This is a genomic window from Oryzibacter oryziterrae (assembly GCF_021864535.1).
GTDB lineage: Bacteria > Pseudomonadota > Alphaproteobacteria > Rhizobiales > Pleomorphomonadaceae > Pleomorphomonas > Pleomorphomonas oryziterrae.
The window spans coordinates 57,672-114,857 of sequence record NZ_JAKJIC010000006.1 but is presented as its reverse complement, the minus strand read 5'-3'; the positions used below and the strand labels follow the sequence as shown (position 1 = coordinate 114,857).

The 57,186-nt window shown below is 63.4% G+C and carries 51 protein-coding genes and 1 tRNA gene (2 of these 52 running past the window's edge); 18 read left to right on the top strand and 34 right to left on the bottom strand.

What is annotated here, in order from left to right:
- Both L2I41_RS08500 and rpsU read right to left on the bottom strand, forming a co-directional pair.
- A protein-coding gene (locus tag L2I41_RS08500; protein WP_237153105.1) for a tetratricopeptide repeat protein crosses the window boundary here: on the bottom strand, positions 1-155 show its start. It extends 694 nt beyond the left edge of the window; 155 of the gene's 849 nt are visible here — the first part of the coding sequence; its start codon is at positions 153-155; its stop codon lies beyond the left edge, outside the window.
- A 165-nt stretch (positions 156-320) separates the two neighbouring features.
- Positions 321-548, bottom strand: coding sequence for a 30S ribosomal protein S21 (gene rpsU / locus L2I41_RS08495; protein ID WP_237153104.1), 228 nt, complete (start codon positions 546-548; stop codon positions 321-323).
- 419 nt (positions 549-967) lie between these two features.
- Here rpsU and L2I41_RS08490 point away from each other — a divergent pair, with 419 nt between their 5' ends.
- On the top strand, positions 968-1,771 hold the full coding sequence (locus tag L2I41_RS08490; protein WP_237153103.1) for a class II glutamine amidotransferase: 804 nt from the start codon (positions 968-970) through the stop codon (positions 1,769-1,771).
- 17 nt (positions 1,772-1,788) lie between these two features.
- On the opposite strand, the gene L2I41_RS08485 is transcribed toward L2I41_RS08490, so the two are convergent.
- The 3 genes from L2I41_RS08485 to L2I41_RS08475 form a co-directional block, all read right to left on the bottom strand.
- On the bottom strand, positions 1,789-2,883 hold the full coding sequence (locus L2I41_RS08485) for a 5-(carboxyamino)imidazole ribonucleotide synthase (protein ID WP_237153102.1): 1,095 nt from the start codon (positions 2,881-2,883) through the stop codon (positions 1,789-1,791).
- Complete coding sequence (purE, locus tag L2I41_RS08480) at positions 2,873-3,373, bottom strand: 5-(carboxyamino)imidazole ribonucleotide mutase (RefSeq protein ID WP_237153101.1); 501 nt, start codon at positions 3,371-3,373, stop codon at positions 2,873-2,875. The genes L2I41_RS08485 and purE overlap by 11 nt, the downstream gene beginning before the upstream one ends.
- A 75-nt stretch (positions 3,374-3,448) precedes the next feature.
- Entirely contained in the window at positions 3,449-3,655 is a 207-nt protein-coding gene (locus L2I41_RS08475; RefSeq protein ID WP_237153100.1) for a YdcH family protein, read from the bottom strand.
- 583 nt (positions 3,656-4,238) lie between these two features.
- Here L2I41_RS08475 and L2I41_RS08470 point away from each other — a divergent pair.
- Positions 4,239-4,421 (top strand): YdcH family protein, encoded by a 183-nt coding sequence (locus L2I41_RS08470; protein WP_237153099.1) that lies wholly within the window; start codon positions 4,239-4,241, stop codon positions 4,419-4,421.
- A gap of 77 nt (positions 4,422-4,498) precedes the next feature.
- On the opposite strand, the gene L2I41_RS08465 is transcribed toward L2I41_RS08470, so the two are convergent.
- From L2I41_RS08465 to L2I41_RS08445, 5 genes are all read right to left on the bottom strand, one after another.
- Positions 4,499-5,650, bottom strand: coding sequence for an OpgC family protein (locus tag L2I41_RS08465; RefSeq protein ID WP_237153098.1), 1,152 nt, complete (start codon positions 5,648-5,650; stop codon positions 4,499-4,501).
- A 156-nt stretch (positions 5,651-5,806) separates the two neighbouring features.
- A complete protein-coding gene (locus L2I41_RS08460; RefSeq protein WP_237153097.1) occupies positions 5,807-6,613 on the bottom strand; it encodes a sulfite exporter TauE/SafE family protein in 807 nt (268 codons plus the stop codon).
- Positions 6,610-7,830 (bottom strand): MFS transporter, encoded by a 1,221-nt coding sequence (locus tag L2I41_RS08455; RefSeq protein WP_237153096.1) that lies wholly within the window; start codon positions 7,828-7,830, stop codon positions 6,610-6,612. Before L2I41_RS08455 ends, L2I41_RS08460 begins: the two co-directional genes overlap by 4 nt.
- Positions 7,831-7,966: 136 nt before the next feature.
- Entirely contained in the window at positions 7,967-8,221 is a 255-nt protein-coding gene (locus L2I41_RS08450) for a DUF2312 domain-containing protein (protein ID WP_237153203.1), read from the bottom strand.
- Positions 8,222-8,330: 109 nt separating this feature from the next.
- Entirely contained in the window at positions 8,331-9,167 is an 837-nt protein-coding gene (locus L2I41_RS08445; RefSeq protein ID WP_313791132.1) for an N-formylglutamate amidohydrolase, read from the bottom strand.
- A 103-nt stretch (positions 9,168-9,270) separates the two neighbouring features.
- Here L2I41_RS08445 and L2I41_RS08440 point away from each other — a divergent pair, with 103 nt between their 5' ends.
- From L2I41_RS08440 to pyk, 3 genes are all read left to right on the top strand, one after another.
- Complete coding sequence (locus tag L2I41_RS08440; protein WP_237153095.1) at positions 9,271-10,164, top strand: DMT family transporter; 894 nt, start codon at positions 9,271-9,273, stop codon at positions 10,162-10,164.
- 155 nt (positions 10,165-10,319) lie between these two features.
- Complete coding sequence (locus L2I41_RS08435) at positions 10,320-10,817, top strand: DUF1036 domain-containing protein (RefSeq protein ID WP_237153094.1); 498 nt, start codon at positions 10,320-10,322, stop codon at positions 10,815-10,817.
- A complete protein-coding gene (gene pyk, locus L2I41_RS08430; RefSeq protein WP_237153093.1) occupies positions 10,814-12,250 on the top strand; it encodes a pyruvate kinase in 1,437 nt (478 codons plus the stop codon). The genes L2I41_RS08435 and pyk overlap by 4 nt, the downstream gene beginning before the upstream one ends.
- Before the next feature lie 53 nt (positions 12,251-12,303).
- On the opposite strand, the gene L2I41_RS08425 is transcribed toward pyk, so the two are convergent.
- The 3 genes from L2I41_RS08425 to ykgO all read right to left on the bottom strand — a co-directional run bounded on the left by L2I41_RS08425 (position 12,304) and on the right by ykgO (position 14,151).
- Positions 12,304-13,296, bottom strand: coding sequence for an alpha/beta fold hydrolase (locus L2I41_RS08425; RefSeq protein WP_237153092.1), 993 nt, complete (start codon positions 13,294-13,296; stop codon positions 12,304-12,306).
- Between the two features lie 20 nt (positions 13,297-13,316).
- Positions 13,317-13,823: a tetratricopeptide repeat protein gene (locus L2I41_RS08420; protein WP_237153091.1), complete on the bottom strand. Its 507-nt coding sequence runs from the start codon at positions 13,821-13,823 to the stop codon at positions 13,317-13,319.
- Positions 13,824-14,025: 202 nt separating this feature from the next.
- Positions 14,026-14,151: a type B 50S ribosomal protein L36 gene (ykgO, locus tag L2I41_RS08415; protein WP_099557521.1), complete on the bottom strand. Its 126-nt coding sequence runs from the start codon at positions 14,149-14,151 to the stop codon at positions 14,026-14,028.
- Between the two features lie 434 nt (positions 14,152-14,585).
- Here ykgO and L2I41_RS08410 point away from each other — a divergent pair, with 434 nt between their 5' ends.
- Positions 14,586-15,413 (top strand): endonuclease/exonuclease/phosphatase family protein, encoded by an 828-nt coding sequence (locus tag L2I41_RS08410; RefSeq protein WP_237153090.1) that lies wholly within the window; start codon positions 14,586-14,588, stop codon positions 15,411-15,413.
- Here the strand turns inward: L2I41_RS08410 and L2I41_RS08405 are convergent.
- From L2I41_RS08405 to cpdR, 9 genes are all read right to left on the bottom strand, one after another.
- Positions 15,410-15,610, bottom strand: a complete 201-nt coding sequence (locus L2I41_RS08405; RefSeq protein WP_237153089.1) for a formate dehydrogenase subunit delta — start codon at positions 15,608-15,610, stop codon at positions 15,410-15,412. The genes L2I41_RS08410 and L2I41_RS08405 overlap by 4 nt on opposite strands.
- A 2-nt stretch (positions 15,611-15,612) precedes the next feature.
- Positions 15,613-16,422, bottom strand: coding sequence for a formate dehydrogenase accessory sulfurtransferase FdhD (fdhD, locus tag L2I41_RS08400; RefSeq protein WP_237153088.1), 810 nt, complete (start codon positions 16,420-16,422; stop codon positions 15,613-15,615).
- A gap of 4 nt (positions 16,423-16,426) precedes the next feature.
- Positions 16,427-19,297, bottom strand: a complete 2,871-nt coding sequence (gene fdhF / locus L2I41_RS08395) for a formate dehydrogenase subunit alpha (RefSeq protein ID WP_237153087.1) — start codon at positions 19,295-19,297, stop codon at positions 16,427-16,429.
- An 11-nt stretch (positions 19,298-19,308) separates the two neighbouring features.
- Positions 19,309-20,862, bottom strand: a complete 1,554-nt coding sequence (locus L2I41_RS08390) for an NADH-ubiquinone oxidoreductase-F iron-sulfur binding region domain-containing protein (protein WP_237153086.1) — start codon at positions 20,860-20,862, stop codon at positions 19,309-19,311.
- Entirely contained in the window at positions 20,859-21,332 is a 474-nt protein-coding gene (locus L2I41_RS08385) for a formate dehydrogenase subunit gamma (protein ID WP_237153085.1), read from the bottom strand. Before L2I41_RS08385 ends, L2I41_RS08390 begins: the two co-directional genes overlap by 4 nt.
- Before the next feature lie 308 nt (positions 21,333-21,640).
- On the bottom strand, positions 21,641-22,558 hold the full coding sequence (locus L2I41_RS08380) for a LysR family transcriptional regulator (protein ID WP_237153084.1): 918 nt from the start codon (positions 22,556-22,558) through the stop codon (positions 21,641-21,643).
- Between the two features lie 28 nt (positions 22,559-22,586).
- The gene (lhpI, locus tag L2I41_RS08375) at positions 22,587-23,522 is read right to left on the bottom strand and encodes a bifunctional Delta(1)-pyrroline-2-carboxylate/Delta(1)-piperideine-2-carboxylate reductase (protein ID WP_237153083.1); all 936 of its coding nucleotides are present in this window, start codon (positions 23,520-23,522) and stop codon (positions 22,587-22,589) included.
- Positions 23,523-23,661: 139 nt separating this feature from the next.
- A tRNA-Val gene (locus tag L2I41_RS08370) sits at positions 23,662-23,736 on the bottom strand.
- Between the two features lie 156 nt (positions 23,737-23,892).
- The gene (gene cpdR, locus L2I41_RS08365) at positions 23,893-24,255 is read right to left on the bottom strand and encodes a cell cycle two-component system response regulator CpdR (RefSeq protein ID WP_237153082.1); all 363 of its coding nucleotides are present in this window, start codon (positions 24,253-24,255) and stop codon (positions 23,893-23,895) included.
- Positions 24,256-24,563: 308 nt separating this feature from the next.
- Between cpdR and L2I41_RS08360 the strand changes: the two genes are divergently transcribed.
- The 3 genes from L2I41_RS08360 to L2I41_RS08350 all read left to right on the top strand — a co-directional run bounded on the left by L2I41_RS08360 (position 24,564) and on the right by L2I41_RS08350 (position 27,246).
- Positions 24,564-25,451, top strand: a complete 888-nt coding sequence (locus L2I41_RS08360) for an N-formylglutamate amidohydrolase (RefSeq protein WP_390634043.1) — start codon at positions 24,564-24,566, stop codon at positions 25,449-25,451.
- A 383-nt stretch (positions 25,452-25,834) separates the two neighbouring features.
- Positions 25,835-26,617 carry a histidinol-phosphatase gene (gene hisN / locus L2I41_RS08355; RefSeq protein ID WP_237153080.1) on the top strand — a complete coding sequence of 261 codons (783 nt, stop codon included), beginning with the start codon at positions 25,835-25,837 and terminating at the stop codon, positions 26,615-26,617.
- 8 nt (positions 26,618-26,625) lie between these two features.
- A complete protein-coding gene (locus tag L2I41_RS08350; RefSeq protein WP_237153079.1) occupies positions 26,626-27,246 on the top strand; it encodes an MOSC domain-containing protein in 621 nt (206 codons plus the stop codon).
- 12 nt (positions 27,247-27,258) lie between these two features.
- Here the strand turns inward: L2I41_RS08350 and L2I41_RS08345 are convergent, their stop codons facing one another.
- Positions 27,259-28,206 (bottom strand): alpha/beta fold hydrolase, encoded by a 948-nt coding sequence (locus L2I41_RS08345; protein WP_237153078.1) that lies wholly within the window; start codon positions 28,204-28,206, stop codon positions 27,259-27,261.
- Positions 28,207-28,471: 265 nt separating this feature from the next.
- Between L2I41_RS08345 and L2I41_RS08340 the strand changes: the two genes are divergently transcribed.
- The gene (locus tag L2I41_RS08340) at positions 28,472-28,936 is read left to right on the top strand and encodes an Hsp20 family protein (protein ID WP_237153077.1); all 465 of its coding nucleotides are present in this window, start codon (positions 28,472-28,474) and stop codon (positions 28,934-28,936) included.
- Between the two features lie 58 nt (positions 28,937-28,994).
- On the opposite strand, the gene L2I41_RS08335 is transcribed toward L2I41_RS08340, so the two are convergent.
- On the bottom strand, positions 28,995-30,047 hold the full coding sequence (locus L2I41_RS08335; RefSeq protein WP_237153076.1) for a threonine aldolase family protein: 1,053 nt from the start codon (positions 30,045-30,047) through the stop codon (positions 28,995-28,997).
- A 659-nt stretch (positions 30,048-30,706) separates the two neighbouring features.
- Between L2I41_RS08335 and gltB the strand changes: the two genes are divergently transcribed.
- Entirely contained in the window at positions 30,707-35,440 is a 4,734-nt protein-coding gene (gene gltB / locus L2I41_RS08330; RefSeq protein WP_507161414.1) for a glutamate synthase large subunit, read from the top strand.
- Between the two features lie 123 nt (positions 35,441-35,563).
- Entirely contained in the window at positions 35,564-36,982 is a 1,419-nt protein-coding gene (locus tag L2I41_RS08325; RefSeq protein WP_237153074.1) for a glutamate synthase subunit beta, read from the top strand.
- Positions 36,983-37,058: 76 nt separating this feature from the next.
- Here the strand turns inward: L2I41_RS08325 and L2I41_RS08320 are convergent, their stop codons facing one another.
- Together L2I41_RS08320 and L2I41_RS08315 are read right to left on the bottom strand one after the other, a co-directional pair.
- Entirely contained in the window at positions 37,059-38,120 is a 1,062-nt protein-coding gene (locus tag L2I41_RS08320) for an SGNH/GDSL hydrolase family protein (protein WP_237153073.1), read from the bottom strand.
- 21 nt (positions 38,121-38,141) lie between these two features.
- Complete coding sequence (locus L2I41_RS08315; protein ID WP_237153072.1) at positions 38,142-39,416, bottom strand: lytic murein transglycosylase; 1,275 nt, start codon at positions 39,414-39,416, stop codon at positions 38,142-38,144.
- 261 nt (positions 39,417-39,677) lie between these two features.
- Between L2I41_RS08315 and galU the strand changes: the two genes are divergently transcribed.
- The gene (gene galU, locus L2I41_RS08310) at positions 39,678-40,559 is read left to right on the top strand and encodes a UTP--glucose-1-phosphate uridylyltransferase GalU (protein ID WP_237153071.1); all 882 of its coding nucleotides are present in this window, start codon (positions 39,678-39,680) and stop codon (positions 40,557-40,559) included.
- Between the two features lie 162 nt (positions 40,560-40,721).
- Here galU and L2I41_RS08305 read toward each other — a convergent pair whose 3' ends face one another.
- The 3 genes from L2I41_RS08305 to L2I41_RS08295 form a co-directional block, all read right to left on the bottom strand.
- Complete coding sequence (locus tag L2I41_RS08305) at positions 40,722-42,131, bottom strand: outer membrane beta-barrel protein (RefSeq protein ID WP_237153070.1); 1,410 nt, start codon at positions 42,129-42,131, stop codon at positions 40,722-40,724.
- 106 nt (positions 42,132-42,237) lie between these two features.
- Positions 42,238-42,528 (bottom strand): nucleotidyltransferase family protein, encoded by a 291-nt coding sequence (locus L2I41_RS08300; RefSeq protein ID WP_237153069.1) that lies wholly within the window; start codon positions 42,526-42,528, stop codon positions 42,238-42,240.
- A 2,140-nt stretch (positions 42,529-44,668) separates the two neighbouring features.
- A complete protein-coding gene (locus L2I41_RS08295; protein ID WP_237153068.1) occupies positions 44,669-47,170 on the bottom strand; it encodes an FAD-dependent oxidoreductase in 2,502 nt (833 codons plus the stop codon).
- A 363-nt stretch (positions 47,171-47,533) separates the two neighbouring features.
- Here L2I41_RS08295 and L2I41_RS08290 point away from each other — a divergent pair, with 363 nt between their 5' ends.
- Positions 47,534-48,175: a DUF47 domain-containing protein gene (locus tag L2I41_RS08290; protein ID WP_237153067.1), complete on the top strand. Its 642-nt coding sequence runs from the start codon at positions 47,534-47,536 to the stop codon at positions 48,173-48,175.
- Entirely contained in the window at positions 48,175-49,173 is a 999-nt protein-coding gene (locus tag L2I41_RS08285) for an inorganic phosphate transporter (protein WP_390634001.1), read from the top strand. The genes L2I41_RS08290 and L2I41_RS08285 overlap by 1 nt, the downstream gene beginning before the upstream one ends.
- 7 nt (positions 49,174-49,180) lie before the next feature.
- Here the strand turns inward: L2I41_RS08285 and L2I41_RS08280 are convergent, their stop codons facing one another.
- The 4 genes from L2I41_RS08280 to L2I41_RS08265 form a co-directional block, all read right to left on the bottom strand.
- A complete protein-coding gene (locus L2I41_RS08280; protein WP_237153066.1) occupies positions 49,181-49,633 on the bottom strand; it encodes an NfeD family protein in 453 nt (150 codons plus the stop codon).
- A 4-nt stretch (positions 49,634-49,637) separates the two neighbouring features.
- Positions 49,638-50,627, bottom strand: a complete 990-nt coding sequence (locus L2I41_RS08275; RefSeq protein WP_390633998.1) for an SPFH domain-containing protein — start codon at positions 50,625-50,627, stop codon at positions 49,638-49,640.
- A 315-nt stretch (positions 50,628-50,942) separates the two neighbouring features.
- The gene (locus L2I41_RS08270) at positions 50,943-51,473 is read right to left on the bottom strand and encodes a GNAT family N-acetyltransferase (protein WP_237153065.1); all 531 of its coding nucleotides are present in this window, start codon (positions 51,471-51,473) and stop codon (positions 50,943-50,945) included.
- 292 nt (positions 51,474-51,765) lie between these two features.
- Entirely contained in the window at positions 51,766-52,896 is a 1,131-nt protein-coding gene (locus tag L2I41_RS08265; protein WP_237153064.1) for a type III PLP-dependent enzyme, read from the bottom strand.
- 706 nt (positions 52,897-53,602) lie between these two features.
- Between L2I41_RS08265 and L2I41_RS08260 the strand changes: the two genes are divergently transcribed.
- The 3 genes from L2I41_RS08260 (at position 53,603) to L2I41_RS08250 (ending at position 56,461) form a co-directional block, all read left to right on the top strand.
- Positions 53,603-54,553, top strand: a complete 951-nt coding sequence (locus L2I41_RS08260; protein ID WP_237153063.1) for a LysR family transcriptional regulator — start codon at positions 53,603-53,605, stop codon at positions 54,551-54,553.
- Positions 54,554-54,656: 103 nt separating this feature from the next.
- The gene (locus L2I41_RS08255; protein ID WP_237153062.1) at positions 54,657-55,355 is read left to right on the top strand and encodes a DUF1007 family protein; all 699 of its coding nucleotides are present in this window, start codon (positions 54,657-54,659) and stop codon (positions 55,353-55,355) included.
- Complete coding sequence (locus tag L2I41_RS08250; protein WP_237153061.1) at positions 55,346-56,461, top strand: nickel/cobalt transporter; 1,116 nt, start codon at positions 55,346-55,348, stop codon at positions 56,459-56,461. Before L2I41_RS08255 ends, L2I41_RS08250 begins: the two co-directional genes overlap by 10 nt.
- Before the next feature lie 21 nt (positions 56,462-56,482).
- On the opposite strand, the gene L2I41_RS08245 is transcribed toward L2I41_RS08250, so the two are convergent.
- On the bottom strand, positions 56,483-57,186 hold the 3' portion of the coding sequence (locus L2I41_RS08245; protein WP_390634041.1) for a gamma-glutamyl-gamma-aminobutyrate hydrolase family protein. It continues 73 nt past the right edge of the window; 704 of the gene's 777 nt are visible here — the last part of the coding sequence; the start codon falls outside the window, past its right edge; its stop codon occupies positions 56,483-56,485.

The window sequence follows — 57,186 nt, the reverse complement described above, 5'->3', positions numbered from 1 at the left end:
GAGATGTTCGCCGTCGAGCCGGCTGCCGGATCGATGGCCATCGAGCCGAAGCTCGGCGTGTCGGAAGATCCACCCGTACACGCAGCAACACCTGCACCAAGACCGATCGCCACAATAACATTGCGAACAATCGGAGCGCCAAACTGGAACCGCATGCGACTTCCCCGAGTTTCAAGCGGCCCTTGGAGAGAACGACAAAGTGACATTAGCCACAGCGACGGTCATTCCGGACGCTTCAGTCATGACAAAAAAGACGGCCAACAGACGCGGCCGTCCCTTTCAAGCTTCATCGATACAGGCAGATCCTGGCGACCAGCCGATCAGTGCGTACGACCCTTGACCGCAACCAGGCCTTCACGCTGAGCGCGCTTGCGAGCCAGCTTGCGCGAGCGGCGAACGGCTTCAGCCTTCTCGCGAGCCTTCTTCTCAGACGGCTTCTCGTAATGGCCACGGAGCTTCATTTCCCGGAAGATGCCTTCGCGCTGCATCTTCTTCTTGAGGGCCTTCAGCGCTTGATCGACGTTATTGTCGCGAACGAGTACCTGCACGCCTTTTCTTCCCGTAGATGGTCGCCCACACCAGCCTTCGCTCATGCGTCAGGCACGACAAGCGACAAGATAAATACGAAGCACGGGGGACATGCAGCCCCCGCCGCGGAACCTTCGCCCCGCAAGAGTGACGGGTATCTAGCAAATCGGACGCCGGCTGTCCACCACCGATCGCGGCTTCCCGCCGAAAATCCTGCGCAAACCGCCCTTCCGACCCCCATCGCCCAACTTGAAGGCATGTGCGACGATTGGGCAACAGCTCGAAAAATATATCGAGGTTAACCTGCCCTCAATCTCAGTTTCGACAAGATCCAACTGAAAAACTTTGCCAATCTTGAGAAGCTGGCGCAGCACCATTCGGCGCACCGCCGGCCCCGCAGATGTCGAATTCACCGTTGCTCGCACGGATCTTCGCAACCATGTGCCGTTGGCTCGCCTATTCCGGACGCCCGATCTTCCTGGAGGCTCTCGTCTCCAAGCCCTGCCATTCGCTGATCCGGCAAAGTCACTCCGCCAATGAGTGCCTGGCCGCCACCAACGGCGACGGCTTCGGCCTCGGCTGGTATGGCGCCTGGGACGAGCCGGGCCTGTTCCGCGACGCCATGCCGGCCTGGAACGACGACAATCTGCGCAGCCTCACCCACCAGATCAGCTCGTCGCTCTTCTTCGCCCATGTGAGGGCATCGACCGGCACGCCGTCCAACCGCGTCAACTGCCATCCCTTCGTCAACGGCCGCTGGATGTTCATGCACAACGGCCAGATCGGCGAATGGGAACGCGTGCGCCGCAAGCTGGAAGCCCGGCTTTGCGACGCGCGCTATGCGCTGAGGCGCGGCACCACCGATTCCGAGCTGATGTTCCTGATGCTCGACGAGGTGACGCTGGCACTCGACCCCGTGCGCGCCATGTTCGATGTGCTGACCGAAACACGCAAGGTGATGATCGAAGCCGGGGTTCGCGAACCTCTGCGGCTGACCGCCGCCCTGACCGACGGCACGAACCTCTACGCCTTCCGCTACTCATCGGACGCCACGCCGCCGACGCTCTACTGGCGTGCCGGCGATGACGGCATCATCGTCGTCTCCGAACCCATCGACGCCAATCGCGAGATGTGGTCAGCGGTTGCGCCCAACACTGTGCTGGTGGTCGAACCGTCGGGACGCTGCCGACAGCAACCCTTCGACGTCGAAGCCGCCCTCACGGACATGGTCGCCCTCGCCTGAGAAGCAGCGAGCTGAAGTCACTTATGGTCGGGCAGCGACACGTAGTTGACGTGCCCCATCTTGCGGCCGGCCCGCGCCTCGGACTTGCCGTAGAGATGCAACCGCGCCGTCGGATCAGACAGGATCTTCTCCCAGGCATCCGCCTCGAAGCCGATCAGATTGTCCATTCTGGTCGGTGCGATTGTCCGAACGCTGCCGATCGGCCAGCCGGCAATGGCGCGCGCGTGATTTTCGAACTGCGAGGTCACCGCCCCGTCTTCCGTCCAGTGACCGGAGTTGTGAACGCGCGGCGCAAGTTCGTTGACCAGAAGCCGCTCACCAGTAGCATCGCGCACAACGAACATCTCGACACCGAGCACCCCGACATAGCCCAGCTCGTCGGCAATCCGTCGCGCCAACACCTTGGCCGCCGCATTGGTGGCCTCGGAGATCGCAGCCGGGACGCGTGTCTCCTTGAGGATGTGATGGACGTGCACATTCTCGCCGATGTCATAGACATGGCAATCGCCACTCTGCGCCCGCACGACGATCGCCGACACCTCCATGACGAAGGGCACCAGGCCTTCGAGGATGCAATCCCGACCACCGAGTTCGGCAAGCGCCGCCGCAAGTTCGGACGGCGTATCCACCTTGCGCTGTCCCTTGCCGTCATAACCGAAACGGCGGGTCTTCAGGATCGCCGGCAGGCCGGTGATGGCCATCGCGGCTGCAAGATCATCCGGGATGTCCACCGCCGCAAAGGGCGCCACCGCCACGCCCGCGTCACGCAGGAAGCTCTTCTCGACAATCCGGTCCTGTGACGTCGCAAGCGCGCGCGCATCCGGAAAGAGGGGTGCGCGGGCGGCGATGATCTCCGCCGTGCGCGCCGGCACATTCTCAAACTCATAGGTGACGACGTCCACCGCCTCGGCAAAGGCCGCCAAGGCCGCCTCGTCGTCATAGGCGGCGATGGTGTGCGCGTAGGCGACATCGAAGGCCGGGCTTTGCGCATCCGGGCAGTAGATGTGGCTGCGCAGCCCAAGTCGGGCGGCAGCGAGTGCAATCATCCGCCCCAACTGACCACCGCCGAGAATGCCGATGATGGCGCCGGGCTTCAGGGGATCAGGCGACATCAACAGGCTCCCAGGCAACCGATTCCGTCTGGCGGGCGCGATAGGCCTCAAGACGCTCCGCCAACGCGTCATCGCTGAGCGCCAGCACGGCGGACGCGAGAAGCGCCGCGTTGATGGCACCAGCCTTGCCAATGGCCAGCGTCCCCACGGGAATGCCACCCGGCATCTGCACGATGGACAACAGGCTGTCCTGCCCTTTCAGCGCATGGCTTTCGACGGGAACGCCGAACACCGGCAATGCGGTGAAGGCCGCCGTCATGCCCGGCAGATGTGCCGCACCACCAGCCCCGGCGATCACCACCTTGAAGCCCTCTGCCTTGGCGCCCTTGGCAAAGGCAACCAGACGGTCAGGCGTTCGATGCGCGGAGACGATCCTGGCGGCAAAGGGCACGTCCAGTGCGGTCAGCGTGTCAGCGGCGTGCTTCATGGTCGCCCAGTCCGACTGGCTTCCCATGATGATGGCAACGGATGGCGTCTGTTTATCGGGCATGACCGAAACGTCCCCGGTTTACGGCAGTCACTTTCGCACACCCGGTAAGGGAATTGCCGGCCAATGGCAAGCAGATCAAGCGATGATGTCGGGTACTGTCTGGTTTTCGAGTATCTTGATCCGGTCCTTCAGGACCAGCTTGCGCTTCTTGAGGCGCTGGATCTGAATGCTGTCCCCCGAGCCCAGCGCGATCATGGCCTCAATGGCCGCATCAAGATCCCGGTGTTCCTGCCGCAGCCTGGCCAGTTCCAGCCGCACAGCTTCATCATCCTGATCGCCCATACGCAACGTCCTTCAACAACATGCTACCCGGCACGACAGCAGGAGAAGCCAAACACAGGCACGAGGCCTGCAGATGGACACCTCCAAGCTCAGGAGATCAGCCTCGCCCCAGCCCGTCGACCGCCAGTCGAATAACCCGACGGACATAACACGACATTCAGCCACCGAATGTCATGCCAACTTCGCCCACCAACTCGAAAGCTTGCAGGCCGACCAGTCGCGATCATCTGCGCTTCAGATGTCGCGGTCGCACGACCAGCGGGAGACCCAACCTCGTTCACATCCAACCATATCAGATTGCTCCCGCTTTTTCATTGGGCCGCGACATTTGCAAAGAGATAATTTCCACAGGCACGGCAGGCCAAGTTCAGGTGGCGGCAGACACCTCGGAACACAGCGTCCTAAGCCTCGAAACGGATGGGGATTGACCGGATGCGAATCTCCGCAAAACACGCAATTTCGTTTCTTTTCAGAGGCAAAAATTTATCGTTTGTTACACCTTGAAGCTTTCAGGAATCGACTTCATATCAGTTATGTGACACCATGCTGGTGTTGAGGTGCGATCCACAACAAGGAGGCCTTGATGTCAATCCAGTCGCATATTGCAGAGCTCGAACGCCGTCACGCAGCCCTGGAAAGGGAAATCGAAGAAGCGGGACAACATCCGAGCGTAGACGGCCTTGAACTGAAGGAATTGAAGCGACGGAAACTCTTGCTGAAGGATGAGATCGCGAAACTGCACACAGGTGAACCGGTGCTGCACTGATCTTGGTGCCATCGATCGTTAGATGCATTGCGAGGCGCCACGAAGTTGATGTCGTGGCGCCTTTGATTTTCAGCGGATCATTCTGCCGGAACCGCAACCGGTTGTTCCGCCACATGCACAACGCGGCTGCGTGACGTCTTGGCAAGCCCGTCCAGCACATAGGCAAGCGCGATCTGCGCGCCCACACCTACCGCCAGATAGGCAAGCTGCGCAACGACACCCGGATCCGCCACGAAGAAGAAGATCTGACCGACCACCGCCAGCATGGTCCCCAGCCAGAACACCGGCAGCGAATGCCGCCCGACGCGCGCCAGGGGATTGCGGGGATTGATCAGGCCAAGCCAGCGCATCACCGGGCTGTAGCAGATCACATAAGCCAGCGAGAGAATGTGCAGGAGGCGCGGCCATGCCACCCAGGGCTTTTCGTTGACCTGGAAGTTATGCGGCAGCCAGCTCACTTCCGGCATGTAGGCGTAGAGATTGTAGCGGTGAATGACGCCCGTCAGGATCAGATAGCCAAAGGCCGCCAGCCAGAGCGGCAGCGAATAGGGCACGGGCACCTCGCGCTTGAGCACGCGCGTGCCGACGAAAAAGCCGATCGCGAAAATCAGCTGCCAGGTGAAGGGATTGAAGAACCAGCCACCGTCTTCGCGGGGATAGGCGGACATGTTCACGACATAGACCTGCGCCAGCGCATAGACGGTCAGCGACAGGGCGAGCATGGCACCAAGGTGAATGCGTGCGGCAACCATCAGGACAGGGAGGAACAGCAAGAGGCAGACATAGAGCGGCAGGATGTTGTGATAGCCGATCTGCTGCGTCATCAGCGGGATGCCGACAAGCGCCGCCATCGGATCCTTGAAGATCGGCCAGATATTCAACCCCGCATCGTCGATCGGCATCTGCCAGGTCATCGCCGCGTAGCAAAACAAGCCCAGGCCGACGCTGATCGACGCAAGATGCGCAATGTATAGCGTCACCACGCGCTTGAGCACCTTGCCGACGGTGAGAAGATACTCTCCGGCGGAGAACCTTGGGAAGTAGGCAAAGGCCGCCGCAACGCCGGCCAGAAGCACAAAGGCCTCCGCCGAATCGGACATCCCGAAGTTCTTGTGAGTATAGGGCTCTAGGACATTGCCTGGAATGTGGTTGATGAAGATGGAGATAAGGGCAAGCGACCGCAAAATGTCAATTCTATGGTCTCGAGCTCCAAGAGATTGAACAGACATACTTCATTCTTTCCCAGGTAATGCTCACATGCAGCATGAACACTATCCACAAACTACGGCAACAAGGTGGCCCGCGAGAACCACACTCACTTCGGCGCACCGAAGTGCTCCGAGAAGTGTCCCACTTACGGTCTGCCGGCTGATGCACAACGAACGTTAGTTAGCCAGCAAGTCCACCAAACCGTCATAAACCAGCTTGCTGCTCACCACCAGAACCGACACCGTCAGAACACGGTAAAACAGACGCTCGTCCAGCAGCTTGGCCACGCGCACGCCAAGATAGGTGGAGCCGATCGTCACTGGCGCAAGCACGGCCGCGATCAGCAGATTTTCGCGATCGAACTGCCCGAGAGCCGCATAGGGCACCACCTTCACCAGATTGAGCACGGCAAAGAAGATGGCCGAGGTGCTGGCATAGCGGAGCGGCGCCAGCCGCATCGGCATCACATAGGCCTGATAGGGCGGTCCGCCCGCATGGGCGATGAAGCTCGTGTAGCCGGTGAGAGTCCCCCAGACCAGCGCACCGATCGTCGAGCGCCCCTGCGCAGGCGGCTGCGCGGGGCCTGATTCTCGCTTCACTCGGCGGCGATGGCGCCAATCCAGAATCCAGATGCGGCCAAGGAAGGCAAAGGCGATCAGGCCGACAACCAGCCGCACCACGTCGTCCGAGACAAGACTTGCCGTCGCCCAGCCCGCCCCTGTGCCGAGGATGGCGCTCGGCAGGATATGCAGCACAAGCGACTTGTCGAAGGTGCGCCAATAGGAGAGCACCGCGACCATGTCCGACAGCACAAGAATGGGTAACATCACCCCCGCCGCCTGCACCGGCGAAATCACCAGTGCCAGGATCGGCACGGACGCAAAGCCAAAGGCGCCACCGAACCCGCCTTTCGACAAGCCGGTCAGCAACACCGCTGGAATGGCCGCCAGATAGAAGAGCGGGTTCACAAGCGCGTCGGTCATGCCGCAGTCTCCTTGTCCGCAACCAGATGCGGCAGCACATAACGCGCCCGTCCTGCCCCGATGCCGGCCGCTGCGGCTGCGATCCCGAGAAGGACGAAATACGCCCCCGTAACGGTGAAGCTGCCGCTGATGCCGGCGAGGAGCCCAACGATCAACGGCCCGGTCGCCGCCAGCAGATAGCCGACGGTCTGCGCCATCGAAGACAGTTGCGCCGCAATGTCCGGCGTGCGCGAACGGAGCACGATCACCGTCATCGCCACGGCGATCAGACTACCCTGCCCGATGCCCTGCAACACAGCCCAACCCCAGACACTCCAGAGCGGGGCATAGAGGCAGCCAAGCAGACCGACCAGCGCAAATGCAACCAGCGTCGCGTTCACAATGCGTTGATCGCGCCCGCGCAGTGCCACCGCGGGCGCCAGCAGGCACGAGGCCGTCTGCACCAGAACTGACATGGACACGACAAATCCGGCTTCGATCCCCGATAGCCCGCGCCAGCGCAGGATCGGCGCCAACCAGCCGAAGACGGAGTAAGCGAAGGCAGACTGCAGCCCCATGAACAGCGTCACCTGCCACGCCAGCGGATCGCGCCAGATACCCCCCAGCTTGCTGCGCGGACGGAACTCTGCCCTCCCACTCTGCAGCACCTGCGGTAGCCAGACCAGAGCGGCCACCACGGCCGGTGCAGCCCAGATTGCAAGCGCGGAGTGCCAGGAGCCGAACCGGACGGCCATGGGTGCGGTCACTCCTGCAGCCAACGCCGCACCACCGCAGAGAGCCATGGTGAACAGCCCTGTCATCAGCGCTACGCGGTCGGGGAAATCGCGCTTGATCAGGCTCGGCATCAATACGTTGCCGATGGATATGGCTCCGCCTGCCAGAATCGATCCGATCAAAAGCGTCCAGGGCGCCCCCGCACCGCGGAGCGAGGTACCGACACCAAGAACAACGAGAAGGCCAAGCAACACCCGCTCGATGCCAAAACGCCGCGCCAAGATCGGCGCCAGCGGCGCGAACAGCCCCAGCGCCGCCACCGGCAACGTCGTCACCAGACTGGCAAAGGCTGGCGACAGGTCGAACTCGTGAATGGCGTCGGGGAGAACCGCCGAAAGCGAGGAGAAAATGGGGCGGAGATTGAAGGAGATCAAGACGATCCCGAGCCCAAGCAACCCGCGCCCGGCTCTGCCCATGGATCCAGGCGCCTGAGGTGCCGGCATGATCGCTTCCTCTTGTCCCCGGATCCTGCGGAACCACCGGTCGCCGCGGGCAGTCCAAATCAACGACTGCAAGACACGCAAGGCCGACCGCGGCACCAGTCAAGGTCCCCGCGGCCGGCGCCTGCAAAGCGTAGGATCACATCATGCCCAGCGCGGTCATGTAGAGTTCGAGAATGGCCTCGGCCTCCTGACGCTCGTTCGGGTCCTGCTTGCGCAGCCGAAGAATGGCGCGAACAGCCTTCACGTCGTAGCCACGGCCCTTGAGTTCAGCCATGACGTCCTTGATGTCGTCGGAGATGGCTGCCTTTTCTTCCTCAAGACGCTCGATCCGCTCAATGAACTGCCGCAGTTCGCCCGCCGCGACGCCACCCTGGGATTCGGCCGTATCCATGCTCATCTATGTCACCCGTCTCTTTGAATGCCTCTTGAAGTCGGCCAAGGACCGACATTGGGCGGGCATCAATCCCCAACAGGCCCCGTCCGTCAACCCGATTCGAACTTCACAGCGGTTCATAAGCGCCGCAACGTGACGGAAAGTGGCGGATCTCGCCCATCTCCGGTCGCTCGAGCAACGGGGCGAGCGTCGCCCAAAGGCGCCCTGCCCAAGCTTCCGCCCCCTCCCTGGTCGCAATGAGATCCTGCCGCACTTCGATCAGAATATGCGCGAGCCCACGCCGGGTTGCGTGATGAAACATGGTATCGTTGCGCAGGGCACCGTCATAGGGCTGATTGTCGCCGACGGTCCAGCCCTCTGCCCGCAGCGCCGCCATGAACGGCAGTGGCAGGCGCGGATCACTGTCCCACAGCACCGCCACCTCCCATGGGCGCGCGACACCCTTCCAGGACGGCGTGAAGGAATGGAGCGAGACGATCGCGGGAACGATCCTGTTGCCCAGCATCTCCTCGAGCTTGTGGTCGATCGCCTGATGATAGGGCCGATGAAACCCCTCGATCCGCCGGCGACGCTCTTCTGCGTCGACCGCGGCATTGCCGGGCACAATCGCGCCATCGGATAGCCGCATCACCAGCGTCGGATCGTCCTCGCCCCGATTTGGATCGATCAGCAGGCGCGTGAAAGTGGTCATCAAGGCTGGAGCCGACGCGAGCTCCGCCAAACGATGAAGCAGCCAGGCGACACCTATGTCATAGCCGATATGCCGCTCGATCTGCCCCGGCGCCAGCCCGAGGTCGCCGTAGGGTGCCGGAACCCGGTTGGAGGCATGATCGCCGAGCAGAAGCAGGCGCGCCTGCGCACTTCCGACAATGACTTCAAATGGATCGTGGAGAGACAAATCACAACTCATGGCGAAAAAGCATAATTCCTGATATCGAAACAATCCAGTTGCAGAAAGCCGCCTTGTTCAAGGCAGATTTCCAGCCTCACACGAAATGCAGGACGCCGGCACGGCCGGTTGACGAAAGAACAGAGCCACCTGGAGCATGAGCCTTTCCAATTCGATGCCCGACGCCCGTTCCCCGCAGACAATAGCCGCGCTCGCTGCGCTCGTTGCCGGGGCATTGGCCATGGGCGTTTCGCCTGTCTTCGTCCGGCTCGCCGACGTCGGCCCCTTCGCCAGCGCCTTCTGGCGCGTCGGCCTGGCCATTCCCTTGCTGGCGGTGTGGGCTCTGTTTGACGGCGGCATCGTGCAGATGCGAGCGGCCTTCCGGTCAAAAGCGGTCTGGCTTGCCGGCGTGTTCTTCACCATTGACCTGTTCTTCTGGCACCTGGCCATCAAGAACACCACCATCGCCAACGCAACCTTCCTCGCCTGCATGGCGCCGATCTGGGTTCTCTTGGGCTCGCGCGCCTTCATCGGCGAGAAGATTCCGCGCACGGTTGTGCTCGGCATCATTACCTGCATTGCCGGCGGCGCGCTGCTGGTGGGACAGTCCTACACTCTGGAACCCGATCGCTTCCTCGGCGACCTCTACGGCATCGGCACCAGCTTCGGCTTTGGCTGCTATTTCCTCGCCGTGCGCGTTGCGCGGCGCGACCTCTCTTCCGGCGCGGTGACCTTTGGCAGCACGGTGATCACGGCAGGCTTCCTGCTTCTGGTCGCCCTCGCGCTTGAGCCACGGGTCATGCCGGCAACGCTCATCGGCCTCGAGACCCTGATCGCACTGGCCTGGATCAGCCATTCCGGTGGGCAAGGGTTGCTCGCATTCGCCCTCGGGCACCTTTCCGCCGCATTTTCGTCTCTTGTGATCTTCATGGAAGCCCTCGCAGCCGCGTTCATCGCTTGGCTTGTCTTTGACGAGCGCATTGGCGCCGGCCAGGCAGTGGGCGGACTGCTCATTCTCTACGGAATCTATTCTGCGCGGCCACGTGGATAAGGTGGCTCAATGAGAAACACGCAGAAACAACAAACCGGCTTAGCCGCAGGCAGATATGAGAAATAAGCATACCAAGGCTTAGGCAGGACTCGCGCTATGCGTAATATGACATTGACAGATTACCGTAGCTCACGCGATAAGGCGGACGTTCTCCGATGAGTATCAACTTGGGATCATTCGCAGAAAGTGCCGGGAGCGCGGGACAGCGCCAGGGCCGCGTCAAGCGCGTTGCGCTGGCGGGTGCTCTTGCCACGGTCGCACTCGCGTTGCTCGCCGGTCCGGCCCTTGCCGACCTGCGGCTCTGCAACAAGACGGACGCAACCATCTCGGTCGCCATCGGCTACAAGGCCAAGGACGGCTGGCGATCCGAGGGCTGGTGGAATATCGGTGGAGCAAAGTGCGGCACGTTGCTGTCTGGCGCTCTGGGTTCACGGTATTATTACATCTATGCCGTTGACTCGCAGCACGGCGGCGAATGGGGCGGCAAGGCATTCATGTGCACGCGGCGCAAGATGTTCACGATCAGCGGGGTCGAGAACTGCGTGGCGCGCGGGTACGAACGAACAGGCTTTTTCGAGATAGATACGGCTGAGCAGAGAAGCTGGACAGTTCACCTCTATCAGCCGACGCAAAAAGGAACCGGGGTCAAATGAGACGCAATCGCAAGGTCAAGATTCTCGCCACGTTGGGTCCGTCGTCCTCGGATCAGGACACGATCAAGCGCCTGCACCGCGCTGGCGCGGACGTGTTCCGCATCAACATGAGCCACACCAACCACGACAAGCTGCGCCAGTTGGTTACCACCATTCGCGCCGTCGAGCATGAATGTGGCCGCCCGATCGGCATCCTTGCCGACCTTCAGGGCCCCAAGCTTCGCGTCAGCACCTTTCCTGGCGGCGCTCCCTTCCTGGAAATCGGCGCCAAGTTCAGCCTGCATCGCGCCAAGATCGACGGTGACATCAACGGTGTCACTCTGCCGCATCCGGAGATCATGGATGCGCTTGAGCCCGGCCACCGCCTGCTGATCGACGACGGCAAGCTTCGCCTGCGCGTCATCTCCAACGATCGCAACGTCGCCGTGACTGAAGTTGAAGTCGGCGGCAAGATCTCCGACCGCAAGGGCGTCAGCCTGCCCGACACCATCCTGTCGACCGGCGCGCTGACCGACAAGGACCGCGCCGACCTTCAGGCCGCCCTCGACGCCGACGTCGACTGGATCGCCCTGTCCTTCGTGCAGCGTCCCGAAGATCTGCAGGAAGTCCACGAGATCGTTGACGGCAAGTGCGCCGTCATGTCGAAGATCGAAAAGCCGCAGGCCGTTGCCCGCTTCGACGAGATCATTGCCCTGTCGGACGCCATCATGGTGGCCCGTGGCGACCTCGGCGTCGAAATGCCGCTCGAGCAGGTTCCCGGCATCCAGAAGCACATCACCCGCATGGCGCGCCGCCACGGCAAGCCGGTCGTTGTCGCCACCCAGATGCTGGAATCCATGATCCAGTCGCCGGTGCCGACCCGCGCCGAAGTCTCCGACGTTGCCACGGCCGTGTTCGAAGGCGCCGATGCCGTCATGCTCTCGGCCGAATCGGCTTCGGGCGCCTATCCGGTCGAAGCGGTCATCACCATGAACCGCGTCGCCGAGGAAGTGGAAAACTCCGAGCACTATCAGGCGATCATCACCGGCCAGCGCGCCGAGCCCAATCCGACGACCGCCGACGCCATTTCGGCCAGCGCCCGTCAGATTGCCCAGACGCTGAACCTGTCGGCCATCGTCTGCTTCACCGCATCCGGCGCCACCGGCCTGCGCGCTTCGCGCGAACGTCCGACCACGCCGATCATCGCCCTGTCGCCGAACCGGTCCATGGCGCGCCGTCTGGCTCTGGCCTGGGGCATCCATTCGGTGGTCAGCGACGACGCCCGCAACCTCGCGGATCTCGTGCAGCGTTCGGCCCGCATTTCCGCCGAAGAAGGCTTTGCCAAGGCCGGCGACCGCATCCTGATCACCGCCGGCGTGCCCTTCGGCACCCCCGGCGGCACCAATCTGATCCGCATCGCCACGATCGGCCCGGACGGCATTTCCGGCATCTGATCAACGCGACCCGTTCGACAAGAGGGCCCGAATCTCACGATTCGGGCCCTGTCTCATTTGGCGGCATCGAGACTGGCACTCGCGTCTCTCATCGCCCCCGCGGCGCGATCGATCCGCGCGACCAGTTCGACGATCATCTCCGGGTAGACCTGATGCGGCATGTGCCCGCAGCCCGGCAGGGTGATGAGTTCAGCGCCCGCTATGCTGGCCCTCAGCCCTTCGGAATGAATGGACGGCCAGACGACGCTGTCACGATCGCCTGTCAAAACGATTGTCGGCGCGTCGATCCGCGCGTAGCCCGGCGACTGGCGTCGAAGGTTTTCGTTGAGATGCAGGACGTCGCGCGCATTGGCGAGGAAGTTGTTCGCCCGCAGCAACAGGCGGGCGGCGCTCTTGTCCAGATAGTCGACCGGCAGGGCATCAGGCGCGAACACGCTCCGCACGCCGGAGCGGAACACCAGCCATCCCAGTGGCATGGCAAAAAGACTGACGAATAGCCGCCCCCAGATCCGATGGCCCGAAAGGCGATAGTAAAGGTCCACGCCTCCCGGCCAGGGATGCGTTGCCGGCGCAACGAACAGCAAGCCGGCGGTCCGCTCCGGATAGGCGAGCGCAAAGGCGGCGATCACCGCCCCTCCCCAGCTGTGACCAACCAGAATGGCCTGCGGCACTTCCAGCCTGTCGAGAAGTCCGGCCAGGACACCGGCCTGAGCGCTCGGCGCCGACATGGGCTCATCGCCCCGGTCGCTATGGCCATGGCCAGGACGATCGAAATAGATGACGCGACGGCGGCCAAACCGACCGGAGAACCGGTGATGGGCTTCCAGCAGGTTGCTGCTGGCCCCGTGAACGAACACAATCGGCAGGCCTTCGCCACCCTCTTCAAGTACGTGCAGCCGTCGCCCACCCACGTCCACGAAGGCGCCGACCGGGGGGAATCGACGATTGAGGTAGGACGAGCCCAAATGCTGGATCGCCAACAGAAGAAGCCCAAGTCCAGCAACAACTTCGAGAATCGGCACCAGCATGATCGTCGACAAGCCCATCCAGACCGAACGTGACCCGTTCAGATATCCCGCCCATGCGCACCGTTGACGACACTTTCGATGGCCGCATCCAGACCGGTGAAATGCGGATCAATGCCCTGCAGTCGCCGCAGGACCTCAAGCGCTCTCTCATGCTGTTCGAGGTCAATGAGCATGGCGGCCAGCGCCCACATGGCCGCAAAGTCGCGCGGTTCAAGCTTGAGAGCCGTTTCAATGTCGCCGAACGCGAGCGAACTGTCGCCCATCAGGTAATGGACTGTCGACCGACGGAAATAGGCTTCTGCGGAGGCAGGATTGAGGACGATGGCCTGATCGAGAAAATCCAGGGCACGCGGATAGTCCTGCTGCTCTGCCGCAGCCGTCGACCAGGATAGGTAAAGAGCTTCCGTGGCGCCGCCCTGCGATTGCCAGAGCGTTCTGATCTGCCGCTCGATGGAGGCGCTTTCGTTGCTGTCGGAGGCCTTGGCCAGTGCATCAAACAAACGCGCGATCTCGGCCCGCGGATCGCTCGGGACCAACGAGGTCAACCCAAGCCGACCATCACTCTTTGGCGGCGGCAGAACGGAAGGAGATTGGGCATTCACCTGGTTTTCAGCCGCGAAACTCGCGCCAGCCGAGATCAGAAACAGGAGCCCGAATGAGGTCAATAAAACACGCATGCCCGGAAGATAAACTCCCGGGCATCAAATATCCAGATAGGAACGTGCGGGGACAATGCCCCAACCGGCCTCAGCCCTGACGGGCCTTGTAGCGCGGGTTCTTCTTGTTGATGATGTAGATGCGGCCCTTGCGACGGACCATGCGATTGTTGCGGTCACGGCCCATGAGAGCCCGAAGCGAATTCTTGATCTTCATTTGGTCCATCCTTGCCGGCCTGGAAAACAAAACCGGCGGTAGCCGCGCATCTCATGCGCGCCGCCGGCATGTCTCGGTCGCCAGACGTCACAATCCCGATCAGCGGTTCCCCGAAAGGAGCCTGCCGAAGTCGGCGGGACCATACGTATCGAGCCAGCGGATGTCAATTGTGCTGTTACCCAGAATCGCAGAAAGAAGCCGGGATTTTCTTCTTTGCTGGCCAACATTCATGATCGCCGAGGACGCTCCATCTCCGGCGTGGACCGGCCCAGCACCGGACTGCCGGCATCGGAAAGGAGCATCGCCGACATCAAGTCAACGACAAAATGCCGCGTGCCCAGGTTCACGCATGACAAGTGCGCGAAACGATCGATTCCGCTTTGCCGCGCCATGCGCTAGAACCATCGGCGACAGGATCACGCCACCAGCAACAAATGTCCAGCAAGACCGCTCGCATCCAGACGCTCATCAGTCGTGTGCAGAAGATTGGGCTGCGCAGCACCAAGGTTGCCGCACAGGAGCAGACGCTCGTCTGCGACGGACAGCGCCACTTTCGCGTCGCCAGCTACAACATTCACAAGTGCATCGGCACCGACGGCGTCTATGATCCCGCCCGCACGGCGGCGGTCATTGCCGAGCTGGACGCCGATTTCGTCGCCCTGCAGGAAGCCGACCGCCGCTTCGGCTCCCGCGACGGACGCCTGAACCTCGGCCAGCTCGAACGGGAAACGGGACTGCAACTGGTGCCGCTGGCCGTTCGACCGACCAGCCATGGCTGGCACGGCAACGCCCTCTTTGCCCGGCGCGGCCTCTTGCGACGCGTCGAACGCATTGCCCTGCCCCATGCTGAGCCAAGGGGCGCCGTTCTCGCCGAGTTCGACATCAATGGGCAGTCGCTGCGGATCATCGCCGCCCATCTCGGCCTGTTGTCCCATTGGAGACGCCAGCAGCTGCAAGCCCTTCGGGTCGCCGCCAGCAGCGGCCCCGCCATGCCGACCTTGCTGGTGGGGGACTTCAACGAATGGCGCCCACGGCGAAATGACTCGCCGCTTGATCGCCTTCAACCCTTCTTCGGTCCGGCCGACCGGCACCATCCGAGCTTCCCGTCACGCCGCCCGATTTTCCCGCTCGACCGCATCTTCGGCTCACCGAACGGGTTGATCCAGCATTTCGAGGTGCATGAGAGCCCCTTGGCCCGGCTCGCGTCGGACCACCTGCCGGTCAAGGCGGTGATTGATCTCGCTGCGTCGTCAAGCAGTTAGTCCGCAAGCGCTCTCAGCGCCAGCGGATCCAGTCCATCGCCACCCTGGCTGAGATGGACGCGAAGCCCCTCACGCATGCGCGGATCCCAGAACTTCTCCACATGCGCGCGGATCTGCGGCAAGGCGCGCTCTTCGCCCTGCGCCTGAAAAGCCAGGGCTATCTGGTTGGCCATGGTCACGAGCTTGGAAGAGGACATGATCAGACGGGCTCCTCGGCATATACAATGCGGTCGGCGTGGGTGAAAATCTCAAAGGAATCCTGGCGTGCCACGGCGATGACCGTGAGCCCGGCCGTGTGTGCAACGCGGATGGCAAGATCGGTGGGGGCCGAAACGGCAACCAGCACCGCGGAGCCGAGAGCGGCGGCCTTCTGCACCATCTCGACCGAGACACGGCTGGTCACCAGAACAAATCCATTCTTCGGATCAAGGCCTTGCCGGAGAACAGCACCAACAAGCTTGTCGAGTGCGTTATGCCGGCCAACGTCTTCGCGTACCAACAGTACTTCACCGGAGACGGAGGCAAAAGCGGCTGCGTGGGTCGCCTGGGTCTCCGAACCGAGCCTCTGGAGCGGCCGCACGGCCTGAAGTGCCGTGCGGATGGCGTCGGCGCCAACGGACAGATCGCGGGTGATGGCACGGGGAAGCCGGACAGCCGCTTCAAGGCTCTCGACACCGCAAAGACCGCAGCCGGTGGGGCCGACCATGGCGCGACGGCGTGCCGACAAGGCGGCGGCACGCTCGTCCGGCAGCCAGAGCCGCGCCTCAATGCCATGGAAGCCCTCGACAATCTCGACGTCGCGCACTTCCGAAACCGCCTCAATGAGGCCTTCGGTGATGGCAAAGCCGATGGCAAGATCCTCAAGATCGCAAGGACTTGCCATGAGAACAGCTGTCGTCGAACCGTTGTGCACCATCGCGACGGCCATCTCTTCGGGGAGGCGGCGTGCCTTTGACGACGGCGCCGTCCCCGGTTTGATCAGCAGCGGATGGTGCAACGGGCTTGGCATGATCTCACTCCGCCGCCGGGGCGATGCGGCGCGACTCCCTTGAAAAGGCTTCATATTCCAGCTGGTTCTGCAGCGGACCATTGGAGGGAGACACCTGCACGGCGGTGACCTTGTATTCCGGACAGTTGGTCGCCCAGTCGGAGAAGTCGGTCGTCACCACATTGGCCCGGGTCAGCGGGTGGTGGAAGGTGGTGTAGACGACGCCGGGGGCGACGCGGTCGGTGATCTCGGCGCGCAGCGCGATCTCGCCGGCGCGGCTCTGGATCTTCACCCAATCGCCATCCTTGACCCCGCGCTGCTCGGCATCATGGGGATGGATCTCCAGCATATCCTCTTGATGCCAAAGGACATTTTCCGTCCTTCGCGTCTGGGCGCCGACGTTGTACTGGCTCAGAATCCGGCCCGTGGTGAGGAGCAGCGGGAAGCGCGGACCGGTTCTTTCTTCGGTCGGAATGTATTCGGTAAGTACAAAGTGGCCCTTGCCGCGGACGAAGCGGTCCACGTGCATGATGGGAGACCCCTCCGGATGCTCCTCGTTGCAGGGCCACTGGACCGAACCGACGGCGTCCAGCTTCTCGTAGGTCACGCCGGCGAACGATGGGGTCAGTGCGGCGACTTCCTCCATGATTTCAGAGGGATGCGCGTAATTCCAATCGAGACCGAAAGTCCTGGCGAGCGCCTGGGTCACCTCCCAGTCGGCCTTGCCGTTCTTGGGCTCCATCACCTTGCGAACCCGCTGGATGCGGCGTTCGGCATTGGTGAAGGTGCCGTCCTTCTCGAGGAAGGTGGAGCCCGGCAGGAAGACATGCGCGTAATTGGCCGTCTCATTCAAGAACAGATCCTGGACGACGACACATTCCATGGCCGCAAGACCGGCGGCTACATGCGTCTGATCGGGATCGGACTGCAGAATGTCTTCGCCCTGAATGTAGATCGCCTTGAAGGAACCTTCGACGGCAGCGTCCAGCATGTTGGGAATACGCAAGCCCGGCTCGGAATCGAGCGTGGTGGCCCAGGCATCCTCGAAACTCTTGCGCACGGCGTCATTGGAGATGTGGCGATAGCCCGGCAGCTCGTGCGGGAAGGAGCCCATGTCGCAGGAGCCCTGCACATTGTTCTGTCCGCGCAAGGGGTTAACGCCGACACCCGGCCGGCCGATGTTGCCGGTGGCCATGGCGAGATTGGCAATCGCCATAACCGTGGTCGAGCCCTGGCTATGCTCGGTGACGCCGAGGCCGTAGTAGATCGCGGCATTTCCCCCTGTTGCATACAGGCGCGCAGCGTCACGGATAAGTCGCGCTGGCACCCCTGTGAGCGGCGAGATTGTCTCAGGTGAGTAACGCATGTCACTCACGAAGGCGGCCCATTCGCGATACTCTTCGATGTCGCAGCGCTCGGCGATGAAAGCCTCGTTGGCCAGCCCCTCGGTGACGATCACATGCGCCATCGAGGTGAGAATGGCCACGTTGGTCCCCGGCTGCAGGGCCAGATGATAGTCGGCCTTCACATGCGGCGTCTCGACGATGTCGATGCGGCGCGGATCGATGACGATCAGCCGCGCGCCCTCGCGGATGCGACGCTTGAGCTTGCTGCCGACCACCGGATGACCGTCAGTGGGATTGGCGCCGATGATGACGATGACATCCGCCTGATCGATCGAATCGAAATCCTGTGTGCCGGCGGAGGTGCCATAGGCGGTCGCAAGGCCATAGCCGGTCGGCGAATGGCAGACGCGGGCGCAGGTGTCGACGTTGTTGGTGCCGAAGCCGGCGCGGATCAGCTTCTGAACCAGCCAGACTTCCTCATTGGTGCAGCGTGAAGAGGTGATGCCGCCGACAGCCTTCTTGCCATATTGGCCCTGGATGCGGCGGAACTCGTTGGCAACGCGCAGCAGCGCCTCGTCCCAGGACACTTCCCGCCAGGGATCGGTGATCTTCTCACGGATCATTGGCTTGAGAATACGGTCGCGATGCGTGGAATAGCCCCAGGCAAAGCGCCCCTTGACGCAGGAATGCCCGCGATTGGCCTTGCCGTCCTTCCAGGGCACCATGCGCACCAGCTCCTGGCCGCGCATCTCCGCCTTGAAGGTACAGCCAACACCGCAATAGGCACAGGTGGTGACCACCGAATGCTCGGGTTGGCCGATCTCGATCACCTTCTTTTCGGTGAGCGTCGCGGTCGGGCAGGCCTGCACGCAGGCACCGCAGGACACGCACTCGCTCTCCATGAAGGGCTCGTCCATGCCGGGGCTGACGCGGCTTTCAAAGCCGCGACCGGAGATCGTCAGCGCGAAAGTGCCCTGCACTTCCTGGCAGGCGCGGACGCAGCGATTGCAGACGATGCACTTGGCCGGGTCATAGGTGAAATAGGGGTTGGAAGTGTCCTTGGCCTTGTAGTGGTGATTGTCGCAGCCGCCAGTGCGGGCCGACACATGGTTGGCACCGTCTTGGCCATAGCGCACCTCGCGCAAGCCCACGGCACCCGCCATCTCCTGCAGCTCGCAATCGCCATTGGCCGCGCAAGTCAGGCAGTCGAGCGGATGGTCGGAGATGTAGAGTTCCATGACGCCATTGCGCAGCTGCTTGAGGCGTGGCGTCTGGGTGTGCACCACCATGTTGGGTGCGCAAGGCGTGGTGCAGGACGCCGGCGTGCCGGCGCGTCCCTCGATCTCCACGAGGCAGAGACGGCAGGAGCCGAAGGCATCCAGCGTGTCGGTGGCGCAGAGCTTGGGGATCTTGGTGCCGAGTTCCATGGCGGCCCGCATGATCGACGTGCCCTCGGGCACAGCAATGCGCTGGCCGTCGATGGTGACGGTGACGGTCTTGTCCGAGTGGACCGCCTTGGTGCCGAAATCGGTTTCGGGAACGAGTGACATGGCCGGACCTCTCATTCAGCCGCCACGGCAGGAGCCGTGCGGCGAAAGTCCTCGGGAAAATGGGTGAGCGCGCTCAGGACGGGATAGGGCGTGAAACCGCCGAGCGCACAGAGCGAACCGAGCTTCATGGTCTGGGACAGATCCTCGACCAGCGCGATATTGGCTTCGACGTCGATGCCGGCGACGATTCGGTCGATGGTTTCCTTGCCGCGTGTCGAGCCGATGCGGCAGGGCGTGCACTTGCCGCAGCTCTCGATGGAGCAGAAATCGAAGGCAAAGCGGGCCATCTTGGCCATATCCACCGTATCGTCGAACACGACAATGCCACCATGGCCGATCAGCCCGCCCTTGGCGGTGAAGGCCTCATAGTCGAAGGGCGTGTCGAACAGGGCGGGCGGGAAATAGGCGCCGAGCGGCCCGCCGATCTGCACCGCCCGGACCGGTCGACCCGAGGCCGTGCCGCCGCCGATCTTCTCGACAAGTTCGCCCAGCGTGATGCCGAAGGCCACCTCGAACAGGCCACCATGCTTGACGTTGCCGGCGATCTGGATCGGCATGGTGCCGCGCGACCGGCCCATGCCATAGTTGGCGTAATACTCCGCACCGGCGGCCATGATATGCGGCACGGCGGTCAAAGACAGTACGTTGTTGATGATGGTCGGCTTGCCGAACAGGCCCTTGTGCGCCGGCAGTGGCGGCTTGGCGCGCACCACGCCACGCTTGCCCTCGATGGATTCGAGAAGCGCGGTTTCCTCGCCGCAGACATAGGCACCGGCCCCGGCCCGCACTTCCAGCTCGAAGGCATGGGCACTGCCGTAAACCTTGGGGCCAAGGAAGCCCAGACGACGCGCCTTGTGGATCGCCTCGGTCAGGGTCGCGATGGCATGGGGATATTCCGAGCGGATGTAGACATAGCCGCGCGTCGCGCCCACGGCGATGCCGGCGATGGTCATGCCCTCGATCAGCTGGAAGGGATCGCCCTCGATGATCATGCGATCGGCGAAGGTGCCGCTGTCGCCCTCATCGGCGTTGCAGACGATGTATTTCTGCGACGCCTCGGCGTCGAGCACCGTCTTCCACTTGATGCCGGTGGGGAAACCCGCACCACCACGACCGCGCAGACCCGACTTGGTGACCTCGGCAACGATATCGGCCGGCGCCAGCTTCATGGCGCGCTCAAGGCCCTTGTAGCCGCCATGCTCGATATAGTCGTCGAGCGACAGGGGATCGATGACACCGCATCGGGCAAAGGTCAGTCGCTGCTGGGCGGCCATGAAGGGATGCTGCGCCACGATACCGATGGCGAGCGGATGGCTGACCTCGGCGGGATCTTCAAGAATGCCGGCGCTCACCAGCCCGGCGACATCGGCGGCGCTCACCGGCCCGAAGCCATAGCGCACGCCGTGGTATTCCACTTCGAGCAGAGGCTCCAGCCACAGCATGCCACGCGAGCCGTTGCGGATGAGCGGCACGCCGGGTGCCGCCGCGGCCAGGGCCTTGGCGACCTTGTCGGCACCGCAGGCCAAGGCGGCGGCATCGCGCGGAAGATAGAGACGCACGCTCATCGGCCGACCTCCCGGGCAATGGCCTCAACGCCGGCGCGGCTGAGCCGACCGCGCAAATCGCCATTGACCATAGCCGCCGGCGCGGTGGCGCAGAGGCCGAGGCAGAAGACTTTCTCAAGCGTCACCTGGCCATCGGCAGACGTCTGCCCGAAGGAGACGCCGAGGCAGCGCTCCGCATGGGCGGCAAGCTCCTCACCCCCCATGGACTGGCAGGCCTCAGCCCGGCAGATCTTCACCACATGCTCGCCATCCGGCTTCTGGTGGAAGTCTTCATAGAAGGTGACGACGCCATGCACGTCGGCCCGGCTGACATTGAGGCCCGAAGCGACCACCGGAACGGCGGCTTCCGGCACAAAGCCGAACACTTCCTGCACGGCATGCAGGATTGGAAGGAGCGGTCCTTCCAGATGGAGATGCTGGGCGACCAGTTCCTCTGTGCGAGCAACCGAGAACGGCTCGTGACGCGACACCTTCTACCCTCCCGCTTCCGCGCGGGTCGTGCAGCGATCGATCCTGAGACCTCGCACCCGATCCCCCACCGCGCGGCGGTTCACTGGAAATGACGCGTCATTCACGCCATTCCGGCCAGATTTACGAAATCCACCCATCGGGCGGACTGCGTATTTCCTCGGAAAGTGCGGAAATCCAGCAAATCAATCAATACGGGGGTTTCGTCTATCGATAGAAAGTTTCTATCAGAATGGCGCAAAGGCCGGAAAGCTGCCGTTCACACTGCCCTGCGCGAAGAGTCGCAGCCCGCGTCCTCTCTGCAAAACCTTCAGCGCGGGTCATTTGGCAGGTCGAACCAGCCGTCGCGCTGCGACAGTTTGCGGGCCTGCTCGATCAGCGCGGTCACGATAGGGGGATGCGGCTCGCGCGGACTGGCGACGAGACCGATGGAATAGGACACCGCCGGTTCGGTGATCGGGATGGCCTTCATCAAGCCACGCTCGTCCATGCTCTGGGCAAAGCGGGCGGGGATGATCGAGGCGAACTGGCCGCTGCGCACATGAGTGTGCAGCACGATCAGCGAGTTGCTTTCAATGCGGGGCGCCACGTCGGCGCCGGCCTCGCGCAGATGTCGTTCGACAAGACGCCGGTGCTGCATGTCGGGCGTGAGCAGGCAGAGCGGCTGCCGTGCGGCCTCGGCCCAGGAAATCGAACTGCGGCCGGCGAGCGGCGATTCGGGTGCCACCAACAGCGCATAGCGCTCCTGATAGAGCGGCACCGTGGCATAGCGGGCCTGCGACACCTCGTTCAAATAGGTGATGCCGACTTCCACTTCCAGATTGTCGAGCCCCTTGGCGATCTGGTCCGAGGTCATGGACATGACTTGAAAACGCACCTCGGCATGGGCCTGCGATATCGGGCCGGTCAGCTCTACGACGAAGGGCAAGGCGGTCGGCACCACGGCGATACGGGCGACGCCCGTCAGTCCCTGGCGGAGCGCCTGCACCTCCTGGCGCATGGTGCGTGCGTCCGACACCAGCCGACGCGCCCAATCGAGAATGCGTTCGCCCTCTGGCGTGAACCCCTGGAAGCGGGCGCCACGCACCACGATCAGCACGCCGAGCTGGTCCTCGAGGCTCTTGACCGCCGACGAGAGGGTCGGCTGCGTGATCCCGGCCGCTTCCGCCGCGCGCCCGAAATGTCGTTCCTTGGCCAGATAGAGAAGCAGTTCAAGCTTTTCGAGCATCGCGCCTGTCCGGCAAGAGTTCGCGCCGTCAGCCGGCTGAGCGCACGGCGACGATGGCGGCGGCGAGATCCTCGATGGCGACACCGACGCCCTTGAATATGGTTATCTCCTCTGCCGAGCGGCGTCCTTGGGTCTTGTTGCCGCAGAGATCATACAGCGTGGCAAGGCTGGCGCGATCCAGCGCACCGGAGGCAAGCGGCAGACGGATGTCGCCCGACTCGACCGCGGCCGCCTCGGTGTCGATGAACACGCGGCCCTTCTGCATGGCTGCGTCATCGGCCTCGCGCATCTCCGGCGTGAAGGAACCGATGAGATCGAGATGCTGGCCGGGGCGCAGGAGGTCACCCGTCACCAGAGGAGCCTTCGACAGGGTGGCGCAGGAAATGATGTCGGCCTGCGCGATCGCCTTGGGCAGATCCGGCTCGAAGCGGGCATCCCAGCCCTCGGCCTGAAGGCTTGCGACCAGGGCGGCACCGCGCCGCTCGGTGGGGTTCCAGACGGTCACCCGCTCGATCGGGCGGATGGCCTTATAGGCTGCCGGGATCTCGGCGCCGACGCGACCGGCACCGACCACCAACAGGCTGCGGGCATCCTCGCGCGCGAGATAGGAAGCCGCCAGTGCCGAGGCCGCCGCCGTCCGTCGCGAGGTGAGCGTGCCGCCGTCGAGCAGTGCCAGGTGCCGGCCCGTGACCTCGTCGAACAGGATGTAGCTCGACGTCACCGCGTCGAGGCCGCGCGCCGCATTGCCGGGCGTGACGTTGACGATCTTGACCCCGCCATAGGTGCCGTTGCCGGCCCAGGAGGGCATCAGCAGCAGCACCGCATCGGCTTCCTCCGTCCGCGGCATGGTGTGATGATGGCGCAGCGGCGCCTGAAAGCCTTCGGCAAAGGCCACGCGGATGCCTTCGATCAGACGGTCATAGGGAAGCGCGGCAGCGGTGTCTTCGGCAGAGAAAATCTTCATCAAGGTGCATCCGGAGCGGGAAATCTGGCGGCACCCTACAGCAAGCCCCGCCGAGGGCAAGTCGCCTTGCGGCGAAGAAAAGCGACACGCGCGACCCCAAAAAGCAAAAGGCCCCGCTTGCGCAGGGCCGTTTGGAAAATGGTGGGCGTGACAGGGATCGAACCTGTGACCCCTACGATGTCAACGTAGTGCTCTCCCGCTGAGCTACACGCCCGTTTCCATTTGCGGGGCCGTCTTTCGGCGGCGTGGCGGGGGATATAGCGCCCTTTGCCCAAGCACGCAAGGGGGCAAGCCGTCTTTTCTCCATTCAAGGCCAAGATGTTGTTTTCTTGGCGGAATTCACTGGAAAAGCCGACCCCCGCGCGAAAAATCAGGCCGCAGCCAGCATTTTTTCCACTTCCCGGACCAGATCCTTGAGATGGAAGGGCTTGGAAAGCACCTTGGCATCCTTCGGCGCCTGGCTGTCGGGATTGAGCGCCACGGCGGCAAAGCCGGTGATGAACATGATCTTGAGATCCGGATCGAGTTCGGTGGCCCGGCGCGCCAGTTCGATGCCGTCCATCTCGGGCATGACGATATCGGTGAGCAGCAGCGTGAAGGGCTCCTCGCGCAGACGATCGTAGGCGCTCTTGCCGTTGTCGAAGGACACGACGTCATAACCGGCGTTGGCGAGCGCCTTGGCGAGGAAACGGCGCATGTCGTTATCGTCTTCGGCGAGCAGGATACGGTTCATTTGTTCTTCCGGTCGGTCTGGTGTGGGCGGAGGTCGCCACAAAACTCATCTGTCCGCCATTGAGACCCGTTTGGGTAAATTTCACGTAAGCAAGCCGTGCGGCGGACAATCAAGGCCACCTTATATCGTTTCCAGCGGCCGTTCAAACCGGCTTTCCGGGCACGGTTGATGGCCATGGACAGAACGTTACAAAAAGGGCACCATCAGAGAATCATAAGACGGCAAGCCGACAGGCAAGGATGCCGGAAACCGGGGTCACCCTGCATCGAACGCGGGCGACCTCCTGAAAGCGGTTTCTCATGCGGGTCATTTCGGATTTTCTTTCGGAATCAACGTTCGAAATCCTGACGCCGGACGAGCAGACCCTTCCCTTCGTCTTCAACTCGCCGCACTCGGGCTGCAGCTATCCGCAAGCCTTCCTCGACGCCATCCGCCTCGATCGCAACCGGGTGCGCCTGTCGGAAGACGCCCATGTGGACAAGTTGTTCGATCACGTCACCGACGCCGGCGCACCGCTGCTCAAGGCGCACTTCCCGCGCGTCTATGTGGACGTCAACCGCGAGCCCTACGAACTCGACCCCAAGATGTTCGTCGGCCGCCTGCCGCCCCATGCCAACATCCGCTCGGCCCGCGTGGCCGGAGGCCTCGGAACCATCCCGCGCGTCGTCACCGATGCCGAGGAGATCTACAGCGCGCCCTGGCCGGTCGAAGAAGCGCTCGACCGCATCGAGACTCTCTACAAGCCCTATCACGCAACGCTGCGCCGCCTTGTCGCCCAGACCCATGTGAAATTCGGCTGCGCGGTGCTGGTCGACTGCCATTCCATGCCCTCGACCTTCCGCGGGCAGGAGCTGCGCTATCGTTCGGACTTCGTTCTGGGCGACCGCCACGGCACCTCGGCCGCAAGCGCGCTGGTCGATCACGCCGCCAACCTCCTCGCTGGCCTCGGCTATCGTGTGTCGGTCAACAAGCCCTATGCCGGCGGCTTCATCACCGAGCATTACGGCCGCCCTGCAAAGGGGCTGCACGCCCTGCAGATCGAGGTGAACCGCAGTCTCTACATGAACGAGAAGACGCTGGAACTGTCCGAAGGCTTCGACCATCTGCGCAAGGATCTGTCCCTCTTCGCCAATCGCCTCTTTGCGATCCCGCGACAGGTCCTGGCGACGGGCATCGATCGCTTTGCCGCCGAATAATACACGCCGGCTCTGGCAAACCGTCACCAACCTCAATAGAAGGTTGCCCTGAAAGCGGGGGCCCTAAAAAGAAAAGGGGCCGTCGCGGTGCGGCGGCCCAAGTCTTAGGGAGGAAACGCCCAAGGAGGGCGGGCAACACAGAAGCTGTGTTGCACTGCGATAGGATGGCGACGCACCGCTTCATCGTCAATCCCCGGCATAGCTAGTTTTGCGCAGGCTTGAGGTTTGGATGGAAAAGCGGCTATTGAATTTGCGACTACCCCGCGTAGAACAACGTAAGCGAGTTTCCGAATAATTAAGTATAATCAATAACCTGCCCCTCGCGCCCGTATGAGGGCATCTCGCGCACTCCCTCGACCTAACATCACAAAGGCATGGCTGCCATGCAATTTCTACCTATATCCAAGTCGTTTTTTGACCAGCTGGCCGACGCGGCATCCGAGGTGATCCTGCCGCACTTCCGGAGCTCCCTGGCGGTCGAGAACAAGGACGCCGCCGCCTTCGATCCGGTGACGGTCGCTGACCGGGGCGCCGAAGTGGCCATGCGCGCCCTGATCAACAGCACCTATCCGACCCACGGCATTCTCGGCGAGGAACTTGGCGATGAGGCGCTGGACGCCGAGCACGTCTGGGTGCTCGATCCGATCGACGGCACCCGCGCCTTCATCTCCGGCCTGCCGGTCTGGGGCACGCTGATCGGCCTGCGCCACAATGGCAAGGCCGCCATGGGCATGATGGCCCAGCCCTTCACCACCGAGCGCTTCTTCGGCGACGGCAATGAGGCGCATTACTTCGGCCCCGGCGGCAACCGTCCGCTGAAGACGCGGCGCTGTGAAAGCCTTTCGGCCGCAACGCTCTTCACCACCACACCGACCATCTTCACCGCCGAGGAGCGCCCGCGCTATGACGCGGTGGAGCGCCAGGTGCGTCTGGCTCGCTATGGCTGCGATTGCTATGCCTATTGCATGGTGGCCGCCGGCCAGGTGGACCTGGTGATCGAAGCCGGGCTCAAGGCCTTCGACGTCACCGCCCTCATTCCCGTGATCGAGGGCGCCGGTGGCGTGATGACCAGCTGGACCGGCGGCGATGCCGGTGACGGTGGTCGTGTCGTCGCCTCCGGCGATCCGCGCCTGCATGAGCAGGTCCTGAAGATCCTGAACAGCTGAGGATCACCATGAGGCTCACCGCGCTCTGCATTGCCGACGGTCGGGTTCCCGCAGGCCGCGCCGACGGCTCGACCGGCATCTGCAAGGCGCCGGTGGGCACAACGGCCATCCTGGGACCGCTCGGCCTGGAAGGCGACCGCATCGTCAACCGCCGCTATCACGGCGGCCCCGATCAGGCCGTCTATCTCGAATGCGAGGATGACATCGCCTGGTGGCAGGACGAGCTGGACTTGCCGCTGCCCGCAGGTGCCTTCGGGGAAAACCTGCGCATCTCCGGCATCGGCAACCGCGACATCGCGGCCGGCGACCGCCTGGTGATCGGTGACGTGGTCCTGGAAGCGACTGCGCCGCGCATTCCCTGCTCCACATTCGCCGCCCTTATGGGCGATCCGACCTTCGTCAAGCACTACACCGCCGCCGCCCGCCCGGGCGTCTATTTCCGGGTACTGCAACCGGGCAAGCTGATCCTTGAATCAGAGGTGACATACCACCCGCACCAGGGCGAACGCATCGCGATGCCCGAACTGATGGCTGTCTACCTCAAGCGCCCGGACAGAGAGCGGGTCGGGCGCTATCTGGCCGTCCCCATTGCCGAGCGGCTGCGAGCCCATCTCTCCCGGGACAACTGACCGGCACGGGCCTCAGACGGCCGTGCCCGGAACGAAAGCATCGAAGGCAGCCCAGAACTGCGTCTGGTAAACGTCCCGCTCCATCAGGATCTCATGGCGTGCGCCGGGAATGAGCACATAGGCCGGATTGCGCAGGCGTCGCGCCATGGTCTCGACCGCCACCGGTGAAACGACGCCATCCGCCCCCGCATTGACCAGCATCACCGGCACCCGGACAGCGCCCGGAAAGCTCTCCGCATTGACCCGATCGATGGCGAGAGCCGCCTGCTTCACCCACTGCACGGTGGGCGGACCAATGGACAGGTCCGGCCGGGCCTTAGTGATCGCCTTCATCACGGCATGGCGCACCGTATCGGAGGTCAGGGGATTACCCTCGAACTCCGCCATACGGCGCATGCGCGCCACTTGTCCGGGGGCATCCATCCGCCCGAGTCCGAGAGCGCAGAGGCTGCGTGCAAAAAGTCGGACCCTTCCGTGCGGCGGGCTCCAGCTCGGAAAGCCCAGAAGCGGCGAGGTGAGTACGAGACGCGACAGCCAGGACGACAGCCCGGGCGCCGCACCAAGCACGATCAACCCGCCCATGGAATGGGCGAGACCGAAATAGGGCGCCGGACAATCGGGCAGGACGAAGCTCTTGCGAAACACCTCGATATCGCGCCGAAAGTCGTTGAACGAGGTGGCGTGCCCCTTGCGGGGATCGCGGGTCAGTCGCTGCGATCCCCCCTGCCCGCGCCAATCGAGCACGGCAACGGCAAAGCCGCGGGCCAGCAGCTTTTCGACCACGTGGAAATATTTCTCGATCTGCTCGGCCCTTCCGGGGAAGATGCAGACCGTTCCCAGTGCATCGCCGGACCGATGGCGCCAGCGCGCAGCCCTGAGCCGGACGTCATCGATCGTCTTGAGCTCGGTAACCACCGCCCCTTCGGGAATGGGATTGTCGGGAAGATCGAGAAGATCCATGGCGCTCCGATCAGGATGGCGTGAAGAGGCGGCAAGAAAATGGCGCAACACAGCGGAAGGCTAACGATGACACCGCCGTTTGCCGATAGATTTCATGATGTTACGAGAGCCGCGACCACGATGCAAGGCGGGACTTGAAAAGCGGGAAAGCCCACCTAAATCAATGTCTGCGAACGCTCATCATGAGGTTCGCCGCCGATCAACAGGCTCGCCGAATGCGGGGGCCGTGCGACGGCGCCAATCCTGTCGCTCCATGGAGGACACAATGCGTAACTTCGATTTCAGCCCCTTCTATCGCTCCACCGTCGGCTTTGACCGTCTGTTCTCGCTGCTCGACCAGTTGCCGTCGGGCGACGCGACTGCACAGTCCTATCCGCCCTACAACATCGAGCGGACCGGCGAGGACACCTATCGCATCACCGTCGCCGTGGCCGGCTTCTCGGAAGAAGATCTTTCGATCGAGGCCCGCGAGAACACGTTGACCGTGAAGGGCGAGAAGAAGCCGGTGGCCGAAGAGGCTCAACCGCAATATCTCTATCGCGGCATCGCCGCCCGCGCCTTCGAGCGCCGCTTCCATCTGGCCGACCATGTGGAGGTTCGGGGCGCTTCGCTGAAGCACGGCCTGTTGCACCTCGACCTCGTGCGCGAGATCCCCGAGAACAAGCGCAGCCGGTCCATTCCCATCGGCACCGGCGAGGTGACGCCGCAGATCGAGACGACGATCAACTGATCCTCGTCTCACAACGCAAGTAGATATGGAGCGCCGCAGAGACCCTGCGGCGCTCTTGTCATTTGCGCAAGGCGCGCAGGAAATGATCGACCTCGTGCACGGCGGTCGCAAAACTGGTGACGAGGCGGACGAGATCCTCACCTTCCTTTGGTGCCAGAGCCGGATCGAGCCCATCCGCCGGCCATTCGTAGAACTCGGCGCCAGCTGCCTTGAGGCGCGCTGTCGTGCCCTTGGACCAAACGGCGAAGACCTCGTTGGCCTCCGGATCCCACAGGCTGCGCGCATGCTGGTTCATGTTGATGCCCGCATGCAGCCGCTGCGCCATGGCATTGGCGTGGAAGGCATTGTCGAGCCAGTGGCCGTGATCGAAATAGGCTTCGAACTGCGCGGCAACGAAACGGCTCTTGGACAGAAGATGGCCGGAACGCTTGCGCAGATAGCCGAAATCCTCGGCTTTCTTGTGATTGAAGAACACGACCGCCTCGGCACACCAGCAGCCATTCTTGGTGGCACCAAAGGAAAGTACGTCGACACCGGCCTTCCAGGTGATGTCCGCGGCCTGCACATTGAGATAGGCCAGCGCATTGGCAAAGCGGGCGCCATCCATGTGCACCTTGAGCCCATGGGCATGAGCAATCTGCGTGAGGGCCTGAATTTCGGCCACCGTATAGACCGTCCCCCACTCCGTCGCCTGTGTCAGGCTGACGGCCACCGGGCGCCCATGGTGGACGGCAGCCGGCAGATAGCGGCGGATCGCCGCCTCGAGCGCATCAGGGGTGATCTTGCCGCGTTCGCCTGAAATGGTGACGAGGCGTCCACCGCTCAGGAACTCAGGTGCACCAGCCTCGTCGACCGCGATATGGCTGGTCCCATGGCAGAGCACGATACCGCCCGGCTTCATCACCGAACTCAGCGACAGCGAGTTGGCCGCCGTCCCCGTCGGCACGAAGAAGACAGCCACCTCGTGCTCGAAGACTTCCGAGAACCAGTCCGTCACAACGCGCGAGTGATCGTCGACGCCATAGGCAGGAACGAAGCCAACGGCGGCTTCTGTGAGCTTGTTGGCCACGGCCGACGATGCGCCGGCCCAGTTGTCTGAAGCGAAAAACATGATGGGATGATCTTCAATTCTCGATCGAGGCACCGCTCGCGTCCGGAGAAGGCCGAAACACTGGAACTACTCTTGGGAAAGGGTACGCCCCAAAGGCCGGAATTTCAGCCCGATTGTTCGCTGATCACCCATGCAGCGGGGACATGGCGCCTGCCTCTGGAGAATTGGTAAAAAATTGGGGCAGGATGGTTGACGTGACCACAAGGTTATGCGAATTACGCATCGCACATGCGGCTGATCGATAGATTGGCGCTTGAGCCGATCCGCTATCCCCAGTTTCCGCCGCCGAGGCGTGGATTGGAGCGAGCAAGACCGGCCTTGTCGTGCTAACGGGTTGCGCGCGTATTTGATCGGCATGTCACGTCGATCTGCTCAACTCTGCGGCGGATGGGGACGGCCTGCCGAGCGATCGCAAGGACAAGATGGTTTCGCAAGCTGTCTCTTTACCCCGGTTCCACGGGATAAGGACGATGGCTTTCGCTGTCACTTGACCTCCGAGCCACCGGAATTGGCCCACAGGCCGATGCCGCAGACACGACCGGAACGCATCTTGCAAACCGGTCAGGACATGGGATCCGCGCGACGCGCCGGATCAGGGATGGAAACAAATCGAGCCGGGCGCATGCCCAGCCCTTGTAGACGAGGAAACCGCGATGATGATGAGCGACGGGAAGATGCCGCAACCTGGTTCTGCCTTGGCCACGGAGACTGCCAACCGCACGACCCATATGACGGCGGACGCTCGCGCGAAAGCCGCGGACGCCGGGCTCTATGCCTCCGAGAAGGAGCATGATGCCTGCGGCGTCGGTTTCGTCGCCGATATCAAGGGCCGCAAGAGCCACGAGATCGTCAAGGACGCGCTTTACGTGCTCGAGAACCTCGAGCATCGCGGCGCCGTCGGCGCCGACCCGCTGATGGGTGACGGCGCGGGCATTCTCGTGCAGATCCCGCACCAGTTCTTTGCCGAGGAATGCGCCAAGCTGGGCTTCACCCTGCCGGAAGCGGGCAAGTATGGCCTTGGCCAGTTCTTCCTGCCGCGCGACGAGGCCGAGCGCGCCCGTGCCATCGAGATCATCGAGCGTTCGGTCAAGGCCGAGGGCTTCTCGATCCTCGGCTGGCGCGATGTGCCCACCGACAACTCCAAGCTCTCCGACGGCGTGCGCGCCACCGAGCCGCTGCACCGCCAGATCTTCGTCGCCTCCGACGCCGGCCTTGAGGGCGAGCTCCTCGAGCGCAAGCTCTATATCTCCCGCAAGGTGCTGTCGGGCGACGTCTATGAAGCCGACTGGAACGGCGCCACCAAGCGGAACCAGGACTGGTTCTACACCGTGTCCTTCTCTTCGCGCACCGTGGTCTACAAGGGCATGTTCCTGAGCTATCAGGTCGCCGCCTATTATCCGGACCTCGCCGACCCGCGCTTCGTGTCGGCGCTGGCGCTCGTCCATCAGCGCTTCTCGACCAACACCTTCCCGTCCTGGAAGCTGGCGCATCCCTATCGCATGGTCGCCCACAACGGCGAGATCAACACGCTGCGCGGCAACGTCAACTGGATGTATGCCCGCCAGGCGACCACCACGTCCAAGGCCTTCGCCGACGACATCAGCAAGATCTGGCCGATCTCCTATGAAGGCCAGTCCGACACCGCCTGCTTCGACAACGCGCTGGAGTTCCTGCTGCGCGGCGGTTACTCGCTGCCGCACGCGGTGATGACGCTCATCCCCGAAGCCTGGGCCGGCAACGACCTGATGGACGCCGAGCGCAAGGCCTTCTACGAGTATCACGCCGCCATCATGGAGCCGTGGGACGGCCCGGCCGCCGTCTGCTTCACCGACGGCCTGCAGATCGGCGCCACGCTCGACCGCAACGGCCTGCGTCCGGCCCGCTATGTCATCACCGACGACGACCGCGTGATCCTCGCCTCCGAGGCCGGCACCCTGCCGATCCCGGAAGAGAAGATCGTGCAGAAGTGGCGCCTGCAGCCGGGCAAGATGCTGCTGATCGACCTGCAGGCCGGTCGCATCGTCTCCGACGACGAGATCAAGAAGTCCATCTCCACCGCGCAGCCCTATGCCCAGTGGATCGACGACACCCAGCTGGTGCTTGAAGATCTGCCGGAAGTGCCGCCGCGCGCGCCCAAGACCATGGAGAGCATCCTCGACCTGCAGCAGTCCTTCGGCTACAGCCAGGAAGACCTGAAGGTGCTGCTGCCGCCCATGGCCATGACCGGCCAGGAAGCCATCGGCTCCATGGGTACCGACACCCCGATCTCGGTGCTGTCGAACAAGTCCAAGCTGCTCTATACCTATTTCAAGCAGAACTTCGCCCAGGTCACCAACCCGCCGATCGATCCGATCCGCGAGGAGCTGGTGATGAGCCTGGTTTCCTTCATCGGGCCGCGCCCCAACCTGTTCGACCAGGAAGGTGACAAGGCCCAGAAGCGCCTTGAAGTGCGTCAGCCGATCCTCACCAACGAGGACCTGGAGAAGATCCGCACCATCGAGGACGTCGAGGGTTCGGGCTTCAAGACCATCACCATCGACATCACCTATCCCGCCGCCAACGGCCCTGCCGGCATGCGACCTGCCCTGGAAGCCATCTGCATCCAGGCGGAAGCGGCCGTGCGCGTCTCGGCGACCGGTCAGGTCTACAACATCATCGTGCTCTCCGACCGCATGGTCGGTCGTGAGCGCATCGGTATCCCGGCGCTGCTCGCCACCGCCGCCGTGCATCATCATCTGATCCGCAAGGGTCTGCGCACCCGCGCCGGTCTGGTGGTGGAATCGGGTGAGCCGCGCGAAGTGCATCACTTCGCGCTCCTGGCCGGTTACGGCGCCGAAGCGATCAACCCCTATCTCGCCTTCGACACGCTGATCGCCATGAAGGAGAACTTCCCGAGCGACGTCAGCGAGTACGAGATCGTCTATCGCTACATCAAGTCCATCGGCAAGGGTCTGCTCAAGATCATGTCGAAGATGGGCATCTCGACCTATCAGTCCTATTGCGGCGCGCAGATCTTCGACGCGGTCGGCCTGAAGTCCGACTTCGTCAAGGAATACTTCTTCGGCACCGCTACCCGGATCGAAGGCGTCGGTCTCGAGCAGATCGCCCGCGAAACCGTCGAGCGGCACGGCCGCGCCTTCGGCGTCGACCCGGTTCTGGCCCATTCGCTGGAAGTCGGCGGCGAATATGCCCAGCGCATGCGCGGCGAGGCACATGTGTGGACCTCCGGCACCATCGCCGGCCTGCAGCATTCCGTGCGCACCAACTCGTTTGAGAAGTTCCAGGCGGAATTCTCGTCGGTGATCAACGCCCAGAGCGAGGCGCTGACCACCATCCGCGGCCTCTTCCGCATCAAGAGCGCGGAGGAGATCGGCAACAAGCCCGTCCCGCTCGACGAGGTCCAGCCGGCCCAGGAGATCGTCAAGCGCTTTGCCACTGGTGCCATGAGCTACGGCTCCATCAGCCGCGAGGCGCACACCAACCTCGCCATCGCCATGAACCGCATCGGCGGCCGGTCCAACACCGGTGAAGGCGGCGAGGAATCCGACCGCTTCGTGCCGATGGCCAACGGCGACTCCATGCGCTCGGCCATCAAGCAGGTGGCCTCCGGTCGCTTCGGCGTCACCACCGAATATCTGGTCAACTCCGACCAGATGCAGATCAAGATGGCGCAGGGTGCCAAGCCCGGCGAAGGCGGCCAGCTGCCCGGCCACAAGGTGGACGCGGTCATCGGCCGCGTGCGCCACTCCACCCCGGGCGTGCAGCTGATCTCGCCGCCGCCGCACCATGACATCTACTCGATCGAAGACCTGGCGCAGCTGATCTTCGACCTCAAGAACGTCAACCCGACGGGCGAGGTCTCGGTGAAGCTGGTGTCGGAAGTGGGTGTCGGCACGGTTGCCGCCGGCGTCGCCAAAGCGCGCGCCGACCACATCACCATCTCCGGTTTCGAGGGCGGCACCGGTGCCTCCCCGCTCACCTCCATCAAGCACGCGGGCAGCCCCTGGGAAATCGGCCTTGCCGAGACCCAGCAAACCCTGGTGCTGAACGGCCTGCGCTCGCGTGTCGAACTGCAGGTGGACGGTGGCGTGCGTACCGGCCGCGACGTGATCGTGGGTGCACTGCTCGGTGCCGACGGCTTCGGCTTCGCCACCGCGCCGCTGATCGCCTCGGGCTGCCTGATGATGCGCAAGTGCCATCTCAACACCTGCCCGGTCGGCATTGCCACCCAGGATCCGGTGCTGCGCAAGCGTTTCCACGGCCAGCCGGAACACGTGATCAACTACTTCTTCTTCGTCGCCGAGGAAGTGCGCCGCATCCTGGCCGACCTCGGCTTCCGCAAGCTGGAAGACATCGTCGGCCGCACCGACATCCTCGACAAGAACAAGTCGATCGAACACTGGAAGGCCAAGGGTCTGGACTTCAGCCGCCTGTTCTACATGCCGGACGTTTCGGCAGACGAACGGCGCCATACCCAGAGCCAGGCGCACCCGATCTACGACATCCTCGATCGCAAGCTGATCGCGGAAGCCCTGCCGGCGCTTGAATCCAGGACCCCGGTGAAGATCGACGCCAAGATCATCAACGTCAACCGCTCGGTCGGCGCCATGCTCTCCGGCGAGATCGCCAAGCGCTATGGTCACGCCGGCCTGCCCGACGACACCATCCGCGTGACGCTGACCGGCACCGCCGGCCAGGCCTTCGGCGCCTGGGGCGCTCGCGGCCTGACGCTCGACCTCGTCGGCGACGGCAACGACTATGTCGGCAAGGGCCTGTCGGGCGGCCGCATCGTCGTGCGTCCGAACCCCGTCTCGAAGATCGAGCCGTCCAAGTCCATCATCGTCGGCAACACCGTGCTCTACGGCGCCGTCGAGGGTGAGTGCTACTTCCGCGGCGTTGCCGGCGAACGCTTCGCCGTCCGCAACTCGGGCGCCGTCGCAGTGGTCGAGGGCGTGGGCGATCACGGCTGCGAATACATGACCGGCGGCATCGTCGTCGTGCTTGGCCAGACCGGCCGCAACTTCGGCGCAGGCATGTCCGGCGGTATCGCCTATGTGCTCGACGAAGACGGCTCGTTCGGCAAGCGCGTCAACCTCGCCATGGTCGACCTGGAGCCGGTGCCCGAAGAGGACGCCCTGCTCGAGCGTCTGCACCATCAGGGCGGCGACCTCGCCTTCAAGGGCAAGGTGGACGTCTCCGGCGACATGACGCGCCATGACAGCGAACGCCTGTGGCAGCTCATCTCCAGCCATGTGCACTGGACCGGTTCGACCCGGGCCAAGGAGATCCTGGACAACTGGGAAGCCTATCGTCCGAAGTTCGTCAAGGTGATGCCGGTCGAGTACCGCAAGGCGCTCGAAGCCATGGCAGCCCAACGTCAGGCGGCCGAGTGATCCTCGGCCTCCCCCTAACCCTCGCTTGAATGAAGAAGGGTCCAGAGACGACAGGCAGGCGCGCGCTTCGCAAAGCCGCACGCCGCCCCTCCCGGACCGAAGAGACTTGGATTGGAGTGAAAGATGGGCAAGGTCACCGGCTTTCTCGAATTTGATCGCCAGGAGCTGAAGTATCAGCCTGCCGCCGACCGCATTCGTCACTATAACGAGTTCACGCTGCCGCTCTCCGAACCGGAGATCGAACGGCAGGCGGCCCGCTGCATGGAATGCGGCGTGCCCTTCTGCCATCGCGGCTGCCCGGTCAACAACCAGATCCCCGACTGGAACGATCTGGTCTACAACGCCGATTACGAGACCGCGTCGCGCAATCTGCACAGCACCAACAACTTCCCCGACTTCACCGGCCGCATCTGCCCGGCGCCTTGCGAAGCCTCCTGCACGCTGAACCTCGAGGACACCCCCGTTTCGATCAAGCAGATCGAAGCGACCATCGTGGAGAAGGCGTGGAAGGAAGGCTGGCTGGAGCCGCAGATCGCCAAGGTCAAGACCGGCAAGAAGGTCGCCGTCATCGGCGCCGGCCCGGCAGGCCTTGCCGCTGCCCAGCAGCTCGCCCGCGTCGGCCATGAAGTGCATGTCTACGAGAAGAACGCCCGCGCCGGCGGTCTCCTGCGCTACGGCATCCCCGACTTCAAGCTGGACAAGAAGGTGGTGCAGCGTCGCGTCGACCAGCTGGTCGCCGAAGGCGTGATCTTCCACTTCAACGTCAAGGTCGGCACCGACGTCGCCATCGAGACGCTGCAGGCCGAGCATGACGCCGTGCTGCTGTCGGGCGGTTCGGAAAAGCCGCGCGACCTGCCGATCCCCGGCCGCAACCTCTCCGGCGTGCATTTCGCCATGGAGTTCCTGCCGCAGCAGAACCGCCGCGTTTCCGACGAGCCGCTCGACAATGTCGAGCCGATCCTCGCCGGCGGCAAGCATGTCGTCGTCATCGGCGGCGGCGACACCGGTTCGGACTGCATCGGCACCTCCGTGCGCCAGGGCGCCCTCAAGGTCACCCAGCTCGAGATCATGCCGCGTCCGCCGGTCAAGGAAGACAAGCTGACCACCTGGCCGAACTGGCCGATGAAGCTGCGCACCTCGTCCTCGCATGAGGAAGGCGCCGAGCGTCTGTTCGCTGTGACCGCCATCGCCTTCGAAGGCAAGGACGGCCGCGTGACCGAGGTGAAATGCACCGAGGTGGACGCCAAGTTCCAGCCGGTCGCCGGCAAGGAATTCTCGCTCAAGGCTGACCTCGTCCTGCTGGCCATGGGCTTCGTCTCGCCGGTGCACGAGGGCATGATCAACGCCCTTGGCGTCGACAAGGACGCGCGCGGCAACGTCAAGGCCAACGAGCTCGACTACAAGACGTCGGTTCCCAAGGTCTTCGCGGCCGGCGACATGCGCCGTGGCCAGTCGCTGGTGGTCTGGGCCATCCGCGAGGGCCGTCAGGCCGCCCGCGCCATCGACGAGTTCCTGATGGGCTCCAGCGTCCTGCCGCGCTAAGCTCAAGCGGTTTCAAGACAAATCCTGACGGGCCGGTGCCAGCAGCACCGGCCCGTTGTGCATTTGCTCCGTGTCGTCAGTCCGAGGCAAGGTCGTCGACGCGCCCAGGCACCGGCGCAACCGGATGCCCCTCGACCACGAGACTGTGGATCGGCGAGCCCGGTTTCGGCAGGCTGAGGTCGGTCGCGGTGACCAGATGATCGTCGGTCGCCGCTTGCGGGTCGTTGAGAAGCATCACCAGCCCCTCCCCCGTCGCGCTGCCGAGCAGGTCCTTCGTGCGGTTCGGTCGATCCAGCAACGGGCGCAATGACTGCTCCACGTAGAAGGCAAGCTTGCGCGCTCCACTGCGGGTGAAGCCCGTCCCGTCCTTCAGCCGCAACTGGCGCACCTGACCGGAGATATCCGGCCCCGACACCGTGAAGGCCCCCGCAAGGGAAAAGGAATCCCAGACGTCCACGTAGGACACATCGCCGCCGGTCGCTTCCGCCCGAATGATCGAATCGAGATAGATCAGGCTGTTGGTCTGCGCAGCGTCCGCGACCGGGACGAGACCGACCCAAAGGAGCGGCAGATTGCGATTGCGCGCAAGATTGATGATCCCGTCGGCCCGAGCCTTGTAGACGATCTCCCAGTCGGCAGACGGAAAGGCGACCTCCCGGTCTTCAGTGGTGATCGGTCCGGCATCGTCGAGGCCGAACATCACGACCACCGCCGCCGGGCGCGGTTCCTTGGCCAGGCGCGCTTCGAGCCGCTCCCGCCAGTTCGTGGCGCTCTGGTCGCGCAAACCGGAGGGGTCGACGACATCGGTCTCGAGCCGCACGTCGGGCGCGTCGGCAAAGGCGACGTCGAGCCCCCGCGCAAGATCGCTGGCCAGCCGATCGCCGATGACCAGCACCACGCGCGCATCCTCATCCTTCGGCGCGATGATCACCTGCGGCACGGCAGGGCGCGCCTTCAGCGCTTGCGGCACGTTGATGATCTTGGCGCCTTGCGGCGGCCCGGCTGGTGGCTCCTCACCGATACCGAACAGGCGCATGATGAAGGGGCGCCGGTCCACCTCCTGTGCCGAGGCAACCCCGGACGTCAGGCAAACAGCCAGCAGCATGATCAGAGCCAGCCCGTGGCGCACCGCCGTCATCCTTCCCCTCCACGCCGCAGACTATCGCCCCGAGCGCAGATATTGCAGCAACTCCAGTGACGCGTTGCCGTCAACCGGCAAGCCAACCGATGCCTGATAGGTCCGAATGGCCGTCAGGCTCTCGGCGCCGATCTTGCCATCAACCTTGGTGATTGCGTAGCCCCTGGCCTTGAGAAGCCCCTGCAACTCCGTGCGTCCGGCCTCGTCGAGGGGCTCATAACCGCGCGGCCACTTGGCGACAAAGGGGCCACCGCCGGCAATGCGGTCGGCAAGATGGCCGACGCCAAGCGCATAAGCGTTGGCAGCGTTGTAGCGCTTGATGACCGTGAAGTTATGCAGCAGCAGGAACACCGGCCCCTCGGGACCGGCCGGCCGATAGAGCGTGGCCCGATCGGTGAGGCGGGGGAACTGCGCCCCGGTGGCCCTGACGACGCCCCGCTTCACCCAATCGCCGACGGAGGCGGTGCTGCCATCGGAGAACGCAGGTGCCACCGGCAGGCTGACCTCATAGCCCCAGGTGGCGCCGGACTGCCAGCCGGCCTTGCGCAAGTAATTGGCGGTGGAGGCAAGCGCATCGGGCACCGAGGTCCAGATGTTGCGGTGACCGTCGCCATCGAAATCGACGGCAGAGCCAAGATAGGTGGTTGGGATGAACTGCGTCTGCCCCATGGCACCGGCCCAGCTGCCGGTCATGTGCGGCGCGTCGATGTCGCCGCGTTCGAGAATGCGAAGCGCTGCAATGAGTTGCTGGCGACCATAGCCGGCGCGGCTGCCGCCTTTCCAGGCAAGCGTTGCCAAGGCGCGCACCACATTCTTCACCTTGGTTCGGTCTTCAAGGATCTTGCCATAGGTGCTCTCCATGCCCCAGACCGCCAGCACCACCTGACGCTGGACGCCATAGCGGGCCTCGATCTGATCGAGCAGGCCGCTGTAGCGGGCGAGCATTTGCTGACCGGTCGCGATGCGGCTGTCAGCGGTCATGTCGTCGAGATAGTCCCAGATCTTGCGGTTGAACTCCGGCTGGAACCCGGCCTTCTGCAACACTTCCGGGTCGGGGCCAACGCCGGCAAAGGCACGATCGAAGGTGGCTCGGCTGACGCCGGCTGCGGACGCCGCCGGCCACAAACCTTCGACAAACGTCTGGAATTCCTGGGGAATCGCACCATCGGACAGCGCCGGCACCGCCGAAGCGGTTGGCGTATCAAGGCCGACCTCACCGCCCAGCGAGCCGCAGGCGACCAGCAGGACGGACATCAGACCCGACAGGACAAGGCGAGGAAATGGCGTTCCGGGCATGGGAAAATCCGATCGGTTGTCAAGGAAAGGCACAAAACATGCTTGAGATCACTTGAGGCGCCCCATGGTAAACGCGAGGTAAACGAGATGCACCTTTCCAGCCTGAACTCCGGAACTTTACGGATGGGCACTGCCGTCAAAATCCATTGGAATGACAGCAGTATTTCATAATTCTGAACCAATTTCGGCTAAAGTAGAAGTCATAGACTTGTCCGCCCTCGCCTACTCGGAGGAGCGCGCAAGTCCCGCGGGAGTTTGTTGATGTCCAAGCGTATTCGTAAAGCTGTTTTCCCCGTCGCCGGTCTCGGCACACGTTTTCTTCCGGCAACCAAGGCCGTCCCCAAGGAAATGATGACGGTCGTGGACCGTCCAGCCCTGCAATATGTCGTCGATGAAGCCAAGGCTGCCGGCATCGAACACTTCATTTTCGTCACTGGTCGCGGCAAGGAAGTCATCGAAAACCATTTCGATATGGCCTTCGAGCTTGAATCAACGCTCGCCGCCCGCAACAAGAAGGAAGCGCTGGAGCTTCTGAAGGCCGAGCGCCCGGGTGCCGGCACCACCTCCTTCACCCGCCAGCAGGAGCCGCTGGGGCTGGGGCATGCGGTGTGGTGCGCCCGGGATATCGTGGGGGATGAACCCTTTGCGGTGCTGCTGCCGGACATGCTGATGAAGCATCACACCCCCTGCCTCAAGTCCATGGTGGAAGCCTATGCCACCACCGGCGGCAATATCCTCAGCCTCGAAGAATGCGATCCGTCGATGACGCATCAATATGGTGTCGTCGCCACCGGCAAGACGATTTCCGAAGATGTGTTCGAAGTCACCGGCATGGTCGAAAAGCCGAAGCCGTCGGAAGCACCGTCGAACCTCTTCATCTCCGGCCGCTATATTCTGCAGCCGAAGATCTTTGAACTTCTGGCCAACCAGGAAAAGGGCGCCGGCGGCGAGATTCAGCTGACCGACTCCATGCTTCGTCTTGCCAAGGAAGACCCGTTCTATGGCGTCCGCTTCCGCGGCACGACCTATGACACCGGCACCAAGCTGGGCTTCCTGCAGGCCAATGTGGCCTATGCCCTCGACCGCAAGGACATTCACGCCGATATCGCCGGCGAGCTTTCAGCCATCATCGCCAAGGGCTGAAACAGCTGATATTGCAAGGACTTGAAAGGGCGATCCGCTTGGGTCGCCCTTTTGCGTGACAAGGCGGCGGGTTTGTCGCGGATATGTCGCCCGCGCCCCCGTCAGGGCAGGCCGGAATGTCACGCTTAGGGAACTCTGGCCGCAAACGCCGCGCGCCGCCGCTCAATGACGCAAGGTCAGCGTCGCCTCGACCGAACTTTCGGTATAGTCCCCGCCTGACGTGGACGCGTCCACCATCTTGTGCGTCGCCGTCAGGCCGAGCTCGACCGTCCTGTTGAGACGGTAGCCCGCACCGGCGGTCAGCGTGCTGGTGAGTTCGGATTGCGAACTTCCCACATAGTCCTTGAAGCTCAGACCGCCGCCGCCGAAGACATAGGCATTGGGTGCCAGCGCATATTGCACGGAGACAGTGCCCTCGCGCGTCACCGTGCCGGACACCCCGGCCGAGGTGGTGGGGTCGAGGCTGGTGGCGAGCGTCGCCGACACGGTGGTCAGCTCGGTCGCCGCCCAGTTGATCTTGCCGTCGACAATGAAGCCGCGGATATCCTGCAGTGCCGGATCGTCCACATCCTCGAGGGCATAACCGGCCGAGATCTCGCCGGTAACGGGACCATCGTCGATGGTGAAGCCACCCTTGAGCTCGCCGCCGATGCCCGAGCGGCGATAACCGTTGCTGTCGGTGTGCGCGTCGAACAGGCGGGTGAAGACACCGCCCTCGACAAAGGGCTCCACCACGGCGCCGCTATCAAGCGACAGGCGCAGCGAGCCGGACAGCGTGGTGTTGTCGCGATCGGCGCCCTTGTCATAGAGGCTGCGGTCGACGCCGAAGCTGGAGCGCAGGCCGATCAGCCCCGCCGACCGCTCATAGCCGACAGTGCCCGAGAAGGTGTGGATGTTGCCAGTGGTGTCGTCGTCGTCGCGCAAGGTCCAGGCGACGCCGGCGAGCAGCCGGTCCACGTCGGTGATGGCGAAGCTGCCGTTGAGGATCGCGTCGCCCTCCGGCTTCAGCTCGTCGGTGCCGCTGACCGAGCGCTTGATGGCGCCGCGCAAGGTGAAGTCGACGCTGTTGCTGTCCCAGTCGGACTTGCCGGTGACCTCGCCGCTGCTGCGCAGATAGACCTCGTTGCCCGACGTGGAATGATGGGTATAGCCGACACCGCTTGTCGACGTGACATTGACGGTGAAGCTGCCGACCTTGAGGCCGATCGGATCATATTCGGCCCGCGCATCCCCTTCGCGATCGACCGCCTGCGGGATCGGACCGGTAACCGGCAGCTTGGCGCTCTGCTGGGGATCGACGGGCCGGACGACGGTGCGCAGCGGCGTGGGATCGATGGCCGGACGCAGGGCCAGTCCGACCGGTGGCTGCTGCGGTGCCGTCACCGTGTCGTTCGGGCCCTTGAGGTCGTCGACCGGATAGGGATCCTGCGTCGCCGGATCGACCGGCGCATCGGCACTCACAGGCGTCGCCAGCGTGTCGTCGGTGCCATCGGGAACCGATTGCGCATGGCCCCCCCCCGGCAGGCTCATCGCCACCAGTGCCAGCACCACCGCCCTGATCCGCCCGATCATCACCCCGACCACTCACTGCCACGCGCCACCGGGGGCGCAACTCCTGACAATTGGTAAACGATCGTGGTTAAGAAGGGGTTAGGATGGGGGAGTTATGGCGCCTTGCTCATACAGGCACAGCCTCCGACAGAATCCTGCTGCGATGGGCGTCGGGCAAGGCACGCGGAGTCAGCACATCGACGGACACCCCAAGAAGGCGCTGCAACTCCAACTGAATGGCGGCAACGTCCATCAGTGTCGTCTCGGCAGTCGGATCGATGAGAATATCGAGGTCGCTGCCATCGGTATCCTCGCCTCGCAGGACCGACCCGAACACGCGCGCATTCTCGGCGCGATGGGCCTCCACTACGCGCCGGATGATGTCACGGTTCGACTCAAGGGCATTTGAGGGCTTCATGGCGTCTGTCCCCGTCGGGCTGCGGCTGAATGATAGGCGGGAAAAGCGTCAAAAACAACGCGCGAGCAGAAGCGACAGAGGCTCGTGGCTGAATGAAGTCGGAAAGGCCAGCACTTGGAATCGCCGGGTACAGAGGGTGACAGTTACCCCTTCGGGGAAACGGTCACCGGTTGCAGTTGCGAACGCCTTTGCAGAGCGCGGAGAATTGCGGTGACTGCTTTTCGAACTCATGGACTGCCGGTTGGAGGCAGACGCAAGGGGGAGAGTGAGTTCGGATAGCTGTCACCAGGCAATTCGGGCCGGGAGTCCAGGCGCGGATGAATTGCCTGGTGACAGTTGGCCCAATTCACTGAAAGGGCAAAGGACGAACAGCGGGCGGCACACCTGAATTGGGCGAACAGTCACCGCAATTCTGCGGCGTGAAAGGATCGGCAGCTCGCGCCAAATGCAGGCACCCACACCCCTCATCCGCCCTACCGGGCACCTTCTCCCACAAGGGGAGAAGGACAGATGCGAGAGCCGGCGTTTCCTGTCACCCTCTGCGCGGGAAGCGAGGGTCTCGCTCGGAATGGTCGGGAACAAAGGTGACGGTTAGGCCTTCGTGCGTAACTGGTGAGGGATAGCCATCAAGCAAGACAGCGACAGAAGCAACAACATCAAAGTGAATACGGAGCCCTTCGCCAATAGAAGAAATCTCCCCTTAGAAAAATTATAGATAATTCCAGAATACCAGTGATTTGCATACAAATTCATATAGACATTTGTGAATTTAAAATAACCATCAAGACCTATAAACATAATAGATATACCGATATATGCCTTTATTTTATCTGAAACAGAGAAAAGAGATTTCCTAGATCCTCGAGACATATAATATCCAATATATCTGATCATCCGGCTGTGCGAGCATGCGATGGTCGTCGGAATGACATACATGAACACGGTCCAGAGGTATAGTTTTTCCGCTCCATCAACTCGAAGAACAGGGTTCACATAAGCCGTGTAATTTACAATATATTCAGAGATTCTGGAAAAATTTGTCGAATGCGCGACCGTGGCCACGAGACTGTCAGGCATCATGATTGGCAAGCACGATGAGAAAAAAGCCAAAGCTCCGTATATCATGAATATACCAGCATCGAATTCCGTCACGACTTCATTCTCTGCGCGCCCTGCTGATCTCGATTCGAAATAAACATGCACAAAAACCGCAATAGAAACGACTTGCGGATAGAATAAGCTACCAGCCGGATATGTGACTATCGCCGTAAGAAGGCACGATAGGATGTATGGAATGGGCATTTATATTTCCGAATTTACTATGTATCGCACTGCAACCAATATTATCCTTCCCTAGTTATTTTTTGTATAATGCCGTACATTTTAATATCATATAAAGTGTATTTGATAATATAAAATATTTTTGATTGCAAAAGGGCAGCGACCGGATGAGGCCGGCAAAATCGGGCCTGCAGTCCAGGCGAGGACGAATTGCCTGGTGACAGTTGGCCCAATTCACTGAAAGGGCAGAGGACGAACAGCGGGCGACACACGTGAATTGGGCGAATAGTCACCGCAATTCTGCGGCGCCTTTGCCACATAAAACTGCGGTGACTGCGTCTCTATTTCACAGATAGAAGGTGTTGGCGGCGTAGAGTCGAACCGATGCGGAACGATTGCTTGAGCCCAGAATTGCACCTAAAAGAGCGAGATATGCTAGACTCCTTCTCGGTGCAGCGCATGCCCCCTTCTCTCGAGATCGCCCATACTCATTGCGCTGATCACCGCCACGAGATCGAAGCGAGTGGGCAATGCGGCTGCTTTTCCTGTGGCGCCACCTTTGCCTCCTTGGAGGTCACAACGTGGATCGACGGAGATCGGACCGCACTCTGTCCGCACTGTAGCGTTGACGCCGTCATCGGCGATGCGTCCGGCCTGCCAGCAACGTCACCTGAATTTCTCATGGAAATGCAACGGGCTTGGCTTTCGGTCTGGTGATCGGGGGCGGGGATGGATGACGCTCTTCTGAGTTCCGTCCAAGACTGGCTCGGAGCAGCCGGATACAGGAGGTGACAGTTAGCCCCTTGGGTAAACAGTCACCGGTCTCCGTTGCGATTGCCTTTGCGCCTTTGCACTTCCCTCAGATGAACAGCGTCGTGCCCGATTCCTGCGCCTCGGCGAGGAAGGCGGCGACGCCGCCGAGGTCGACACCGTCGATGAGTTCCTCGGCGCGGATGCCCATGACGTCCATGGACATCTGGCAGGCAATCACCTGGGCGCCGCCGTCGATGAGTGTCTTGAGCAGGCTCGCCGGTGTCTCCACATGCTTGTCGGCCATCACCTTGCGCATCAGGCGGGCGCCGATGCCGGCGAAGTTCATCTTGGACAGGCTGTCGAGCTTGCTGACGCCCTTTGGCAGCATGGCGCCGAAGCCCCATTCGATCAGCGACTTCTTCACCTTGGGCGCGTCGGCGCGGCGCAGCACGTTGAGGCCCCAGAAGGTGAAGAACAGGCTGACCGGCTTGCCCATGGCCAGCGCGCCATTGGCGATGATCAGCGAGGCCATGACCTTGTCGAGATCGCCCGAAAAGACCACCAGCGTCGTCTTCTCGCGGGCGGGCACAGCCGAAGCGGCGGGCTCCACCAGCGGCTTCTGGCCCTTGCGCAACAGCGCGGTGATCAGGCCCTTGGACGCTTCGATGCCCAGGAGCTCGTTGCCGGTCTTGCGCGCCCAGGCGCGGATGTCCTTGCCGAAAGCCGGGTCGGAGGCCACAACCTCGATCCGCTCGCCGGGCTGCATGGCCTCCATGGCCCGGTAGGTCTTCATGATCGGGCCGGGGCATTGCAGCCCGACGGCGTTGAGGCGGTGACGGTCGGCGACCGGCGTGACGATGGCGCAGGCCCCGGTTTCGGCCTCGATCTCGGCCGGGCTGCGGCGCTTGATGTCCTCGTAATCGAAGATGTCGGGATTGGCCTGCTTCTCGGTGGCCCAGGTATAGGTCTTGATGCCGCCGGAGAGATTGCGCACGTCGGCGAAGCCGGCCTGCTTGAGGATGCGATAGGCAAGATAGCCGCGCATGCCGATCTGGCAGAAGACGACGGTGGGCCTGGAAGGATCGAGTTCGCCGAGGCGCTCGCGCAGATGGTCTAGCTCGAGGTTGCGGGCGCCGGGCAGCGTCTGGATGGCATATTCCTCGGGCGTGCGCACGTCGATGAGCTGAAGGACGCCCGGCGTCTTGTCGATGTATTTGCGCAAGGAGCGCCAGTCGATCACCTCGTGGCTGCCGTTCAGCACATTGGCGGCCACATAGCCGGCGATGTTGACCGGATCCTTGGCCGAGCCGAAGGGCGGCGCATAGGCAAGTTCGAGGTTCGACAAGTCCTGCACCTTGAGGCCGGCCTGAATGGCCGTGGCGATGACGTCGATGCGCTTGTCGGCGCCGTCGGCGCCCACCGCCTGGGCACCGAGAATGCGGCCGTCGGGCGCATAGATCAGCTTGAGGCTGAGTTGCTTGCTGCCGGGATAATAGGAGGCATGCGAACCAGAGTGGGTGATGGTGGCCAGATGCGCAATGCCGGCGGCATCCAGCTGGGTCTCGTTGAGGCCGGTGCTGGCGGCAGCAAGATCGAACACCTTGAGGATGGCGGTGCCGAGCGTGCCGTCATAGCGCTTCCGCTGGTCGTCCGAGGCGGCGAGCATGTTGTCGGCGGCGGTACGGCCCTGGCGGTTGGCAGGCCCGGCAAGCGGGATCAGCGCCGGGCGGCCGGAAATGGTCTGGACGATCTCGATGGCATCGCCGACGGCGTAGATGTCGGGATCGGAGGTCGCAAGGAAGGCGTTGACCTTGATGCCGCCGGTGGGCCCGAGGTCCAGCCCGGCGCCGCGTGCCAGGGTCGTCTCCGGCCGGACGCCAATAGCGAGTACCACGATGTCGGCCTGCAGACGCTTGCCTGAGGCGAGGAAGACGAGGGTGTGGTCGGCCTTGTCCTCGAAATGCTCGATCTTGTCGCCGAGATAGAGCTCGATGTTCTTGTCCTTCATGTGCGAGTGCACGATGGAGGCCATCTCGTCGTCGAGCGGGGCGAGGATATGCGCCGCGCCCTCGACCAGCGTGGTGAAGAGACCGCGCTCGTGCAGGTTCTCGGCCATCTCGATGCCGATGAAGCCGCCGCCGATCACCACGGCCCGGCGTGGGCTGGCACCCGTGAGGTGATCCATGATGCGGTCGAGATCGGGGATGTTGCGCAGGGTGAAGATGCGCTTCGAGTCGATGCCCGGCAGGCGCGGCCGCACCGCTTCGGCGCCCGGCGACAGGAGCAGGCGGTCATAGGACTCTTCGGTCTCCTCGCCGGTCTTGAGATCGCGCAGCAGCACGGTCCTGGCGGACCGGTCGATGGCGATGGCTTCGGTGGAGGAGCGGACATCCACCTTGTAGCGCGCCTCGAACAGCGGCTCGGAGGTCACCAGCAGCTGTTCGCGGTCGGCAATGGCGCCGGAAATATGATAGGGCAAGCCGCAGTTGGCGAAGCTGATGAAGGGGCCGCGCTCGACCAGAAGGATCTCGGCTGTCTCGTCGTTGCGGCGAATGCGCGCCGCTGCCGTGGCGCCACCGGCCACGCCGCCAATGATGATGACCTTCATCGTCTTGCTCCTTCACCGCCGGATCTGCCCGCCACCGGGCGTCCATCGCGGTGCGTCTTTCGTTTAATTTCGGACTATAATTATATACGCGATTGCTAATTTACGAGTTTGGGCGAACCCCCTCGGTGTTTTTGCGCATGGTGGGCAGCGAGTGGATTTCGGTGGGGTTTTCCGTCGCGCGCTCCGGGTGATTTGAACGTGAATCCAAGGCAGAAGCTGAAAGCCGGCTAATCTTTCGGGCGGAATGGCCTCGACCCATTAGCAAAAGTCACGGGAAATCAGCCCGTTACGGACTGGTCAAGACTGGGAAAGTCGGCTATCGGCTCTGTCATAAAACTGTCATTTTACTGGGACGTACACGCCATGCTCGGCTGGTTCAGGAAACTCTTGCCCCGCGAAGACAAGTTCTTCGACATGTTCGAACAGCATGTGGCGACCGTCGTCGGCGCAGCCACGGCGCTCAACGGCCTGCTGACCGGCCAGAACATCGTGCGGCAGGGTGACGTCGTTGTGGCGCTGGAGGACAAGGCCGACGGCATCACCCGCGACGTGCTGCTGGCGGTGCGCCGCAGCTTCATCACCCCCTTCGACCGCAGCGACATCAAGGACCTGATCCAGTCGCTCGACGACACCATCGACACCATGCACCGCGTGGTGAAGACCGTCCGCCTGTTCGAACGCACCGAGTTCGAGCCGGGCATGCAGGAAATGGGGCAGGACATCCTGCGCGCCGCACAGCTGATCGCCGAGGCCATCCCGCTGCTGCGTGCCTCCGGCACCAATGCCGCCCGCCTGAGCGCCATCGCCGAGCAGGTGACGCGCGTGGAAGGTCATTCGGACGAACTGCACGAGAAGGGCCTCAAGGAGCTCTATCGCAGCTATGGCAAGACCGACGCCATGGCCTATTTCGTCGGCAGCCAGATCTATGGCGAACTTGAAAAGGTGCTCGACCGCTTCGAGGACGTCGCCAACGAAATCAGCGGCATCGTGATCGAGAACGTCTGATGGACACCCTCGCCTTTCCGCTGCTGGCGGGCCTGATCTTCGTGGCGCTGGCCTTCGACTTTCTGAACGGCCTGCACGATGCGGCAAACTCCATCGCCACCATCGTCTCGACCCGTGTGCTCAGGCCGCAATATGCGGTGTTCTGGGCCGCCTTCTTCAACTTCATCGCCTTCCTGTTCTTCGGCCTGCATGTGGCCAACACGGTCGGCAAGGGCATCGTCGATCCGGCCGTGATCACCCCGGCAGTGATCTTTGCCGCCCTGGTCGGCGCCATCGCCTGGAACGTGATCACCTGGATCTTCGGCATTCCCTCCTCCTCCTCGCACGCCCTTGTCGGCGGCCTGGTCGGCGCGGGGCTGATGAAGGCAGGCACCAGTTCGATCGTGGTGGAGGGCCTTGCCAAGACGGCGAGCGCCATCGTGCTGTCGCCGCTGGTCGGCTTCGTGCTGGCGATGGTGCTGGTGCTGATCGTCACCTGGATCTGCGTGCGCCAGACGCCGCATGGCGTCGACAAGGCCTTCCGCTCGCTGCAGTTCGTCTCGGCCTCGCTCTATTCGCTCGGCCACGGCGGCAACGACGCGCAGAAGACCATGGGCATCATCGCCGTGCTGCTCTATTCGCAGGGCTATCTCGGCAGCGATTTCCACGTGCCGCTGTGGGTGGTGCTGTCCTGCCAGGCGGCCATGGCCGCCGGCACGCTGTTTGGCGGCTGGCGCATCGTCCACACCATGGGCTCGAAGATCACCCGACTGAACCCGATGCAGGGCTTCTGCGCCGAAACCGGCGGTGCCCTGACACTGTTCGGCGCCACCTGGCTCGGCGTGCCCGTGTCGACGACCCACACGATCACCGGCGCCATCGTCGGCGTCGGCTCGGCCCGCCGCACCTCGGCGGTGCGCTGGGGCCTTGCCGGCAACATCGTGGTGGCCTGGGTGATCACCCTGCCCGCCGCGGCGGCGATCTCCGCCGCGACCTACTGGATCGCGAGCCTGTTCTGACAGCCTCTCAGCCTTCCGCGACGACCTGAAACCGGCCGTCGCGGTAGCCGGTGATGCGCACGCGCGCACCTGCCGGCAGGTCGGGCCCCTCGACACGCCAGACCGTATCGTCAAGGCGGATATGGCCGGTGCCGTGGGAAATCGCCGTGTCGAGCACGGCGGAGCGACCGATCTGCCGACCGGCCCGATCATTGGCGAGCCCGTCCGCCTCGGTACCGGCGCGGCCATAATAGCGGCGACCGACCAGCGCAGCCACCACCGCCAGCACGACGAAGATCACCACCTGCGCCTGCCAGCCGAGCGTCACCAGCAGCGCAAGGGCGCCCGTCAAGCCGGCGGCAATGGCGAACCAGATGAAGAAGGTGCCCGGCGCCAGCACCTCGATCCCCGCCAGCACCAGTGCGAGCACCCACCAGGACCACGGCCCGAGGTAGGCGACAATCTGTTGGGTCAGCCCCATGGCGTTATCCTTCCCGGGTGACGGTCGGCACCGAGCCCGTACGCTTGGCGCGGTTGGTCGCGTCGGTTTCCGGGCTGAAGGCGGAGCGGGCCAGCTCGGCGATGCCGCCCAGCGACCCGATCAGCGCCGAGGCTTCGACCGGCAGCATCAGGATCTTCTGGTTCGGCGAATGGGCGAACTGGGCCAGCGCCTGGGTGTACTTGTCGGCGATGAAATAGTTGAGCGCCTGCACGTCGCCCTTGGACACCGCCTCGGACACCAGCGCCGTCGCCTTGGCTTCCGCTTCCGCCGAGCGTTCGCGCGCTTCGGCATCGCGGAAGGCAGCTTCCTTGCGGCCCTCGGCCTGCAGCACGAGATTCTGCTTTTCGCCCTCGGCGCGCAGGATGGCGGCCTGACGCATGCCCTCGGCCTCGAGAATGGACGCGCGCTTCTCGCGCTCGGCCTTCATCTGCCGCGCCATGCTGTCCACCAGATCGGCCGGCGGATTGATGTCCTTGATCTCGACACGGGTGATCTTGACGCCCCAGGCCTCGGTGGCCGCGTCGACGGTGCGCAGCAGGCGCGCATTGATCTCGTCGCGGTTGGACAGGAGGTTGTCGAGCTCCATGGAGCCCATGACCGTGCGGATGTTGGTCATGGTGATGTTGAGGATGGCATTGTGCAGATTGGCCACCTCATAGGCGGCCCGCGCTGCATCCAGCACCTGGAAGAAGGCCACACCGTCCACCTTGCAGGTGGCGTTGTCGCGCGTGATGATCTCCTGGCTGGGGATGTCGAGCACCTGCTCCATGCGGTTCATCTTGGCGCCGACGCGATCGAAGAAGGGGACGATCAGATTGAGACCGGGCTGCAGCGTGCGCGTATAGCGACCGAAACGCTCGACGGTCCAGTTATAGCCCTGCGGCACCTGCTTGACGCCGGCGAACAGCACAACAATCACAAAAAGAACAAGCGCGATGAGCGCGACGTCACCGCCAGTCAAAATGATATCCATGGCAAATCTCCCCGGAGCCACTGGGTGCCTTGAGCCTTGCGGTCTCATCCCTCGGCCGATGATCTGACCGGTGAGCCGGTCGCGGCACTGGTGTCCCAGACGCCGACGGCTTCCGCAGTCAGAGCGCGCTGAATCTAGGTGCTGCAGTCGGGAAATTCAAACGGGCAATCGACGAAGCCCGAGCAATAGGTTGATTATCGGCGAAGAGCCGTCGAGCCAGCCGTCCTGTCAAGCAGCGCAAGGCCTCCGCCAACCTGCGGCCTCCCATGTAGGACAGGGACCGCAGGTCGGACTTCCTTCTCGAAGCACAGTCCCTTACGCGGCGGCGGGAACAGCGGTCTCGACAGCAGGCAGGCCGGTCGGGCGCAGGACGCCTTCGGCGCCGGCGAGGCTGCCGGGGATCAGTTCGAGGCCGAGGAAGCGGCTGCGCTCATAGGGGCCGGGCATGGCGAGGCCGCCCATGTTGCGGGTCGAGAAGCCGAAACGGCGGTAATAGGGTTCATCGCCAACCAGCAGGATGGCGCCGTGACCGGCCTCGCGCGCCCGGGCGATGGCAAGACGCATCAGCGCCGCGCCGATGCCTTCACTGCGATAGTCGCCATCCACCGCCAGCGGGCCGAGCAGCAGCACCGGCGTGCCCGAGCGACCGCAGGCGGCGTGCCAGAGGCGCACGGTGCCGATGAGCTTGTCGCCGTCGCGGGCGACCAGCGCCAGGCCGTCGGCCGGCAGGCGACCGGAGCGAATGCGCTCCGACGACTTGCGAAAGCGCGCCGGTCCGAAGACACGATCGAGAAGGGTGTCACGCGCGGCAACGTCGCCGCAGAGTTCATCGCTATAGGCAATCATGGCAGCAACCCGAGCCTCCGGCAGTCTCGGAGGCAAGCAGGTCAACGGGTACCGGGCGAACAGCCGTCCGGAGCGATGTCAGTCGGGGTCTTTTCCTGTTTTCCTTTCGGCCCTCGCGGGCCGCCTCGCCGGTCGGCTCGGGTGACCTGCGGTCACTTGGGCCTCTGGGGGTACGGCCCTTGCGGGCCGCCTCGCCGGTCGGCTCGGGTGACCTTCGGTCACTTGGGCTTCCGGGTGAACGGCCCATACGGGCCGCCTCGCCGGTCGGCTCGGGTGACCTTTGGTCACAGGATCAGATCACATAGGCCTTGAGCGGCGCGAAGCCGTTGAAGGCGACCGCCGAATAGGTGGTCGTGTAGGCACCGGTGCCCTCGATCAGCACCTCGTCGCCGATTTCCAGCGACAGCGGCAGCGGATAGGGCGTCTTCTCATAGAGGACGTCGGCGCTGTCGCAGGTCGGGCCGGCGAGGATGCAGGGCGCGGTTTCCGTGCCGTCGTGACGGGTGCGGATCGGATAGCGGATCGCCTCTTCCATCGTCTCGGCCAGACCGCCGAACTTGCCGATGTCGAGATAGACCCAGCGCTGCTCGTCGTCGCGGTGCTTCTTGGAGATCAGCACCACCTCGGCCTTGATCATGCCGGCGCCGCCGACCATGCCGCGGCCGGGCTCGATGATCGTCTCGGGAATGTGGTTGCCGAAATGGCGACGCACAGCCTCGTCGATCGAGCGGCCATAGGCCTCGGTGGCCGGCACGTCCTTGAGGTAACGGGTCGGGAAGCCGCCGCCCATGTTGACCATGCGCAGCGTGATGCCGCGCTCGCCCAACTGGTTGAAGATGGCGGCAGCCGACGCCAGCGCCCCGTCCCAAGCCTCGAGATTGGCCTGCTGCGAGCCCACATGGAAGGACACGCCATAGGCATCGAGACCGGAATGATGGGCATATTCAAGAACTTCGGCAGCCATGGACGGCTCGCAGCCGAACTTGCGGCTGAGCGGCCATTCGGCCCCGGCACCGTCGCACAGGATGCGGCAGAACACCTTGGCCCCCTTGGCCTGACGGGCGATCTTGTCGACTTCGGCTTCGCAATCCACGGCGAACAGGCGGATGCCCAGCTCGAAGGCGCGGGCGATGTCGCGCTCCTTCTTGATGGTATTGCCGAAGGAAATGCGGTCGGCCGTGGCACCGGCGGCGAGCGCCATCTCGATCTCGGGGATCGAAGCGCAATCGAAGCAGGAGCCGAGATCGGCGAGCAGCGACAGAACTTCCGGCGCCGGATTGGCCTTCACGGCGTAGAAGATGCGGGTGTCCGGCAGCGCATGACGGAACGCGGTGAAATTGTCGCGAACAACGTCGAGATCGACAACGAGGCAGGGGCCTTCGGGTCGTCGGGAGGCGAGGAAGTCGAGGATGCGAGCGGTCATGTCAGTCGGAGCTCCGAGCGTCCAAGGTGCGGCACACGAGGGTGAATCATCCCATCCCGCGCATCGGTGTGGACCCGAGGCGCAAGCGACATGAACCCTCATCCGGACCCCATGGGGACCCGGAGGGTGAAGTGTTGACTTGAGCGACAGCCATCCCCGGTCAGATCACCGTGACGAATGAACGCTTCAGTCGGCCAGCCTTTGATTGGAAGGGATTTCTCCGATCCGCACGTCCGGCAAGGAAGTAGTTGCCTCTTCAGTAACCCCGGCGTTTGGAGCGCCGGCAGAGACCAAAAAAGCCCTCTACGTCGTTGCTTTAAGTCGCGTCCGCCGCTTGAGAAGCAGCTTAGACCCGGTTTATCTCCGGTCACCGGCTTGCCCTCGCCGGAACCGCCGTTAGCGGCCCTAGCGAAGCCGGCACGCAACCACAGGCACGTGCGAAATTGGGCAAGAGCGGATGTAATCCCCATCGCCCCCTCGTGCAAGAGAAAATGCTAGAAAAAAACGGAATAACCTATTCCAGCCGCCAAAAAGGCCCGGAAATCCGGGCTTTCCAGTTGAATTTCCTGACAAATCCTTAACAATCTGCCGCGGAAACCCAGTCTACAAACGGGCACGAATCGGACAAGGTGAGCAGGCAGGATCTCTCTCGCGGCAGCCACAGGCCAGGACCGCCGATCGAGCAGCCAACTGGAAAGCGTCATTCATGGACACGCTCACGCGCATGCGCACATTCGTCGAGGTCGTCGACGCCGGCGGCTTCTCCGCCGCCGCCCGCAAGCTGGGCCGCTCCAAGGCGCTGATTTCCAAATATGTGAAGGAGCTCGAGGACGAACTGGGCGCCCGCCTGATGAACCGGACGACGCGCCGCCTGTCGCTCACCGAACTCGGTCACGCCTATTATCGCGATGCCGGCGAAATCCTGCAGCGCGTCGATGATCTGCAGGACATGGTGCGCGACCGCCATGGCGAGCCGACGGGTCTGTTGCGCGTCACCGCGCCGCGCAGCTTTGGCGATGACGCGCTCGGCGTCGCCATCATGGATTTTGCCCGCCTGCATCCCTCCATCAAGCTGGAGCTGAAGCTGGACGACCGCTTCATCGACCTGGTGGACGAGGGCTTCGACTGCGCCATCCGCGTGTCGGAACTGCAGGACTCCAGCCTGATCGCCCGCAAGCTCTCGGACTATCGCTTCGTCACCGTCGCCCGGCCCGACCTGTTCGAGACCTTCGGCCGGCCCACCCACCCGGACGACCTCGCCCGCGTGCCCTGCGTCATCGACAGCAACCTGCGCAACCGCTTCAACTGGCGCTTCCTGGTGGACGGCCAGAAGCAGACGGTGCAGATCTCGGGCCGCATCGAGGTGAACTCGCCCATGGCGGTGCGCATGGCAGCGCTCGCCGGCCTCGGCTTCGGCTGCGTGCCCTATCTGATGGTGGAGCAGGACATCGCCGACGGAAAGCTGGAGGTCGTGCTTGACGACTACGAGATCGGCCTTGCCGCCATCTACATCGTCTATCCGCACCGGCGCCACCTGTCGGCCAAGATCCGCGCCTTCGTCGATCATCTGGTCAAGTGGTTCGAAACAGAAGGCGATCGCTGCCGCGCCGGCCTCGGCGGCACGCCGCGCGAGGACGCCGAACCTGCGGTGGAATGATCGCTTTTGTGCGCTTGACCGTCGTCATCGTAATGCCCCAATTGGGACGACACCATCGCGCCGGTTTCGACGCGGTGCGCATCTGCACACCCAAGGAATGAACATGCTCTGGTCCCGGATGTCCGCCTGGATGAACCTGCCCCGTCTGGCCGCCGCGACGTCGCTGGCCATTGCCTGCGCCACAACGGCCGCAGTGGCCCACCCCCATGTCTTCGTCGATGCCAAGGCGGAAGTGGTGTTCGACGCTGAGGGGCGGATCACAGCCATCCGCAACATCTGGCGCTTCGACGACGCCTATTCGGCCTTTGCCAGCCAGGGCCTCGACACCAACGGCGACGGCAAGCTGTCGGTGGAGGAGTTGAAGCCTCTCGCCGATCTCAACATCAAGTCCATGCCTGACTATGGCTTCTTCACCTTCCTGACCATCGACGGCAAGGATGCGGACTTCGATCCGCCCAAGGAATATTGGCTGCAAGCCGATGACCAGGGCCTGCTGACGCTCTACTTCACCCTGCCCACCAAGGGCGCGGTGACCGTCGCCGGACACAAGACGCGGCTCGAGGTCTATGACCCCACCTATTTCGTCGCCTTCGACTTCGTCGAGGACAAGGATACGCCACTGATGCTGGACAAGGCACCGTCCGGCTGCAGCTTCAAGGTGTTCCGGCCGGACTCCAACTCCATGGATCCCGCCGCCATGGCGGCGCTGGCGCAGATTCCCGCCGACCAGCGCAACATCCCGGCGGATCTGCAGATGATCACCAACGACCTGACCAACGGGGCCGACATCTCATGCCCATGACGCATCGCGGCCGTGTTGCTGCAAGTCTTGCCCTGTCGCTGGCGCTGGGCGCCGGACTGATGGCGCTTTCAAGCCACGCAGCGCTCGCCGCAGGCCCCTTCGGCGTGGGACTGCCCGAACCCGCTCCGACCGGCGGCGGCTTCCTGCCCGGCCTCTTCGCCGCGATCGCCCGCTGGCAGTCGCAGTTCTATCAGGAACTGACGGCAACGCTGCGCGCCATGAAGACCGACGGCCGCGCCGGACTGTGGCTGATTGCCCTCTCCTTCCTCTATGGCGTGTTGCACGCCGCCGGCCCCGGTCATGGCAAGGCGGTGATCTCGGCCTATGTGCTGGCCAACCGTGAGACCGCGCGCAACGGCGCCGTGCTGGCCTTCGTCTCTGCGCTGGCGCAGGCTGTGGCCGCCGTGGTGCTGGTATCGATCGCCGCCATTGCGCTCGGCGCCACGTCCATCGCAATGACGCAGGCGGCGCAGGTGATGGAGATCGGCTCCTTCGCCCTGATCACCGGCCTCGGCGTCTGGCTGGTCTGGCGCAAGATCGTCCAGCCGATCGCGCGGAATTTCGGCGAGCGTTATGCACCGATCGCCGTGACGACGGGAGGCCAAGCGGTCGCCTTTGCGTCGGACAATGACCACCATCACGATCATGGCCACGCTCATGACCATGGGCACCACCATCATCACCACGATCACAGCCATCACCATCACGACCACGGGGGGCTCGCCTGCGACTGCGGCCATGTGCATGCGCCGACGCCTGACGCGGTGGCCGGCAAGCTCGACTGGAAGAAGGCGTCCTCGGCCATTGCAGCCGTGGGCTTCCGCCCCTGCACCGGCGCGCTGATCGTGCTGGTTTTCGCCCTGAGCCAGGGCATCTATGCCGCCGGCATCCTCGCCACTTTCGCCATGGGCATGGGCACCGGCCTGACCGTCGCGACGCTGACGCTGCTGGCGGTCTCGGTCAGGGCCGTTGCGCTCCGCGCGGCGGCGAGCCGACCGGAAGCTGCCTGGACGGCGCACCTGCACACGGCCTTCGAAGCCGCGGCAGCGGTTGTGATCCTGCTGTTCGGCGCCCTGATGCTCGGCGCCTCGCTCTATGCGGTGTGACGGCTAAAACCGACAGCGCGCTCAGCGACGCCCGGCATAGGCCCGTGCGGCGTCGCCGAAGGCGCCGAAGATGGCTTGCGAGGGGCCATCGGTGGCGGCCCAGAACTCCGGATGCCACTGGACGCCGAGCGTGAAGCCCGGCGCATCCTTGACCGAGACAGCCTCGATGGTGCCGTCGGGGGCCAGCGCCTCGATGGCAAGGCGATCCGACAGATGGCCGATGGCCTGCCGGTGCAGCGAATTGACGTCGACCTTGTCGGCATTGAGTACGCGACCGAGGCAGCCGCCGGCCACCACCTGCACCGGATGGCGGATGACGAAGCGTTCGGCCATCACCTCGGACTCGGGCGCACGGTGATCCATGCGGCCATCGAGATCCTGCACCTCTGAAATCAGGCTGCCTCCCAGCGCAACGTTGAGCTCCTGCAGGCCACGGCAGATGCACAGCAGCGGCACACCGCGCTCGATGGCCCGGCGGATGAGCGGCAAGGTGGTCGCATCGCGCTCCTCGTCGAAGGGCTCCATGGACGGATGCGGCTCGACGCCGAAGTTGCGCGGATGCACGTTGGAGCGCGAGCCCGTGCAGACAAGCCCGTCGGCACGATCGAGAATCGCATCGAAGTCGAGCCGATCGCCGAAGGCCGGCACGATCAGCGGCATCACCCCGGCCTGTGTCAGCGTCGCCTGCAGATAGGTGGACGGGGCAGCATGCCAGGCATAGCCCT

Bases quoted from the DNA above. Each gene is read 5' to 3' on its own strand.
- L2I41_RS08260 (WP_237153063.1), top strand. From the start codon at position 53,603: ATGGACACGCTCACGCGCATGCGCACATTCGTCGAGGTCGTCGACGCC.
- L2I41_RS08340 (WP_237153077.1), top strand. From the start codon at position 28,472: ATGCGTAACTTCGATTTCAGCCCCTTCTATCGCTCCACCGTCGGCTTT.
- L2I41_RS08315 (WP_237153072.1), bottom strand. From the start codon at position 39,416: ATGCCCGGAACGCCATTTCCTCGCCTTGTCCTGTCGGGTCTGATGTCC.
- L2I41_RS08410 (WP_237153090.1), top strand. From the start codon at position 14,586: ATGTCCAGCAAGACCGCTCGCATCCAGACGCTCATCAGTCGTGTGCAG.
- L2I41_RS08335 (WP_237153076.1), bottom strand. From the start codon at position 30,047: ATGTTTTTCGCTTCAGACAACTGGGCCGGCGCATCGTCGGCCGTGGCC.
- galU (WP_237153071.1), top strand. From the start codon at position 39,678: ATGTCCAAGCGTATTCGTAAAGCTGTTTTCCCCGTCGCCGGTCTCGGC.
- L2I41_RS08465 (WP_237153098.1), bottom strand. From the start codon at position 5,650: ATGTCTGTTCAATCTCTTGGAGCTCGAGACCATAGAATTGACATTTTG.
- L2I41_RS08485 (WP_237153102.1), bottom strand. From the start codon at position 2,883: ATGTCGCCTGATCCCCTGAAGCCCGGCGCCATCATCGGCATTCTCGGC.
- L2I41_RS08275 (WP_390633998.1), bottom strand. From the start codon at position 50,627: ATGGATATCATTTTGACTGGCGGTGACGTCGCGCTCATCGCGCTTGTT.
- L2I41_RS08270 (WP_237153065.1), bottom strand. From the start codon at position 51,473: ATGATTGCCTATAGCGATGAACTCTGCGGCGACGTTGCCGCGCGTGAC.
- L2I41_RS08425 (WP_237153092.1), bottom strand. From the start codon at position 13,296: ATGGGCTTGTCGACGATCATGCTGGTGCCGATTCTCGAAGTTGTTGCT.
- L2I41_RS08470 (WP_237153099.1), top strand. From the start codon at position 4,239: ATGTCAATCCAGTCGCATATTGCAGAGCTCGAACGCCGTCACGCAGCC.
- fdhD (WP_237153088.1), bottom strand. From the start codon at position 16,422: ATGCCAAGCCCGTTGCACCATCCGCTGCTGATCAAACCGGGGACGGCG.
- L2I41_RS08435 (WP_237153094.1), top strand. From the start codon at position 10,320: ATGAGTATCAACTTGGGATCATTCGCAGAAAGTGCCGGGAGCGCGGGA.
- L2I41_RS08490 (WP_237153103.1), top strand. From the start codon at position 968: ATGTGCCGTTGGCTCGCCTATTCCGGACGCCCGATCTTCCTGGAGGCT.
- ykgO (WP_099557521.1), bottom strand. From the start codon at position 14,151: ATGAAGATCAAGAATTCGCTTCGGGCTCTCATGGGCCGTGACCGCAAC.
- pyk (WP_237153093.1), top strand. From the start codon at position 10,814: ATGAGACGCAATCGCAAGGTCAAGATTCTCGCCACGTTGGGTCCGTCG.
- gltB (WP_507161414.1), top strand. From the start codon at position 30,707: ATGAGCGACGGGAAGATGCCGCAACCTGGTTCTGCCTTGGCCACGGAG.
- lhpI (WP_237153083.1), bottom strand. From the start codon at position 23,522: ATGAAGATTTTCTCTGCCGAAGACACCGCTGCCGCGCTTCCCTATGAC.
- L2I41_RS08455 (WP_237153096.1), bottom strand. From the start codon at position 7,830: ATGCCGGCACCTCAGGCGCCTGGATCCATGGGCAGAGCCGGGCGCGGG.
- L2I41_RS08290 (WP_237153067.1), top strand. From the start codon at position 47,534: ATGCTCGGCTGGTTCAGGAAACTCTTGCCCCGCGAAGACAAGTTCTTC.
- fdhF (WP_237153087.1), bottom strand. From the start codon at position 19,297: ATGTCACTCGTTCCCGAAACCGATTTCGGCACCAAGGCGGTCCACTCG.
- L2I41_RS08405 (WP_237153089.1), bottom strand. From the start codon at position 15,610: ATGTCCTCTTCCAAGCTCGTGACCATGGCCAACCAGATAGCCCTGGCT.
- purE (WP_237153101.1), bottom strand. From the start codon at position 3,373: ATGCCCGATAAACAGACGCCATCCGTTGCCATCATCATGGGAAGCCAG.
- L2I41_RS08475 (WP_237153100.1), bottom strand. From the start codon at position 3,655: ATGGGCGATCAGGATGATGAAGCTGTGCGGCTGGAACTGGCCAGGCTG.
- L2I41_RS08380 (WP_237153084.1), bottom strand. From the start codon at position 22,558: ATGCTCGAAAAGCTTGAACTGCTTCTCTATCTGGCCAAGGAACGACAT.
- L2I41_RS08295 (WP_237153068.1), bottom strand. From the start codon at position 47,170: ATGAAGGTCATCATCATTGGCGGCGTGGCCGGTGGCGCCACGGCAGCG.
- L2I41_RS08305 (WP_237153070.1), bottom strand. From the start codon at position 42,131: ATGATCGGGCGGATCAGGGCGGTGGTGCTGGCACTGGTGGCGATGAGC.
- L2I41_RS08265 (WP_237153064.1), bottom strand. From the start codon at position 52,896: ATGACCGCTCGCATCCTCGACTTCCTCGCCTCCCGACGACCCGAAGGC.
- L2I41_RS08450 (WP_237153203.1), bottom strand. From the start codon at position 8,221: ATGGATACGGCCGAATCCCAGGGTGGCGTCGCGGCGGGCGAACTGCGG.
- L2I41_RS08345 (WP_237153078.1), bottom strand. From the start codon at position 28,206: ATGGATCTTCTCGATCTTCCCGACAATCCCATTCCCGAAGGGGCGGTG.
- hisN (WP_237153080.1), top strand. From the start codon at position 25,835: ATGCAATTTCTACCTATATCCAAGTCGTTTTTTGACCAGCTGGCCGAC.
- L2I41_RS08390 (WP_237153086.1), bottom strand. From the start codon at position 20,862: ATGAGCGTGCGTCTCTATCTTCCGCGCGATGCCGCCGCCTTGGCCTGC.
- L2I41_RS08350 (WP_237153079.1), top strand. From the start codon at position 26,626: ATGAGGCTCACCGCGCTCTGCATTGCCGACGGTCGGGTTCCCGCAGGC.
- L2I41_RS08320 (WP_237153073.1), bottom strand. From the start codon at position 38,120: ATGACGGCGGTGCGCCACGGGCTGGCTCTGATCATGCTGCTGGCTGTT.
- L2I41_RS08285 (WP_390634001.1), top strand. From the start codon at position 48,175: ATGGACACCCTCGCCTTTCCGCTGCTGGCGGGCCTGATCTTCGTGGCG.
- L2I41_RS08280 (WP_237153066.1), bottom strand. From the start codon at position 49,633: ATGGGGCTGACCCAACAGATTGTCGCCTACCTCGGGCCGTGGTCCTGG.
- L2I41_RS08325 (WP_237153074.1), top strand. From the start codon at position 35,564: ATGGGCAAGGTCACCGGCTTTCTCGAATTTGATCGCCAGGAGCTGAAG.
- L2I41_RS08440 (WP_237153095.1), top strand. From the start codon at position 9,271: ATGAGCCTTTCCAATTCGATGCCCGACGCCCGTTCCCCGCAGACAATA.
- L2I41_RS08255 (WP_237153062.1), top strand. From the start codon at position 54,657: ATGCTCTGGTCCCGGATGTCCGCCTGGATGAACCTGCCCCGTCTGGCC.
- L2I41_RS08250 (WP_237153061.1), top strand. From the start codon at position 55,346: ATGCCCATGACGCATCGCGGCCGTGTTGCTGCAAGTCTTGCCCTGTCG.
- L2I41_RS08300 (WP_237153069.1), bottom strand. From the start codon at position 42,528: ATGAAGCCCTCAAATGCCCTTGAGTCGAACCGTGACATCATCCGGCGC.
- L2I41_RS08460 (WP_237153097.1), bottom strand. From the start codon at position 6,613: ATGACCGACGCGCTTGTGAACCCGCTCTTCTATCTGGCGGCCATTCCA.
- cpdR (WP_237153082.1), bottom strand. From the start codon at position 24,255: ATGAACCGTATCCTGCTCGCCGAAGACGATAACGACATGCGCCGTTTC.